This window comes from Pseudarthrobacter raffinosi, from assembly GCF_023913835.1.
Lineage (GTDB): Bacteria > Actinomycetota > Actinomycetes > Actinomycetales > Micrococcaceae > Arthrobacter > Arthrobacter raffinosi.
Map to the genome: position 1 here is coordinate 57,672 of NZ_JAMXBG010000006.1, position 55,729 is coordinate 113,400.

The following is a 55,729-nucleotide window of genomic DNA, read 5'->3' on the forward strand; positions in this document are numbered from 1 at the left end:
CGGGGAGCCGTGGACAAGCTCATCATGGAAAAGGTCAACGGCCACGGCATCCTGGACACGCCGGTGGCAGCGGCGCTGGCCGCCGCCGGGGCATACTCCACGCCCAAAGGTCTGAGAATCCGTGCCTGAAGGTGATTCCGTCTGGCGGGCCGCCGCCGAACTGCACAAGGCCTTGGCGGGGCAGACGCTCGTTGCGTCGGACTTCCGCGTGCCGAGGTTCGCAACGCTCAACCTGGCCGGCTGGACCGTGGCGGAGGTGGTCCCGCGCGGCAAGCACCTGCTGATGCGCGTGCTGGGACCGGACGGGAATGGACCGGAGGAGCGGAAGCTCACCATCCATTCGCACCTGAAGATGGAAGGCACCTGGCAGGTCTATCCGCCGGGAGGGCGCTGGCGGAAGCCTGGATTCACCGCCCGGTGCGTCCTGCGCACGGCGGCAGCGGACGCCGTCGGATTCTCCCTGGGCATCGTGGAAGTGGTCCGTACCGCGGACGAGGACACCATCGTGGGCCACCTGGGCCCGGACCTGCTGGGTCCGGACTGGGACCCGGCCGAAGCAGAGCAGCGGATCCGCGCGGCACCCGATGTACCCATCGGCGTCGCCCTGCTGGACCAGCGCAACCTGGCGGGCATCGGCAACATCTACCGCTGCGAGGCCTGCTTCCTGTCCGGGGTGCACCCGGCGACTCCGGTCTCAGCTGTCCACAACGTCCGGATCATGATGACCGATGCCAAGCAGCTGTTGGAAGCCAACCTGGGCCCGGCACGCCGGGTGACCGTCCTCAACCCGCGAGGCATGCCCGTGGGACGGATGGCGGGCCGCCCGGGCTACTGGGTGTACCGGCGCGAACACCAGCCCTGCCTGAAATGCCGGACCCCCATCCGCCGCGGTGTGCTGGGCAAACCCAACGGCGAGGAAGAACGGGACATCTACTTCTGCCCGCAGTGCCAGCCGATGCTGCCCTGAGCGTCGTGTCCTGAGCGGTCCTAGGCAATCCCAAGCAGTCCCAGGCCGTTCGAGGCGGTCCTAGGGAGTCCTGGCCACGCGTTCGACGGCGACCGGCTCGCCAGCGTCCAACTCGGCGGCATCGAACTCGCCGGCATCCTGTTCGAGGACTGCAGGTTCGGCTGGCAGAGCTGCGGGCACCATAAACCGCGGAAGCAACAGCTGGACCAGCGGCCCGATGGCGAGGGCGTAGACCACCGTGCCCACGCCCACGGAACCGCCCAGCAGCCAGCCGACCCCCAGCACCACCACTTCGATCAGGGTGCGCGAGACCCGCACGGACCAGCCGGTGCGCCGTGCCAGCCCGGTCATCAGGCCATCCCTGGCCCCCGGACCGAACCGTGCGCCGATGTAGCAGGCGGACGCGATGCCGTTCAGCAGCACGGCGCCTGCGAGCATGCCGATCTGGCCGCCCAGATGCGAGAACGCGGGGATCAAGGCCAGGCCGATGTCCGCGAAAACGCCCACCAGCACGGCGTTGCAGAGCGTGCCGAACCCTGGCCACTGCCGGAGAGGGATCCAGAGCAGCAGCACCAGGAAACTCACAATGATGACCACCACGCCGATGCTCAGCCCCGTCCTGCCGGCCACCCCCTGATGGAACACATCCCATGGATCCAGTCCAAGTCCGGCACGGATGAACATGGCCAGGGAGATGCCGTACATGGCGAGGCCGGTAAAGAGCTGGAGGAGTCTGCGGGTCAACATAACGACAACCCTGCCAGACAACTGGCATTGAATTACATAGCCAGTCTGAGATACTGGCCCCATGTCCCCTTCGCTGAACCCGTCCGCGCTGGCCCGTCTCCTGGGCGAGTGGAACCTCGGCGTCGCGCCCGCCTACCGCGAGCTGGCCGACGTCGTCCGCCTCCTGGTCCTGGACGGCCGGATTGCCCTGGACACGGCCCTGCCCAGCGAGCGGGCACTGTCTGAGGCGCTGGGCGTCAGCCGCACCACCGTGACAGCCGCCTACGGCCACCTCCGGGAGCAGGGTTTCCTCAGCAGCGGGCAGGGCAGCAGGGGCCGGACCCGGATTCCGCGCCTGACGGCGTTGGGTACCACGGTGCTCACGGACCCGGGCCTTACAACCGCGGGGCGGACGCCCGGAACAACGTCTCCCGGGCTCGCGGCACCGGAGGGTCTGATCGACCTCGCCTACGCATCGCTGCCCGCCAGCGGCGAGGTGGTACATCGCGCGTTCGCGGCAGCCCTCACCGAGCTTCCCGCCCTGCTGCCGGGATTCGGCTACGACGCCATGGGCCTGCTCCCCCTGCGCGAGGCGGTGGCGGCACGTTATACGGCGGCCGGCGTGCCGACCACTGCCGAACAGATCCTGGTGACCTCGGGCGCGCAGCACGCCCTGAACATCATCATCCGCGCCTTGGCGGGCCGGCAGGACAGGGTGCTGGTGGAACACCCCAGCTACCCAAATGCCCTGGATGCGATCCGCACGGCCGGCTGCCGGGCCATTCCGGTGGCGTTCACCACAGCCCAGGGCGCCAGCACCAAAAAGGCCGACGGCGGTGCGCCCGCCTTGGCGTGGGACATGCACGCCCTGCAGGCCGCCATGACACAGCAGCGTCCCAGGATGGCGTACGTTGTGCCGGACTTCCACAACCCAACCGGGCAGCTGATGCCCGATGTCCAGCGCCGCCAACTGGTCCGGGCGGCCGCGGCGGCGGGGACAGTCCTGGTGGTGGACGAGACCCTCCGCGAGCTGAACCTCGACGGCGTCGAAACCAGCCCGGTGGCAGCCTTCAGTCCCGCCGTGGTCACCATCGGCTCGCTCAGCAAATCCCACTGGGCCGGACTTCGGACAGGCTGGATCCGCGCCTCCGAAGCCATGATCCAGCGCTTTGCGGCGGCACGGACGTCCCTGGATCTGGGCGGACCGCTTATGGAACAGTTGGCGGCCGCCCACCTGGTCCGCGCCCTCGACGAGCCGCTGCCCGCCCGGCTTAGCGCCCTCCGGGACAACCGCACCGCACTTCTGGAGCTCCTTGCCGGACACTTGCCGGACTGGGAAACGGTACGCCCGGCCGGCGGACTGTCCGTCTGGTGCAGGCTGCCAGCACCGGTCAGCACGGCGCTGACGATGATCGCTCCGGACTTTGGTATCCGGCTGGCCGCCGGGCCGCGGTTTGGCATCGGCGGCGCGTTCGAACGCTACCTCCGGGTACCTTTCACCCTGCCGCCGGACCAGCTGGAGACCGCCGTCCTGGCCCTGCGCTCAGCCCAGGATCGGCTCGATGCCGCCCCGCAGCTCCGCCGGTCCCTGAAGAACGCGCCGGTCCTGGCTATCGCGTGACGCGCGTGGGCTTTCGGGATCAGCTGCCGCTGGCACCGCGGCCTGCGGCCCGGCCCATCCGCTGCTTGGCCGTATTGGTCCCGGCCCCGACCGGGACGTGCGCCGTCGCCTTGGCCAGCCCAAACTCCGGCATCCCGTTGTAGACAACCTCGATCCCGCCGGCCGGCACCTGGTACGTCTCATGCCAGACGCCGACGTCGCCGGTCCCGGAAAGTTCCTTCATGAATCGTCGCCACGGTTCCAGGTGCGGGGACTCCCGGTCCGCGGCGAACTTCCGCAGGTGCTCGGGGCTCTCCCAGTAGCTGAGCAGGATGGTGGTGCGCCCGAACCACTGCTCACAGCCGAGCATTCCTGCCGCGGGGTCGGCGGCCAGGTGCTGGAGCATCCGCGGCATGGCGGCAGCCACCTTGCCGACGGTCCCGACCTTCCACCATCGGTTCGCCCGCATGCCAATCAGGAAGACCGTCACCGATTCGCGGCCCGGGTCAGCGGTGTACCGGCCCGGAAATACCCTCTGCGCCATGGGAACTCCTTCGGTTCGCGGTTTCATAACCTTGTTTCATAACACCGTTACGAAACAAGGTTATGAAACAATGGACTCCATGGCAAGACCCGTAGTGCATAACGATTCCCTCAGGCAGGGCCTTCTGGCCGTCACGGCTGACCTGATGGACCACGACGGTCCCGCACGCGTCAATCTGCGGGATGTGGCAGCGGCCGCCGGCACGTCCACCACGGCCGTCTACTCGCTGTTCGGCGGAAAATCCCAGCTCCTGACGGCCGTCGTGGACGACGGGTTCCGGTCCTTCCGCGACTCACAGGTGGCCGCGGCCCCGGGCGGGCTTCGGGGACTCGGCGCGGCCTACCGGACCTGGGCGCTGGAGCATCGGGCACTCTACCGGCTGATGTTCGGCGGCGCACTGGCCGCCTACGTCGATTGCCAGCCCAGCCCCGATGCTGCCGCCGATGCCATGGAGCCCCTAATGGAAGCAGTGGCCTCCGCCCAGTCTGCCGGCACCGTGCTGCAGGCACCGGCGGAAATGGTCGCCGTCGCAATCTGGGGGCAGGTCCACGGCCTTGTAAGCCTGGAACTGGCCCAGGTGGGCCCGCCGGACGCAGACTGGGCCGCGGCCTACAGCGCCTCCCTCGACGCGGTCGCCCGCGGCTGGGCCGCCTGACGCGACCGGACTTTCCCGACGCGCCGATCCGCCCGCGACGCGCAAATTATCTGACGCAGGTGGATTTCCCGGTGCGCCAGATAATGTGCGAGTCGATAACCGTGCGCCGGCCTCAGGCCAACCTACGCGTAGACCTTTTCGAGGAAGCCGCTCCAGGCCTCGGTGGTCGCTGAAGAGTCACCACTGCCGCTGAAGTCGTGCACAGTCATACCCACCGGAGCACCGAAGGCGTTGCGGCCGAAGAACCGGTACATCGCATCCGACGTCCGCAGGCCCAGGAAGTTCTCGTTGGAGAAGTCCACTTCCCCGGACAGCCGCCCCACGCCGTCGAGCTCCAGCTCAACGGCGGAACCCCGCGCCGCAGAATCCACGCCCATAGCTTTCTTCAGGCGGTCGAAACCGTCCGGGGTCTGCGACGCTGTCGGAGACTGGATGTCCGTAAATACCGCCGGCTTGCCGTCGAAGTACTGCAGGTACTGGCCCAGCGTGTGCAGGTAGAACGCCGTGTGCTTGCTGGCGCCGTCGTACTGCTCGTCCCATTGGTCGGCGAAGATCCCGCTGTGGACATAGTGCAGCCGGGCGCGGCCGCCGTCGAGCGGTTCCAGCACGTGCTCCAGCTGGTTGAACCAGCCATCCGGGCCGTCCATCCGGGAGACGAGATGCGTGGGATGCTCCTGCACGGTCTTGACGTCCGGCCACTGGTCCGTGGGGAACATCCACGCCGGCGTTCCACTTGTCACGGCTTCCCAGACACGCTCGGGCGTGCCGGGCAGTTCGGTGTCGTACACGATCTCAAATTCACGGTTGTCAGTCATTGTCCTGCTCCTTCGCTGAGAGGGGTTTGATGGGGGTTTTGAGAACGGGGTGAAGAGCGACGACGAGCCGGTGCTTTCGTCCGCCCCCCGCCGAAGTGCCACTTGGGGGCGAGCCGCCTGCCGGGGCGCCGCCCGGGCCGGCGACCGCGCCGCCGTCGTGATACTTCTCCACCAGGCGGGTCACGGCGACACCGAGTTCCTCGGCAAACGCTGCCCGGTCCGCGGCCGTCCGGAAGGTGATCTCGCCGTCGATGGCGAACGTTGCCAGTTTCTGCCTGGCCGCGGCCGCGCCGGCGATCAACTTACCCACCTCCTGGACCATCCGCCCGGCGAGCGCCAGCAGCCAGAAGGCCGAAAACCTGTCCGAGAACCGGTGCGGATCCGGTGCCACCGACGCGAGGGCCACCGGGGAAATCAGGTAGGAGGCTGCCGTCGCCTGGAGGACGCGCTCGGTGACGTTCCCCTTGCGCCGCTCCTCCACGAGTTCCACGAGTCCGTGCCGCTCGAGGGCCTTGAGGTGGTAGTTGACCTTCTGCCGCGGCAGGCCCACCTTGGCGGCAAGCTGCGTGGCCGACCCCGGCTCCGCGAGTTCCTGGAGGATGCGCGTCCGGATCGGGTCCAACGACGCTTCCGCCGCGGCCGGGTCCTCGATCACTTCGATGTCCAACATGCGTCCATCTTGCCAACCGACAACTTTTATTGTCAAGAACTTTTTTACCGTCGGTTGTCAGGGTCGCCGGGAACACTCCGATTCGATGGTTCCCTGCCCGATCGATGGGTCCAACCATCGAGTGCGCAGGGAACCGTCTAAACGGGCGCGGGCTGGGGCGGGCTCGGGGCGGGGCCAAGGGACCCGGCAAAGTAGAATGGACCGGTGATGCAATCCCCCCTCCCCGTGCGCGAAGGCGTCAACGCCACCCGCCTGCGCCTGCCGGACGAGGGGCCGTGGACCACCGCGATGGACTACATGATGCACCGGTGGGGCCACATCGATCCGCAGGGCATCGAGGACAGGTTCGACGCCGGCGAGATCGTGGGCGAGGGCGGCGTCGCCCTGGACCGGGCCACCAGGCTCGAGGACCACACCTTCATCTGGTACTACCGCTCATTGCCGCCGGAGACCCGCATCCCGGTGGAAATCAGCATCCTGCACCAGGACGACCACCTCCTCGTGGTGGACAAGCCGCACTTCCTGCCCACCACCCCCGGCGGTACCTACATCCAGGAATCGGCCCTGGTCCGGCTCCGGAACCAGCTCAACCTGCCGGACCTGATCCCCATGCACCGCCTGGACCGGATGACCGCCGGCGTGCTGCTGCTGTCCACCAACCCCGAAACCCGCGGAAATTACCAGGTGCTCTTCGAGAAGCGGCAGGTGCAGAAGGAATACGAGTGCGTCTCCGCCGCGGAGCCCGCCGCCGGACACCCCGCCGTCGACTTCCCCGTGGTGGTCCGGAACCGGATGACCAAGTCGCGCAGCTACCTGCTGGCCGAAGTGATCGACGGCGAGCCGAACGCGGAGACCCGGATCGAACGGCTTGAAACGTTCGACGGCGGCACTTCAGCAGGTGCCGCTGGCACACGCGCGCCTGGCACCCCTGCGGCTGGCACCAACCTCGCCGAAACCCACTCCGCCCGCCTGGCGCGGTACCGACTGGAGCCGCACTCCGGAAAAACGCACCAGCTCAGGGTCCACATGGCCTCGCTGGGGCTGGGAATCGTGAATGACGCGTTTTACCCCGATCTGCTCGACAAGGCCCCGGACGACTACTCCAAGCCGCTGCAGCTTCTGGCCCGCGGCATCCGCTTTGTCGACCCCATCAGCAAAAAGCCCGTGGAGTACCGCAGCGGGCTCCACCTCAGCAAGGCTACTCAAACACCGCGCTGATCGAACACCGTCTTGAAGGCCTGCTCCATCTCGGGGCTGAACAGCACAAACTCCGCCAACTCGAGCGCGCTGGCCGGAAGTGAGGCACCAAACCCTGTGACGGCGTCGTACGCGGCCTCCGCCACCTGGCGCCCGTGCCAGCCGTACACTCCCCCGCCCACCGCCGGGACTGCGATGGAAGCCGCACCCAGCGAGTCCGCCAGCCGCAGGCTTTCGCTGAAGCACGAAACCAGTAGCGCCGGGTTGGTCTGCCCCACGTGCCGGTTGGGCCCAACAGTGTGGATTACCCAGCGTGCCGGCAGACGGAATCCAGGAGTGGCGACGGCCGCTCCGGGCGCCAGCCCGTGCGGCAGGTCCGTTTCGCGCAGTTCGCGGCAGGCGGCCAGCAGTTCCGGCCCGGCGGCCCGGTGGATGGCCCCGTCCACACCGCCACCGCCCAGCAAACTGGAGTTGGCCGCGTTCACGATCGCGTCAACCGTGCGTGTGGTGATATCGCCTTGGAGGATGATGATCCGCATGCCGCCAGTTTCCCACCTACGGGGTGCGGCTCATAGGCCCCGCATCACCGCAGCCGAGGCACGCAACCAGGCCTCGCGGGTGGCCGGCATCAGCGCCTGGTAGTTGAGCGGCCCGCCGGAGACGAGGGACTTGTCATGGGGAACGTCGAGGACTTCCCTTGTCAGCGTCTCGAAGTGGGTCCGGGTCCTGTCATGAAGCTGCAGATCGGTGTGCAGTGACGGCGCGGCCAGCAGGGTTACGGCGTTGCTGACTTTGTCCTGGTAGCCGCGTTCACGCAGCCCGTCCACGAGCCAGACCGCACTGGCCACCGTGTCTTCGCGGACCGTGGAAACGATGACCAACTCGTCCGCCGCCGCCACAGCGGCTTCCCAGTTCGAGGACCGCATGTTGTTGCCGGTGTCCACCATGATGATCCGGTAGAAGCGGCGCAGCGCCGAGTGCAGCCGGTCGAATTCACGGCTGCCGATGGTGGCGGCCCCGGCCGCGTCCTCGTCCGAGGCCAGCACATCAAACTGCGAGGATCCCTGGTAGCGCACATAGCGGTCCAGGTCCCCGATCCGGCCAAGGACAGGGTCTTCGAAGCGGTCCACTTCCCGCATCAGGTCAACGGCAGTGCCGGCGTGCCCGGCCAGAGGCGCCCGCCACCCCATGGTTCCGCGCGTTTCATTGTTGTCCCAGGCAAGCGTGTACCCGCCGCGCTGGATGCCCAGCGTCGCGGCCAGAAGCAGGGTTGCCGTGGTCTTGTGGGCGCCGCCCTTGGGGTTAACCACGACGACGGTCCGGGGGCCGTCCAGGCGCCGCTGAACCTCTTCGACGGCGTCCAGGTGGGCGAGTTCCCGCCTGCCGGGACCGAGGCTCAGGGAATTGCGGCTGAGCCGCCGGACAGCGCCCTGCCAGCCCAATTCGGCGAGCGGCGGGGCGGGCTGGGTGGGCCTGTCGGCGAGGAAATCCTGGAGGGTGGGAACGTCGTCGGGAATGGCTGCGGCCGGGAGGGCCGCGCGGGCTTGAAAATGGGCGGGAGCACGCAATGGCGCCGGGGGGACCTCGTCGGGCATGGCCGCGGGAGGGACTGCGATAGCCATGGCGGACCTTCCTTTCTGTAGTGGCTTCCCTATCTGTAACGGCTGCCCCATCTGTAATGGCTTCACTGTCTGCGGCTTCACTGCCCGGAGGTGCCGTGGCACGACGGACTCCGGCTCCGCCGCCATTCGCCACAGGCGCCTGCCGAGGCGGCCAAGCAGGTCGAGGAGGACCGACAGCAACCGGTACAGCAGAATGGCCAGGCCGATCACCGGCAGCGACAGCATCAGGATGGACAGGATGGAGAGCGCAGCGGCCGCCGGGTCGCCGGCGGCGATGGCCTCGCTGGCGAGCCCCGCGTGCTGCCGGATGGCGTTAGCGGTCTGCTCGATGATCATGGGGAGGTTCAGCAACATCCAGCCCAGCGCCAGGCACAGGAGCGGCACCACCGTGACTACCCAGATGGTGACGATGCGGCGCGCGAACGTCCGGAGCTCGGCAACCCGCGGATCCACCGCGCGTCCGGGAATGAGGCTGAGCAGAACCGGGCGGATTCGGTTGAACAAGTCGGGGACACCGGCGATGTCGGCCAGGACGAAGTAGCCGTCGAAGCGCAGCGTCGGCACCAGCTGCTGGATCATCTCGAAATGCATCAGTGCCGCCGCCAGCAGGAAAAAGCCCTGCCCTGTCAGCAGGTAGGCGCCGCCCAGGCCGATCAGGCACAGGCAGTTGAAGTACAGCCCGCCAAGGTCGGTGCGGATCCTGCCCGCCCGGCCCAATCGGTAGGAGTCGGTGACGTTGGTGAAGAATGCCGGGAAGACCAGATAGACGCCGACGCCGATCACTCCCGGCCTGGCGCCGCCGTACCGGCACGCGGTGGCATGCCCCAGTTCGTGGATCACGGCTCCCGCCGTCAGCATCGCGAAGATGCCAAGGAGCAGCGCCGGCGTGAGAAGTACCTGCGCCAGGGAAGCCAGGAAGTCGCCCCTGGCCAGCACCAGGATGTCGACGGCGGCCAGCCCGACCAGGACGGTGGCCACCACCGGACTCCAATACAGCGGGGCCAGGATCAGGGCTAGCGTGTTGACTGCCTTTTCCGGCAGCAGCGTTCCCCTCAGCCGCAGGGCCAGCAACGGGTTTGCCCGCGGCGGCGGCCCGGCCTCGGCTAAGTTCGCATCGGCGTCGTGAACGAGGCCCATCGGCGCCAGCCTGGTGTCGATGAGGTGGAGGAGTCCGCTCACACCGAGTTCGCGGCCGTAGGCGTCGCTGACATCGCGCGCCAGCTCATCAGCGGATTTCTCCGGCGAGACGGTGGCCATGACCAGCTGGAGAAGCTCCGACAGCTGGACAATCTGCCCGTCTCCGCGCTGCAGCAGGTAGCTGCGGTCCTTGAGACCAGACCCCTCAACCGGTCCCAGGAAAACAAGCCCGGGTGACGGCGACCAATGCCGGACAAAGTCAGCTTCGGGTGCTGTGGTCACGGTCCCCACCTAGGTTGAGCCACTAAGAACGGCGGGCATGCTCCGACGCTGAAGCATGCCCTCCGGGTTTCCTGTTGATCCTGCGGACCTACTGCTGCAGGACGATCACTTCCTGCCAGGCGGCCGAGTTCGCGATTGAACCGATCGAGGCCGCATTGATGGCGATCGAAAGGTTCACGGCGATCACGGGAGCAACGTTGATGTTGAAGAACAGCGTTTCCCTCATTGGAAGCAGTTCTGCAACCTCGGCGTCGAGATCCACCGGTAATAGCGCGGTTGATGCCGTCATAGCACCTCACCTCTCTCCCCCGGGCAATCCCAGGGTCCAGATATCGGATGATAGACGGACTTAACCCTGGACTACGGCGATGTTCTGAAGCGCAGTGCTGTGTGCTACCGCAAAGAACGACGCAGCGTTCAGAGCCACAGACGAGTTGCTTGCGTAAACACCCGCCCAATTCGTGTCCAGAAACAGGGTCTCCCGCGAAGGCAACAGCTCCACTTTCTGGCTTTCCAGTTCGTGAACGGTAAGTTCCTTCATCATGTCAATCACCCCCTTTCGACGTCCCGCGATCAGTCAACGCGTAGCCCCGTTGTGGCTTCGTTACTGGGCTGTTATTTTTCCGTTGTCGCATAAGACTAATGTGGTGACAGTTATGACTTGGGCGCCGAATAATCTTTGCCTAAGATGGTCATACTGGACAGTAATGTTCCTGGACGACGTAAATTGCAGACAAGGAAAGCAGGCGCCGATTCATGGCGGACATTGAAGGCACCATGGTCATCCGCGCGTGGGCGGAGCCTGCCCAGAACCATCGTGTACGGGCACGCCTGATCTCCAGCCATCCGGGCCAGGACCAGGAAATTGTGGAGACGGCCGGCGATGCAGAAGAAGTCATTTTGGCTGTGCAGCGTTGGCTCGATGTGCTGAAGGCATCAGAAACCACTGCCAGCGCATAACCGTAGATTCCTTATCGGCTGAGTCGATTCCGGCAAGCCCTTATTGAATGACAACCGGCGCCATACTGATTGACCAGTATGTGGACTTATTGCCGGTATATAAACCTCAAAAACCCCTGTTACTAAATTGCCTTGACATGATGCGCCCCAGTGCCACGATGGTTATCTGGGGTATCGCGTGTTGTCCGGTCGCTTGAAGGGGATAGGCATGACGGTGGCTCTCGCACAGGATTGGCATCTAAGCCTGCTGGGGGCCTGGCGGTTGCGCCGCGGCACCAATACCGTGACGGTGGCCAGCCGGGAACAGCGGCTCATCGCGTGTGTGGGACTCCTGGGCTGCAGGCACCGGAGTTTCCTGGCTGGCCTGCTGTGGCCAAAAAGCAGCGAAACGCAGGCTGCCGGGAACCTGCGCACCACCGTCTGGTGCATCTCCCACGCGTTCCCGCACCTTCTCCTGACGGGCGCGGACACGCTGGAGCTTCACGAAGCGGTCAGGGTCGATGTCACGGCGCTGCAGCGCCACGTCGCCACCCTGCAGTCCCAGCCTGAAGCCCGGATTCCTGACGGCTATCTCGACGACCTGAGCCGGGCTGACCTGCTGCCCGGCTGGTACGACGACTGGGTGATATTTGAACAGGAGCGGCTGCGGCAGTTGCGCCTCAGCGCGCTGGAGCTCATGGCCCGGCAACATCTGGCGGCCGGTGAACCCGGCAAAGCTGTTATCGCGGCGTTGTCCGCGGCAAGCATCGAACCACTGAGGGAATCCGCGCATCTGCTGCTGGTCCAGGCCCATCTGGCCGCCGGGAACCGAGCCGCCGCAGTCCGCGCCTACACGATGTTTGCCAGCCGCCTGGAGGGCGAACTCGGCGTCCTTCCCTCAAGCCAGCTGAGCGAGCTTGTCTCTGCGTTCCATCCGCACTGAGCGAGCATCTGCACTGAGCGAGGAATCATCATGGATACCCTCATCGAAATCCCCGGAGACCGCACGGCGGCCAAGTTCGCCTACGCGGCCGCCGGCCTGGGCGTAGTAGGCGTGGCATCACTGGGCGCCATGTACGCCATCGAAGTGCCAAAGAACGGACCCTACGTCTTCGGCACCATCAACGATGCCACCGGCGGCGTCTTCCAGTTGGTGATCATCCCGGTGATCGTCCAGGTTCACCGGCGCCTGCGCCGCACACCCGGCTCCGAGGCCGCCAAATGGCTGGTGATCGCGGCCAGTGGCGCAGGATCAGCAAGCTCGTTCCTCCTGGTCGCGAAGAAGCTCGATTTCACGGTGTCCACTGGCATCTCGGTGGGGGCAATGATGGTCCAGGCCGGCTGGTTCCTGCTGGCCCACCGGGCACTGCTCAAGAGGGGCAGCTATCCCCGGGATCTCGCGAAGCTGGGACAGTTCATTGGCGGCGCCTTGTTGGTGGCGTTGCCCCTGGCGGCGCTGACCGCGGTGGAACAGGCGCCGGCCTGGATCCGCTGGGGCATCGGCGGGGCGGGAATAGCCTTTGGCGCCACAGCGTGGGTCGCCTGGCCGTACTGGTATTTCCTCGCGGCCCGGCACCTCAGCCACGTCCCCAGGGAAGTTCCTGGCGGAGCCCCACGTCCACGCCGTCGGAACATCGGCACCGGGTACTGAGGCACTCGCTGAACCCAACGCCCGGCAAGTCCGTGCCGCTGGCCGGCTCAGGCCGTGCTGCCGCGCAAATGTGCGGTACTTTGTGGCCATGGACTTTGGCAACGCCGACAGCTGGGGGGCGGCGATTTACTTCTGGATCATCCCCGTGGTCCTCGGCGATGCCATCTTCCCGCCCATCCCCTCAGAGATGGTGGTGATTACCGGCGGCGCCCTCTCGGCCGACGGCCGGGCCAACGTCTTCCTGGTGGGGGCACTGTCCGCGGTGGCCTCCTGGGTCGGCGACATGGTGGTGTTCCAGCTCTTTAAACGCCGGCTCAGCCATGTCCTGGACCGCTGGCGCTGGGGCCGCAAGGTCCATACGGGCATCCACGCGGCCATCGCCAAGGCCGGCCGCTCCTCCACCTACGGAACCATCATCGGCGCCCGTTTCATCCCGGGCGGGCGGCTGGCGACGTCGGCGGCTTCGGGCATCGCCGACGTTTCGGCCCCGGGGTTCAGCCTGTGCGCCGGCCTCGGCGCGGTCCTCTGGGCCAGTTGGCTGGTGGGCCTGGGCTACTTCACGGGATCGGCAACCAACCTGCCGTTCTGGGCGAGTTCGCTAATCGGCGTGTTGCTGGGCCTGGTGATCGGGGCCGCCGTCGGCGTCATTGTCACCCGCCGGCGCGGCACCCGCTCACCCGTGGACGAGCCCGCCCCCGGCGAGTGAGCTGGGACGGCTGAGCTAAACGGGCGCCCAGCGGCCGCGGTTACGGCGGAGCACCGTCAGTGAGCCGGTGAGTGCAACGCGTTCGACGGCGTCGCGCATCATCGCTGCCGATTCGCGCGCCTGCTGGTTCTCACCGCTGTATTTGGTCGCCTCCACGAGGAAGCGGAGGTTCAGTTGGGGGACGCCGGCGGCAAGTTCGATCTGGTTGGATTCCACATGGTGACGGGTCTCCAACGCCTCGACCGCTGCGGCCATCACGGCTTCCGGCGGGTTGCCAGGCTTCAGTCCGGTGATTTTCAGGCGGGTCTGGAACGAAGGCATGCCTCAACCCTAATACGGCGTGTTCCTGGTCCCTTCCCTGTGGTGGGACAGCTGGACGGCGCCAGCGTCAGGCAAATAACCTCAAGCAGCTGCCGAGGTCCGTCAGGAACCGCACCACCATGGTTTTCCGCGCGGGACAGGACTAGACTGTGGCCTCGGTCTCATAGTCACACCTGACAATCATCAAGAAAGAAGACCGAACATGAGACGGACCACAATGCGAGTGATTGCGGCGGTATCGGCAGGCATGTTGGCATCAATGTTAGGGATCGGCGTCGCCTCCGCCGGCAGCCGGAGTGACCTGGCCGAAGTGCGACAGGCCACAACCCAATATCACGACGTTAGTGCGGCCATTGCCGCGGGCTACCAGCCCGTGGGTGAGTGCGTTCCAGGCATGGGCTTTCACTACGTCAACTTCAGTCAGTTCGGTCAGATGAATCCATTGGTCCCGGACGCACTGACGTATGCAGCGAACAAAACGGGCCAGCTCAGACTGGTCGCAGCGGAGTGGTTTAAGGTCGACGCCGACCAGGACCTGGCGACCGACACAGACCGGCCGAGCATGTTCGGCAAGGCATTCGACGGACCAATGCTCGGGCACGCTCCCGGCATGCCAATCCACTACGACCTCCATGCATACCTGTGGCAAGGTAATCCGGACGGCGTCCTGGCAACCTACAACCCGAATGTTCACTGCCCCGAACCGTAAGAGCGATCCGTTCGGCGAGGTCAGCGGGCCGCTGGCTGTGCAACATGGGTCCTACCCGGTGTTGCGCAGGCCGGCCGCCACCCCGTTGACGGTGATCAGCATGGCCCGCTGGAGCCGTTCGTCGATCTCGGCGCCGCTGATGCTCCCGCCTTCGGCGTTCTGGGCAGCCCGCACGCGGCGGAGCAACTCCACCTGCAGGTAGCTGATGGGGTCCAGGTACTGGTCCCGGATCTCCAGCGACCGCTTGAGCGTCGGCTGCGCGTCCAGGAGCACGTTCTCGCCGGTCAGGTTCTGGATCTCGGTGACCGTGAGTTCGTACTCTTCACGGATGGCGCGGAAAATGTGGTGCAGGTCCTCGGGAACCAGGGTGGCCACGTAGTACCCGGCGATGTCCATGTCCGTCTTGGCCAGCGTCATCTCCACGTTGGAGACAACGGACCGGAAGAAGTGCCAGTTCTCCATCATCTCCACGAGCTGCGGGGAGTTTCCGGCCTCGCGGGCAGCCTTCAGGCCCGAGCCCACACCGAACCAGCCCGGGACGATCTGCCGGGACTGGGTCCAGCCGAACACCCAGGGGATGGCACGCAGGCCGCCAAGCCCCGCCCCGGAATCCGGGCGTTTGGACGGGCGTGAGCCGATGTTCAGCGAGCCCAGCTGCTCCACCGGAGTGGACGCCAGGAAGTACGCTGGCAGGTCAGGATGGTCGATCAGGTTCCGGTACCGGTCGAAGGCGCCGTCGGAGATGATTTCCATAACGTGCCCGTACCGTTCGCGCTGGTCGTCCGACGTGCGCGGATCCCGGTGCAGGGCCGAGCCCTGGAGCACTGCCGCGAGGGACAGCTCCAGGTTTTCCCGGGCCAGCTCCGGCAGCGAGTATTTGTCCGAGATGACCTCGCCCTGTTCGGTGAACTTGATCTCGCCTTCCAGCACGCCGTTGGGCTGGGCCATGATGGCGTCGTAGGTGGGTCCGCCGCCGCGGCCCACGGAACCGCCGCGGCCGTGGAACAACCGGACACGGACGCCGTGCTTGGCCGCAACGTCGCGCAGGTTGCGCTGGGTCTTGTGGATCTCCCACTGGCTGGTCATCACGCCGGATTCCTTGTTTGAGTCCGAGTAGCCCAGCATGATTTCCTGGACGTCGCCGCGCAGCCGGACCAGGTCGCGGTAGGACGGAACGGACAGCAGCTGGTCCACGATCTCCGCCGAGGCACGCAGCTCCTCCACGGTCTCCAGAAGCGGCGCGAACCCGATCTTGGCGTAGGGGGCGTCGCCGAACAGGTTGATCAGGCCTGCCTCGCGGGCCAGCACGGCCGCGGCCAGGACGTCGTCCGCGCCGCGGGTCATGGAAATGATGTAGGTCTCGATGACGTCCGGACCGTACGTGCGCAGGGCGCGGCGGATCTCACGGAAGACGTCGTACGTGCCGTCAGCGACGCCGTCGAGCTTAATCGGGTGGCCGGACAGCGGCCGGCGTGAGGCGAGCTCCGAGCCGAGCACCTCGAAGCGTTCCTCACGGCTCAGTTCGGCATAGCGGATGCCGGGGCCGCCCAGCCGGTCCATCAGCTGGCCAACGGCGTCGTGGTGGTGGTCCGCGTGCTCGCGGATGTCCAGGGTGGCCAGGTGCAGGCCGAAGGACGCGACGGCGCGGCGGACACGGGCCAGCGCGCCGTCGGCAGCGAGCGACGCCGAGTGGTTGCGGAGGGACAGCTCCAGCAGCTCGAGGTCGTTGAGGAGTTCCTCGGTGGAGCTGTAGTCACGGCCGTGCTCGTGCGTGGAGTCCGCGGCCACCCGCTTGCCCGTGTTGATGAGCTTGGCTTTGATGCAGGTGAGCTTGAGGCGGTAGGGCTCCTGGGCGTTGAGCTCCAGGACGCGCCGGTCCAGGCCCGGCAGCTTCTTCAGGTCCGCGTCGATGGAGTCCAGCAGGGTCTGGTCCGCGCCGGACAAGGCGGTGGAGTTGGACAGGATGGAGATCAGCTCATCCATCATCGCGATGCTGATGCGGACGGCGTGCTGGTTCTGGATCTGCAGGATTTCCCGGGTGACCGCAGCCGTGACGTTGGGGTTGCCGTCCCGGTCGCCGCCGATCCAGGACCCAAACCGGATGGGTGCGTCCTGGGACGAAAGGCTGACGCCGTGCTCACCGAGCAGTTCCGAGAAGTCCGAAAGCATCTCGGGCATGGCATCGGTCAGGATGCCGCCGAGGTAGTAGATCGCGTTGCGGGCCTCGTCCACCGGGGTGGGGCGTACCTGGCGCAGTTCGTCGGTCTGCCACATCTGGTCGATGACTTCGGAAAGCTGGCGGTCCTGCCGGCGGCGCGCGGAGGTGCCTTCCTTCGTGGGCTCGGCCAGGACATCAGAGAGCTTGCGGATCTTGTCCAGCACGGAACGGCGCGAAGCCTCGGTGGGGTGGGCGGTGAAGATGGGGCGGACGTCCAGCCCGTTGACCACTTCCTGCAGGACTTCGGGCCCCGCTTGGGCGGCGATTTCGGTGACGGCCTTGGCCAGCCACCCGTCCTTTTCCTTCCGTGTCCGCAGGCCGCGGACCCGGTGGACCTGCTCGGCCGCGTTGGCCAGGTGGAAGTAGAACGCGAATGCACGGACCAGGTCGGTGGCCTGCTCGATCGGCAGGGAGCCGAGCAGTTCTCGGACCTGTTCAACGACGTCGTGCGCGCTCCATGGGCCGGTGGCATCGGCACCGCCGCGGGCGGCTTCCTTGGACTCCTTGGTGAGGAGGCGGACCTGCTCCACCAGATTGAGGAGTTCGGGGCCGTGCTGGCGGACCAGGGATTCACCCAGCAGTGTGGAGACGCGCCGGACGTCGGCCCTCAGTTCAGAGGCGAGGTCGGTTGAGGAGTTCATTGCAGTGTTAGCCATGGAAACTGTCTTTCGAGGGTTCGGACTTGGCTCGTACACTGCGCTGGATACTGTGAGCCACGTTACTAGCTATCGATGCTACCTGCACGGGATGGCGAAGGCGGAATCCGTCTCAGATATTGCGCCGGTCGCCGCCCCTGCCGCGCCGGACTTCAGCGGACGATCTTGAAATTGAAATCCGGGGTCCCCAGCACCGATCACAGTCGCAGCCACACCGGGAGCATCATCTCCGCTCCCCGGGCGGTGGTGATGTCTCCGAGGTCAATAATATCGCGGTGGCCCAGCTCCTGGCGGAGCGCCGTCACGGTGTTCTTGGCACCGGCGTCGTCGCCGGAGACAAACACCGAGTGGTCCCCGCCGCCCAGCCGTCCGGGGTCAACCTTCAGCCCTGCGTTCATCGTGTTCAGGGTTTTGACCACCCGCGCCTCCGGAAACGCGTGCTGGATCCGTTCGGCGTTGCTGTCCGTGTTGACCGGGTTAAGCACCGGCGGCATGCCCTGGGAGAAGTCGAGCGGGTTGGAAACGTCCACCACCACTTTCCCCGACAGGTTGGCCGAACGCGCGGCACTGAGGGCACTGAGGGCGCCCGCTCCGTTCGTTGCATTGACTATCAGTTCCGCCGCGGCTGCGGCCTCCGCGAACGTTTCCAGGGCTATGTGCTGGTGCGCTGCGTGCCATTCGCTGAAGGGCGGCGTGCCCATGGCGTCCGGCGCGCTGCGGGCGAGAGTCTCCCCCGGGTCGCGAGTACCCACCACCACGTCGTGTCCCAGCGCGGACAGCGCGCCCGCGAGGGTCCGGCCTGCGAAACCCGTGCCCAGGACCGCGATTTTCATGGTTCCTCCAAGGTCAGCCGTGGGAGTCCGGAAACGAAGCTCCGCGCTTTCGACGTTACTCTCCGCCGCCTGCAAGACAAGGGCCGCGGCAGCAACGCGGCGCGAGGTCCGTGGTGCTCCGCGGCGGTCCGTGGTGGAATGGACAGCGTCCGCGCCGGGTTGTAAACCCTGACGTCGTAGCCGGGGAATCAGAACCCCTTTTGGAGGAACCATGGACACCACCGCAACCGCGCAGCTGGAACGCTGGCAGCGTTTCCGCACGAACCGGAACAAGGCCCTCGCCACCCGCCACGGCTGGCTGACGCTCACCTCCTTCCAGTGGCTGGAATCCCGGCCCGCCGCCATCGACGTCGCCCCCGGCCTCTGGTCAACGGACGGCACGACGGCGACACTCACCGCTGTGGCGCACGACGGCCTGACGCTGGTGGAAACGGGCGAGCCCATTGACGGGACCATCACCGCCTCCCTCGCCAACGAGGAATCCCTGATGTGGGTGCAGTTCGGCGGCGCGGACGGGCAGCAGGTAGTGGTGGAACTCGCCATGCGCGCAGACCGGTACGCCATCCGGACCCGCGATTCCGGCTCGCCGGTGCTGACGGAGTTCGACGGCGTTCCCACGTTCGACTACAACCCGGACCTCGTGATTGAGGCCGCCTACGAGGCGTATCCGGAACCGGTGGCCGTCCCGGTCGGAACGGCCAATCCGCTGGTGGACGGCGTCCATTATTCAGTGGGCGAGGTGGTTTTCCGGCTGCCGGGCGTCGAGCACCAGTACCGTCTGCACGCCGAGGAGGAAAAACTGGGCGCACTGACCATCACGTTCCATGACGGGACCAACGGTGAATCAACGGATGAGTGGCGGAAAGTCTCCACGCCCCGGCCACGCATTGACGCGGCCGGGAAGGCCACGGTGGTCCTGGACTTCAACCGCGCCATCAACTACCCCAGCGCCTTCACCCCGTTTGGCACCTGCCCCATGCCCGTGAAGAACAACAGCCTCGACGCGAAGATCGAAGCCGGCGAAAAGCAGCCTCTCCTCGCTGATTGAGCGCGAAAGGACACTTAAGCCCAGCGGAACGGGGCCTCAAATGTCCTTTCGCGCTAAATGGTGGGTCAGACGATCGCTGAGACGCCGGTGACCGCCCGGCCCACAATGAGCGTGTTGATTTCGAACGAGCCCTCGTAGGTGTAGATGGCCTCGGCGTCGGCGAAGATTTTGGCCATCCGGTAGTCGGTCACGATGCCGTTGCCGCCCAGGAGGGACCGGCCCAGCGCCACTGTCTCGCGCATCCGGGCGCTGGTGTAGGACTTGGCGAGGGCCACCTGCGGCATGTCCGCCACGCCGTCGTCCTGCAGCTGGGCAATACGCGCCATCATGGCCATGCTGGCTACGGCGTTGCCCAGCATGGTGACCAGCTGCTGCTGGATGAGCTGGAATTTCGCCAGCGGCCGGCCGAACTGGTGGCGTTCGACGGCGTACTGCCGGGCGACGTCGAACGCCGCCAGCTGCTGCCCCACCGCCTGCCATCCCACCATGATCCGCGAGCCACGCAGGAGCTGGTTGGTGTCCTCGAAACTGCTGATGCCGGCGAATCGGTCGGCCTCGGCGACCTGGACATCCTTAAGCACAATGTCCGCGTTCTGCACGGTCCGGAGCGCAATCTTGTTCTCGATCCGGCTCCGGCTCACGCCCGGCAAGGAAGCATCAACGATGAACCCTCGGACCGCGCCCTGCCCGTTGGCAGCCACGGCCTCGTCCTTGGCCCACACGAGCATGTAGTCGCAGAACGTCCCGTTCCCGATCCAGCGCTTGGCGCCGTTGAGCACCCACGCGTCGCCGTCGTCGTCGGGCTCTCCCGTTGCACTGGAGATGCGCCGGGCACTCGTTTCCATCCCGCCGGCAACGTCCGAACCGTGGTCGGGTTCGGTGAGCGCGAAGGCGCCCGTGATACGCAGGCTTGAGGCGTCCGCAAGCAGCCGCTCTTTCTGGCCGGCCGAACCGAAACCGTAGAGCGATTCCACAAAAAGGTCGTGGTGGACCAGGAAAAATGTTGCGATCGAGGTATCGACGCGCGTCATCTCTGCGATGACCAGTCCGGCGAACAGGTTGCTGTAGCCGCGCTGCGCCGGTGTGCTCAGCTCCAGCGCGGCGAGCTTGGGCAGGATGTGCGCCGGGAACTCCGCCTTGTTCCACCAGTCCGACGCGTAGGGGGCGATCTCCGTGGCCAGAAACTCCCGCAGCTCGGCCAGCTTGGCCCGCTCCTTCGAGCTGAGGAGTGACTCGAACGCGAAAAAATCGGCGGTGGGCAGCTCGTCGATCGCCCGTTCAGTGGTGGAGGGCTCGGTGGTGGAGGGCTCGGACGTGCCCGGCAGGCTCATTTCGGCCCCATTCGGATGGCACCGTCGAGCCGGATGGTTTCGCCGTTGATCATCGCATTTTCCACGATGTGGGCCACCAGACTCGCGTATTCGGCGGGCCGGCCAAGGCGCGACGGATGCGGGACCTGCCGGCCCAGCGAATCCTGCGTGTCCTGCGGGAGCGTTGCCATCATGGGTGTTTCAAAGATGCCCGGGGCGATGGTCACCACCCGCAACAGGGAGCGGGCCAGCTCACGGGCCAGCGGCAGCGTCATGGCGGCGACTGCGCCCTTGGAAGCGGCGTAGGCGGGCTGGCCGATCTGCCCGTCGAAAGCTGCCACGGAGGCGGTGTTGATGATGACGCCGCGCTCGGGGCCGCCGAGCTCAGTACTGATCGGTTCGGTGGATACCATGGCCGCGGCGGCCAGGCGCAGCACGTTGAACGTCCCGATGAGGTTGACCTGGATGACGCGGTTGAACGTGTCCAGCGGAAGGACGCCGTCCCGGCCCAGGACCTTGCCCGGCGTGGCGACGCCGGCGCAGTTGACAACAATGCGCAGGGGTCCCAGCGCCACGGCAGTGTCGACGGCGGCCTGCACCTCAGCCTCATTGGTGACGTCCGCGGGGACAAAGGCCGCTTGTGCCCCCGAACCGCCGGCGGCGTTCAGCGCTGCCACGTTCAGCGCTGAGGCGTTGAGCTCGGCGGCGTAGGCTGCACCGGCAGAGGACGGCAGGTCGATCAGCACCACCGAGGCGCCGGCGTCGAACAGGCGCTTCGCTGTGGCAGCGCCCAGCCCGGAAGCCCCACCCGTAATCAGCGCGACAGTACCCAAGACGTCCATACATCCTCCTTGATGCGGCCCCAACACCATAAGACCGGCGCGGAACATTAGTTAGTGCATGTTAACTGAAAATCCTGTGGGCCGCACCCACTAGGCTGAACGGATGACCATGCCGGATGCCGAACCTGCCCACTGGCAGGACCGGGCCAACGTGGCGGCCCGCTCCGTCACCGGACTCTTCGGCCGGCGGCTGCTGTTCCTGCCGGGAACCCACCTGGCCGCCGTGCAATGGCCGTCAAAACACCTGAAGAACCTCCTCCACCCCTGGCACTACTGGTGGCAGGCGCACTACGTGGACTGCCTGGTGGATGCCGGGCGCCGCGAACTGGGCAACGGAGCCACCCCCGCGGCAAGGTTCAACGGCGCGCACCACCCCAGTGCCGGCAGGCTCGCGTCCAGGCTGGTCACGGGCATCCGGCTGCGCAACGCCTTCACCTTCGTCAACAACTACTACGACGACATGGCCTGGCTGGCGCTGGCGACGCACCGTCTGCAAAGCCTGGCCGAGGAGACGCGGCAGCCCGGTCGCCGCCGGAACGCCAGGGTCCGCAAGACGCTGACCCTGCAGTTCGATTCCGCCTCCACCGACGACCTCGGCGGCGGGACCTTCTGGAGCAAAAAGCGCGACTTCAAGAACACTCCGGCCACCGCCCCCGTAGCGCTCTACTACGCCCGGACAGGCCAGGAGGCCAAGGCGCAGCGGTTGGTGGACTGGCTCAATGCCGTGCTGTTTGATCAGGCCCGGGGCCTCTATGTTGACGGGGCGCGGCTCAGCCCGGCTGGCGAAGTGCTAGTGGAGAACAACCTCTACACCTACAACCAAGGCCCCGTACTGGGAGCCTTGCTGGAGCTCGGCGGCGACGCCAACCTCGCCAGGGCCGCGGCACTGGTGGCCGCGGTCGCAAAGCGGCTCACCGTACCGGGGCAGCGCATCCTCCGCTGCGATGGAACGGGCGACGGCGGACTCTTCACCGGGATTCTCTGCCGATACCTGGCACTCGCGGCCGTCGATGCCCGGCTCCCGGAGTCCGCCCGGAACACCGCGCAGGAGCTCGTGACAGCTACTGCCGAAGCCTTCTGGGCGGGCCGCCGGCCGGCCGGCCGCGGAGCGGCATCAGCCACGGCTGGGAACGTCCTGTTCTCCATCCACGCGGCACAACCGGCGGACACAACCTATCCGCCAGGTGCCGCCGTCGAACTTTCCACCCAGCTGCAGGCCTGGATGGCGCTGGAGGCCGCAGCGGCCATCCACAAAAGCCGTGAATGAATTAGGGCACGCAACAGTTCCGTAATGCATGTGATCCTGATCACTTAAGGGCTATGCCGCTTGGTGTCTTAGGTTTGGCTAACCTACAGTTTCTCGGGTGAGCCACCCCTTTATCCCCAGCTCACCAGGACCGTCGGTCCACACACTTTTCCCCAGAAAGTAGCACTCAATGAAGATCCGCAACAGCGCTCTGGCCGGCATCGCACTCGCCGCCACCGCAGCCTTGGGACTGACCGCCTGCGGCGGCACCACCCCGGCAGCCACCGGTTCCGCCTCTGCAGACGCCAAGGTGTCCGGCGAGATCACGGTCTACAACGCACAGCACGAATCCATGACCAAGGCCTGGGTGGAAGAGTTCACCAAGGAGACCGGCGTCAAGGTGACCCTGCGCCAGGGCAAGGACACCGAGATGTCCAACCAGATCATCCAGGAGGGCGACAAGTCCCCGGCTGACATCTTCATCACCGAGAACTCCCCCGCCATGACCCAGGTGGAAAACGCAGGCCTGTTCGCCGATCTCACCGACGAGGTCAAGAAGCAGGTTCCGGCCGAGTACCGCCCGTCCACCAACAAGTGGACCGGCGTCGCAGCCCGCTCCACCGTGTTCGTGTACAACAAGGAAAAGCTCACCGAAGATAAGCTGCCCAAGTCCCTCTCTGACCTGGCCGGTCCGGAGTGGAAGGGCCGCTGGGGCGCATCGCCGTCCGGCGCCGACTTCCAGGCGATCGTATCCGCCTACCTTGAACTCAAGGGCGAGGCCGAAACCGAGAAGTGGCTCACGGCCATGAAGGAAAACTTCAAGGGCTACCAGGGCAACGGTGCGGTCATGAAGGCTGTCAACGCCGGTGAAATCGAAGGTGGCGTTATTTACCACTACTACTACTTCGGTGACCAGGCCAAGACCGGCGAGAACTCCAAGAACGTGGCCAGCCACTACTTCAAGAACCAGGATCCGGGCGCATTTGTCTCCGTATCCGGCGGTGGCGTGCTGAAGTCCTCCAAGAACAAGGCTGCTGCCGACGCGTTCCTCGCCTTCATCACGGGCAAGAAGGGCCAGGAGCAGCTGCAGACGGGCAAGGACTTCGAGTACACCGTGGGCGCCGGCGTGGCATCCAACGACAAGTTGGTTCCGCTGGCCGAACTGCAGGCACCGACGGTTGACTCCTCCAAGCTGAACTCCAAGAAGGTCACGGAGCTGATGACCAAGGCCGGTCTGCTCTAGCTTTTGGTTTCAACCCCAGAACTAACCGCCAAAGCGGCGATGGCGGGCAAGGGCAACAGCCCTCGCCCGCCATTGGCGGTTGCGCTCCTGGCCACACTGCTGGCCCTGTTCGCCCTCATCCCGCTGGGCTATGTCATCTACATGACGGCGATCACTGGCTGGGATGCCAGCATTGAGCTGATCTTCCGCCCCCGGGTGGGCGAACTGCTGGTCAACACCCTCCTGCTGATGCTCATCGTGGTGCCCGCAACTCTGGTGGCGGGCGTGGGCGGCGCGTGGCTGGTGGAACGCACCAAGCTGCAGGGCCACAAGTGGTGGGCCGTGCTCCTGGCGGCGCCGCTGGCCATTCCCGCGTTTGTGAACAGCTACGCCTGGGTGTCCGCCATCCCTTCCCTGGAAGGCGTCTGGTCAGGCGCGCTGATCGCCACTCTGTCCTACTTCCCGCTGGTCTACATTCCGGCCGCGGCCACGCTCAGCCGGCTGGATCCGGCCATCGAGCAGTCGGCGGCATCCCTGGGCCTGGGCCCGTGGCAGGTCTTCTTCCGCGTGGTGCTGCCCCAGCTGCGCATCGCCGTCACCGGCGGTGGCCTGCTGGTGGGCCTGCACCTGCTGGCCGAGTACGGCGCCTTCGCGATGATCCGCTTTGAGACGTTTACGACGGCGATCATGCAGCAGTACGCTTCCACGTTCAACGGCACGGCGGGAAATATGCTGGCCAGCGTCCTGGTGTTCTTCTGCCTGATCCTCCTGGTGCTGGAGGTCCGCAGCCGCGGCACGGCCCGCTACGCGCGGATCGGCTCCGGCGCCCAGTCCAAGCCCCTGCGGCTCCCCCTGCACCGCTACCAGGTTCCCGCCCAGCTGGGACTGATGGCGCTCACTGGCCTGGCGTTCGGCCTGCCGCTGTGGTTTGTGATCCGCTGGATCGTGGCCGGCGGCGCCGAGATCTGGGATGTGGACGAGTTTGTCCCCGCACTGCTGCAGACCCTGGGGCTGGGCCTTGCCGGCGCAGTGGCCGCGACTGTTGTCGCCTTCCCCATGGCGTACCTGGCCGTCCGGCATCCAGGGTGGTTCAGCAAGTCCCTGGAGCTCTCCAACTACGTCACCAGTTCCATGCCCGGCATCGTAGTGGGTCTGGCCTTCGTCACCGTGGCCATCAACGTTGCCCCGGACATCTACCAGACCACCGGGCTGCTGGTGGCCGCATACGTGCTGCTGTTCATTCCGCGCGCGTTGGTGAACATCCGCGCCGGGCTGGCACAGGCCCCCAAGGAACTGGACGAAGCGGCCCGCGCCCTGGGCAGGTCTCCGTTCAATGCCTTCCTGAAGATCACGTTGCGCCTCACGGCTCCCGCGGCCGCCGGCGGCGCAGCGCTGGTGTTCCTCGCCGTCGTGACCGAACTGACCGCCACGCTGCTGCTCTCCCCCAACGGGACCAGAACCCTGGCCAGCGCGTTCTGGAGCAAGAGCAGCGAAATCGACTACGCCGGCGCAGCCCCGTATGCCCTGCTGATGATCCTGCTCTCGGCACCCATGACCTACCTTCTCTTCCAGCAGTCCAAGAAAGTGGCCGGACAGTGACCGAACAATCCCCCGCCAGGCTTCCGGAACCGCGGATCGCGCCGTCGGTGGCACCCACCACCAACAGCCATCTGCAAATCACCGACGTCACCAAGAACTTCGGTTCCCAGGCCGTCCTCAAAGGCGTCAACCTATCCGTGGCCAAGGGCGGGACCACTGCCATCGTGGGACCCTCCGGCTCGGGAAAGACCACCCTCCTGCGGCTGATCGCCGGCTTTGAACACCCCGCCACCGGCAGCATCTCGCTCAACGGCAGCAAGGTGGCGGGCGACGGCGTGTGGTTGCCTGCGCATAAGCGCCAGGTGGGGTACGTGGCTCAGGACGGGGCGCTTTTCCCGCACCTGACGGTGGGCCAGAACATCGCGTTCGGCCTGGACACGGCCAAGCTCGCGGGTGGCCGCCGCGGGGCCGCGGGCCGCATCAGCGAGCTGCTGGACATGGTCTCCCTGGACGCCTCCATGGCCAAGCGGCGGCCGCACCAGCTCTCCGGCGGGCAACAGCAGCGTGTGGCCCTGGCCCGTGCACTAGCCCGCGAACCCGAACTGATGCTGCTGGACGAGCCCTTTTCAGCCCTGGACGCCGGCCTGCGCGTGGCAACCCGGCGGGCCGTGGCCAAGGTCCTCAACAAAGCCGGCGTCACCACCGTCCTGGTCACCCACGACCAGGCCGAGGCCCTGTCCTTCGCGGACCAGGTGGCCGTGATGCGCGGCGGCAAGCTGGCCCAGATCGGCAACCCGTTTGTGGTTTATACCCGCCCCGCCGACCGCGCCACCGCGGAATTCCTGGGCGACGCCGTCATCCTGGACGCCTGGATGGAAGGCTCGCTGGCCACCTGCTCGCTGGGCGGAATCCCTGTCCGCCGCCCGCCGGCCCAGGGCCGCGTGCAGCTGATGCTGCGTCCTGAGCAGATCCGCATTGCCGAGGATGGCCCCATCCGCGGCGTGGTGGTGGACACCGACTACTTCGGCCCGGAAACCACCGTGCGCCTCAAACTCTCTGTGCCACCCGAACTGGCCGACCGCGCCGACCACCGCTACCCCGGCGGCGGCGAAGTCATCACCATCCGGCACTGGAACGCCTCCATTGCCCGGCCGGGAATGGAACTCTGCCTGCGCGTGGTGGGCGAAGCCGTCGCCTTCCCGCTCGACCCCGCTTGTGATTGAGCCCGTCGCGCACCGGTGATTGAGCCCGTCGAAATCCGCCGCTACTAACCTCCGGCCGGCTTCTTCTTCTGCGGATACGGCGCCTCGCCCCGGGCCAGCATCTCCACAAAGCCGGCGATTTTCCGTTCCCGCGTGGACGCCTGCTTCACGGAATTCGTCCGGTAAATCAGGGCATACCGGTTCACCGAGGTAAGGACGTCGAACATGGCCTGGGCAGCGGGGACGGCAGCGATGGCGGCGGCCAGATCCGGCGGAACTTCCGCCGTCGCCTGCCCCACATAGGCCGCTTCCCAGCGCCCGTCCGCCTTGGCGGCGTCGACCGCGGCGCGGCCGGCCGCAGTCATCCGGCCGTCAGCCTCGAGCTTCCCGATGCGGTCCACATTCCGCGCCGACCAGACGCTCTTCGGGCCGCGGCGGGTCATCCGCTGGAAGGAACTGTCGTCGTCGCGCCTTTTGCCCTGACCGTCGATCCAGCCAAAGCACAGTGCCTCCTGCAACGCTGCTGCGTAGTCCAGTTCAGTGGCGTTGCCGCCCTTCTTATGCAGCACCAGCCAGACGCCGGGGCTGGTGGCGTGGTGCTGTTCCAGCCACAGCCGCCACTCCGCCGCGTCCGCTACCAGCAGTTCCTCGAGTTCAATGGCCATGGCCCTATTCTGCCCGCCTTCTGCTGGAAGTGGCATGATGGCGGTAGCCGACCTGTCCTGGTTTCGAGGAGGAACCCATGCTGCGTGTCAGACCCGTCCATTTCACCTCCCGGCCGGACAGTTGGGAACAGCTCCTGGCTGCCCTGGGCCTGGCCAAGACCGTCGATGACGGCCCATGGCGGGAGTTCGACGCCGGTTCCGGCCGGCTGGCCCTGCACGTGGCCGACGCCGGCGGCACGGACGACGGCACCACTGCCTTGGGCGTGGAGGTGGGCGATCTGGCGGAATTCGGGCGGCGCACCGCCCTGGCCGCGGAGGAATCCGGGAACACGGTCGCCGAGCTCATCGCCGCCGATCACGGCGAGTCGTGCCGCATCACCGGCCGGGACGGCTTCAGCTTCCTGGCGGACAAAGGCGCCCGGGAGACGAACGCGGCTGACGCTGATCCGGCGCTGACCGTCGTCGGGGTCTGGTTTACGGAGGATCCCGGCGCCGCCGCCGTGACGCTGCAGGACATCGGCGCCAGGTTCCGCCCCGTCCCGGACGCCGACGAAACCGCCGACTTTACCGCCAAGAACGGCGGGGTGCTGATGGTGCGGCCGGCATCCGGGCCGCCGCGGTCCGGCCTGGGATTTGAGTACGACGGCGATCTGGGCGCCTTGCGGGACCGGCTCACCGCCGCCGGGCTGGACGTCAGCGAAACCGAGGAAGCCTTCGGCCGGACCCTGCACGTGGCCAACCCCGACGCCGCGGGCAGCGCAGGTACCGCCGACACAGCCGCAGCCACAACCGCCCCGCATGTCCCGCCCACGCTCTGGATCTCGCAGCGCCTCGCCGCGCCGTGATCCGCTCCAATCCGGACCGGGGTGCCCGGGGCTGTCTCTGCGGATAAGCCCGCCGAGGGGTGAGATTCCGGCGCTTTGGGCGCCGCTTTACGCTGATAGCTCACCCCTCAGCGGTCCGAGGCCGCCCAATGGGGTAAAACTTAACCATGAACGTTCGCACTCCTGACCCCAATCCCGGCTGGCTCTCCGAAGAAGACCTCTTTGAGGCCCGCGGGAGGCTCCCCATGATCTATGTGGAGGCCGTGCCGGTGAGGCTGGATCCGCTGGGTTTTGTGAACGAGGTCGGTACGCTGCTCCAGGCCGACGAGGACGGGAACATGATCCGGTCGCTGGTTTCGGGCCGCGTGATCTACCGCGAGACAATCCGCGCCGCACTCCTGCGCCATATGGAAAAGGACCTGGGGCCGCTCGCCTTTCCGCAGCTCCCCATCAGCCCGGTCCCCTTCACGGTGGCCGAATACTTCCCGGCCCCGTCCCAGACCGGCTTCACCGACGACCGCCAACACGCCGTATCGTTGGCGTATGTCATCCCCGTGACCGGCGAATGCGAACCCCGCCAGGATGCCCTGGAACTGACCTGGATGACCCCGGCGGAAGTGCTAAGCCCCGACGTCCAGCTCGAATTCAGCGGCGGCCGCGGCGCCCTGGTCCGCCAGGCGCTGGCCTTTGCGGGCGTGGGTCACTGACGCCCGCGGGTTCCCCGGCGTCCCCGACTTCCGGCGCCCCGCTTTGTAGACTGTAGGGCGGACCGCAAGAGAACTTAAGGACTCCCATGACCGAAAACCCAGCCGCCAGGCACTACAGCGAACAGCAGGCTGGATCTCTGACCACCGGCGATCAGCTCCTCCTCCCCGACGGTGAACGCACCGCCGAAATCCAGCACGTGGAGTTTGAACCGGACGATTTCGGGACCCCTGCGGTGGTCCTGGCAAACCTCACCGGCGGCGGCACCCTCCGCATCGCGGCCGGCTCCACCGTAAAGATCCTGGACACAACAGTCAGGGTCATCACGGTTCCGGACACCACCGTTCGGGGCACCCCCGTTCAGGACACGACGCCCGACGCCGTCACGCAGCTTACGGTCGCGGCGCAACACCCTGCCGAACAGCCCCAGCACACCGGCGAAGCGGGGGCAGCCCCGGCGGCTCCCGCCGTCGTCGTACCTCCCCCGCCGGCCATCCCGCCCGCGATGAGCGGCCCGTCCGCGGAAGAACTGGCGCGGATTCCGGCGCCGCAGGGCACACCCGAAGCGGTGGTGGAGGCTGCCGCGGAAGCCCACCCGGACGCCGTTGGCGTGCTGCTGCTGGCGGACAAGCTGGCCAAGGGCATCAACTTCAAGTCCGGCAGCTGCCTCAAGGACCTCAGCGACCTGGCCCACGAGCTGTTCATCACGCTCAAGGATCCGGACGGGGCGCTCACCGTGGCGGACCTGCTCAACGTCCTCCCGTTCGACGGCAACCCGGGCCGGTGGGCGTCCGTGGAGGCGTCGCTGGCGTTGTCCAGCTTCATCTGCCGCCAGGACCGGCAGGAGGAGCGCGCCGAAGTCTATGAAAAGCTGCTGCGTTTGCCGGAAACCCAGGAAACGGACCCGTTCAAGGCGCGGATGAACGCCAAGGTGCGCCAGCGTTCGCTGAACGAACCCAACCTGTACGACAAAGAGATCTTCCGCTCGATCGACAACTCCAACCACGAGGCCGAGCGGGAGTGGCGGCTGCTGCGCCTCGAATCCCTGCTGTTCCTGCGCGCACACGGCGGGTCTGAGACGATCGGCGTGGGCGAACTCCAGCGCCGGATCAGCAACGAACTCGAGGCCGTCCGGGCCTAAGCCGTCGGGGTGGGGGAATTGCCCCCTACCCGGGGCTGCGCCCGCGTTGTAGATTCGGGCTATGACGAACAATCTGAGCGTGGTGATAAATGCTGATGCGCCGCAGGTCTGGACCATGCTGCGTGAACCGGCCAAAGTTGCCCAGTGGCACGGCTGGGAGGCTGACGAACTGGCCGATGAGATTGACGGGATCTACTTCAGCAGCAACGTGGTTGAAGCCCCGGACCACACCAGCCTAACCACCAATGGCGGCGACGTCTTCGACCTGAAACCGGTGTCCGCCGGGACGCTGGTCAGTGTCACGCGGGCAGCCCTGGACCACAACTCTGAGTGGGCGGCCTGGGACGAGGACATCACGCAAGGCTGGCTGACGTTCCTGCAGCAACTCCGCTTCGCGCTGGAACACCACCCGCACGGCAAGCGGCATACGATGTTCTTCGAATTTCCCGGCGAGCCGGCTTCCGCCATCGAAAAGCTGGGCTTGTCGGACGTGCCTGCGGCGGGTGAGACGTATGGGCTGACGCTGTCCACAGGGGAGGAAATCACCGGCAAGGTCTGGTTCCGCAGCAACCATCAGGTAGGGCTTACCGTCCACAGCTACGCGGAGCACGGCGACGGCTTGCTGATCGTGGCGGACCAGCCCGTCATTGAAGGCGTAAGGCCCCACGGCGGCGCCATGGTGATCGCCTCGACCTTCGATCTGGGTGCCCACAAAATGGAGTCCATCCATTCGCTCTGGGACAGTTGGCGGGCTGAGAACTACCCCACATCGGAAGCGGCAGGCTGAGGGATCGGCGGCGCTTGCTGGCACACTGGAACCGTGCCAGCCAACCCCGCCCCCGCGCCATCCGTCTCCGTATCGGCAGTCCCAGCTGATCCCGTAGCAGCGGCGGCCGGCTCGGCCGCTGCAGCCGACCAGTCGCAGTTCTCCTTCACCGTTGGCACCCGCCTGGCTGACAGCTGTGCGCCGTCGGCTGGGCAGGCAGCTGCCAACGGCGGAAAATTCCTGGGCCGCACGGGGACCGTCACCACGCCCCATGGCGAAATCCGCACCCCGGCGTTCATCGCCGTCGGGACCAAGGCGACGGTTAAGTCCGTCCTGCCGGAATCCATGGCGGACCTCGGTGCACAGGCGCTCCTTGCCAACGCCTACCACCTGTACCTCCAGCCGGGCGCGGACATCCTGGACGAGGCCGGCGGGCTGGGCGCGTTCATGAACTGGTCCGGGCCCACGTTCACGGACTCCGGCGGGTTCCAGGTGATGAGCCTGGGGTCCGGGTTCAAGAAGGTCATCGACATGAAGTCGGTGGACACCTCCGGACCGGACGACGCCGTGGCTCCGGGCAAGGAACGCCTGGCGCATATTGACGACGACGGCGTCTGGTTCAAATCGCATCTCAACGGCGACCGCCACCGTTTCTCCCCCGAAATTTCCATGCAGGTCCAGCACCAGATCGGCGCGGACATCATGTTCGCGTTCGATGAGCTGACCACGCTGCAGAACTCCCGCGGCTACCAGGAGGAATCGCTGGAGCGCACGCGATTGTGGGCCCTGCGATGCCTGGAGGAGCATTTCCGGCTGACCACGTCCCGTGTGGGGAAGCCGTACCAGGCACTTTTCGGCGTGATCCAGGGTGCGCAGTACGAGGACCTGCGCCGGAAGGCCTGCCGGGACCTTGGCGCCATGGACTTCGACGGCTACGGCATCGGCGGGGCGCTGGAGAAGGAAAACCTGGGCACGATTGTGCGCTGGTGCAACGAGGAACTGCCGGAGGACAAGCCGCGGCACCTGCTGGGCATCTCCGAGCCGGACGACATCTTCACGGCCATCGAGAACGGCGCGGACACCTTCGACTGTGTGTCCCCCACCCGAGTGGCCCGCAACTCCGCGTTCTATACGCCAGCCGGCCGCTTCAACCTCTCCGGTGCCAAGTACAAACGCGACTTCGGCCCGCTCCAGGAGGGCTGCGACTGCTACGCCTGCGCCAACTACTCGCGGGCCTACATCCACCACCTGTTCAAGGCCAAGGAAATGCTCTCCGCCACCCTGATCTCCATCCACAACGAACGCTTTGTGGTGAAGATGGTGGACGACGCCCGGCTGGCCATCGAAGCCGGGACTTTCTTCGAGTTCAAGGCCGAGACCCTGGCGCAGTACTACCGCTAGCGCGTGTCACGGCTCGCTGCCCGCCCGCCTTCCCTGCGTCCCGCCGTCGTCCTCCACGCCGTTTCGATGGTTCCCTGCGCACTCGATGGCTGCGAACATCGTCTGCGCAGGGAACCGTCGAAATGGCGGCCCGGGGATGGCCGCTCAGACCCCGTAGCTCGGTTCGCGCTTCTTGATCCAGCCGATCACGAGGGACGTCACCGGCACAAACAGGAACTCCACGAGTGTCTTGTAAACAAAGCCCACCACCACGTAGTTCAGGAACGTGCCGAAGTCCGTGATGCCGATGACGGAGGCGGCGATGCTGCAGAAAATCAGGGTGTCCACGAACTCGCCCGCGCCTGAGGAACCCATCAGCCGCGCCCAGAGTGACTTCTCCCCGGAGCGGGCCTTCATCTTCACCAGGATCCACGAGTTAATGGTCTGGCCGGCCAGGAATGCCAACAGCGAGGCGAGCACAATCTGCGGCACCGGACCAAGGGCCCCCTCAAGGGCGGCCTGCTTGGACGTGCCGAACTCGTCATCGAAGCCGGGCAGGGCGATGATCACCCAGTAGCAAACAGAGGCGAAGACGGACAGTGCGAAGGTGGTGAAAATGGCCTTGCGCGCCACCTTGAAACCGTAGACCTCGCTGATGACGTCGCCCAGGATGTAGGCGAGCGGGAACAGGAAAAACCCGCCGTCCGTGATGATCGGACCGATCGCGACGCCCTTGGACGCCCCGATGTTGGACAGGATCAGCACCACGGCCATAAACGCCAGCATGATACCGAAGTACGGCGAACCGATTGATGCGAATCTCGGCGCCGTCCGGGCGGAGTCGGCGATGGGCTGGGCGTCACGGCCTGAGGGGGAAGACTTGGGGGATTCCATTCGTAGTGGTTCGCTCGGCGTACGGCTCGCGCAACGAAAGTTGCGCGGGACGCCGGCTGTATTAGCACTGTCACGACATTCTCCCACTGAACAATAGGGCCCGACGCCGGATGGCAGGATAGTGCCATGACTTTAGCTTCAGCTGCCCTCCAGTCCCCCGTTTCCGCTCCCGCCGTCGTCCTGACCATCGCGGGATCCGAAGCCACGGGTGGCGCCGGAGCCCAGGCCGACCTGAAGACGTTCCAGGAGCTGGGCGTGTTTGGCATCGCCAACCTGACCTGCATCGTGTCCTTCGATCCGAGCGACAACTGGAACCACCGCTTTGTGCCGGTGGACCAGCAGGTCATTGCGGACCAGTTGGAAGCCACGGCGGCGGCCTACGGCCCGGCGTCGGGCGCCGCCTTCGAGAGGGCGTCGGGAGAGCCGTCAGCTCCAGGCCGTCCGGTCCTGGACACCGTGAAGATCGGCATGCTGGGCAGCCCGGCCACCATCAGCACGGTCGCCGCGGCGCTGGAAACGGGCCGGTTCCGCAATGTAGTGCTGGATCCGGTGCTGATCTGCAAGGGCCAGGAGCCGGGCCACGCACTGGACACGGACCAGGCCCTGAAGGCGCAGATCCTGCCGCTGGCCACATTTGTCACACCCAACCACTTCGAAGCCGAATCGCTGTCCGGCCTGGCGATCATCGACGTCGAGTCCCTGAAAGCCGCAGCAGTCCGCATCCACGAGCTCAGCGGCGCCGCGGTCCTGGCCAAGGGCGGGGTGCGGCTGGCAGGCCCGGACGCCGTCGACGTTTACTACGACGGCGAGACCCTGGAGGTCCTCAGCGCTCCGAAGGTGGGCGAGGTGGCCGTGTCCGGTGCCGGCTGCTCCCTCGCCGCGGCGGTGACGGCCGAGCTGGCCAAGGGCGCCACGCCGCTGGAGGCTGCCCGGTCCGCCAAGGACTTTGTCACCGCGGGCATCCGCAACCGTGTGGCCTCCGGTGCGCCGTTCGACGCCCTCTGGCAGGGCGGCGCGCGCTAGTTTATTGAGTCTTCCAGCGGCGTCTTTTCCAGCCGGGCCTCTTCCAGCAGGGCGTCGGCCACCAGCGTGGCCGTCCGCACAATAAAGGCCCGACGGCGGTCCAGGCGGTCCGGAGCGGAGCCCGCCAAAAGTGCGTCGATCTGGGGCAGCACCGTCCAGCCGTCGCAGAGGGTCACGATGGTGAGGACCAGGTCGGCCGCATCCGTGCGGTCGATTCCGGGTAGAACTGCCAGCATCTGGTCCACTTTTGTGGCGCAGTGGTCCGCGCGTGTGGCCCGGTCCACGGTATTCCTCCCGCGCTCCAGGCCTTCCCAGAACAGGAGCCGGGCCAGGGCGCCGTCGTTCGTGTGACGGTCAAAAAGCCTTCCGGCGTACTCTCCGATGGACGCCGCGCCATAACCTTCGATGGGGACCTCGGACATCACCCGCACCAGTTCAGCGGCAAGGACGGCGTCGAACAGCTCGTCCTTCTTGCCGAAGTACTGGTAGATGCGTTCCTTGTTCACGCCCGCCGCGGCAGCAATGCGGTCCACGCGCGCCCCCGCAAGGCCCTTGTCACTGAACTACTCGGTGGCGGCGGTCAGCAGCAGTGCTTTGGTGCGGTCAGTATTCCAGGCCATGTCGCGAACAGCACCCTCAGCCCCACAGCAACTGCTCCCGCGTCAGCCGCCCCTGCTCAGGCTCCGGTCACTGCTCACGGACCGGTGCCGCCTGCACCCTCCATCCACGTCCGCGCGCCGCCATCACGTGGCTGGCCATCTTTCCGCTGGTGGCCGTGGGCATGATGCTTGTGGCACCCCTGACCGAGGGCTGGCACACGGTGCTCCGTGCCCTGGTTCTAACGCTCGTGGTGGTTCCGGTTGCTGTCTACCTCGTGGTGCCGCGGCTCTTTGCCGGGTACGGCGCCCTGCTGCGAAGCCGCAATTCCCGCAAGACCAGTTAGTTAGGCTCAGCCCGGGGAGGCCACGGTCACGAGCGCGGGTCGGCCACCGTTCCCATAAACAGCGGCAGGCCGGTTTCCACATGGACGATCTGGTAGTGGAATGGCCGGTCGAAGCTGATGGACCGCTCAGGCTGCGGCGGAGCGCTGGTGACAGCTCCGTTGATCTGGGTCACCGCGGCTGCGATGGTGCCCTTTTCGGCGACCGTGATGTTGGCAGCCTGCGCGGCCTGGGTGATCGCCATCTTGGGCTGGATGTTGTTGAAATCCTCCGTGGTGTCGAGCGTCGTCTGGAGCCCCAGTGACTCAAACACCTTCCGCAGGTCAAAGCTGCACTTGTGGTCCCAACGTGGCAACTGGATCTGCACCGTCTCCAGCGCTGCAGTGTCGAAGGCGTCCGCGATTTCCGCTAGCGTTTCCGCACCGAAGGCAGCCGAGGCGGGGCGGGACTCGGCCCCGGCGTCCGCGTCGGATCCGGCCCCCGGCAGGATCAACCGCATAACGAAACCGTCGGCGTAGGGAAGGTCCACGCCCTGCCAGCCTGCACCTTCCGCGTACTTCATCTCCGCCTCGTTGTGCATGGCAGGCGCATCGATTTCCTCGCCGGCAGCTGTTGTGAAGGGGAGGTCCGAGGTGGCATTCGGGTCAAACGGCGCGCTCCAGGCGGAGGCAAAATACAGGGAATTGAGGAGGCTGAAGGTGTTCCGGCGGTCGTACTCTGCCGGGGCTTCCTTGATCCGGCCGCCCGTGTTCCTGTTGACCCACGCATCGATGGCGGGCTTCGTGGCACCCTCATCGCTGAAGGCCACGGGATACACGCCCGTTCCGTAGTGCCGGGCCAGCGTTTCCAGGAAGGACTCGCCGGTGGGCACACCCTTGTCCACGAACAGCCCGTTGGCGGCATGCATGACCGGTTTCCGCGGCGGGTTGTCCTCATCCACTGCGCCGGGGTCGCCGTCGAACTTCGCAAGTGAGCTGAGGACCGCGTTCATGGCCTCGTCGCGATTCTCTGCGGGGAGTCCCAGGACGCTGTCCATCTCCGCCGCGGTCTCGCCCGACGCGCCGGAGCGAAGCATCGCGAGGGCAATCAGCAGGCTCCCGGGCGAGGACACGACGTTCCCGTTGGCGCCGTCGCCGCCGTCCGCCAGCAGCGCCTCGCCAAGGCCCAGGGCGGAAGCCCGGAAGGAGCGCAGTTCAGCGGCATAAGCGGCGCGGTCCACCGAAATCCGCTCCACGCCGTCGGCCGTCAGGAGCTCCGGAGGCGCAGGGGCCGGGGCCGCACATGCTGCCAGTCCCAGCACCGCACCCAACGCCACCGCCCGCTGAAAACGAAACACCACTGTCGCCTCCCCCGGCACACAAGGGCGGGAATCCGCCTGCTCCCAGTGAACCAGCGACGGCGGCGCGAGACGATGCCTGAACGGTCACGCTTTGCACTCATTTTGGTCTCATCCAAACGCTCTCTCACTTAACGCAAGAAATCCCGGGACGCTCTCTCACTTTCCTCAAGAAAGTGAGAGAGCGCCCCGGGATTTGCCGCATTATCTGAGAGAGCGTCCAGGGTGCGGGGGGCGGCGCGGGTGGTGGGCGTACGACGGCGGGTGGCCACCCGCCGTCGTACGCCCACCGGAGCTGCCCACAGCGCTAGGCGTTGATGAGGTCCTTGTCCTTGTCGTCGTCCTTTGCCGGGCGGTTCCAGGCATCGCCCTGTTCGCGGTCCAGGTGCGTGGTTTTCTTGTTCTTCAGGGCGAAGATGTAGACCAGCAGTGAGATGGCAATGGCCACGGTAACGTAGGTGAAGAACAGGTCCACGCGCTGGGCCTTCTGGAACGCCGCACCAAGCAGCGGGACGGTGCCGCCGAAGAGTGAGTTCGCGATCGCGTAGCCCAGGCCAACGCCGAGGGCGCGGATGGAGGCCGGGAACAGCTCGGCCTTCACGAGGGCGTTGATCGAGGTGTAGCCGCCGACGATCAGCAGGCCGCCCAGCATCAGCAGGAATGCCGTGAACGGGTCCTTGGTGTTGGACAGCGTGGAGAGCAGCGGCCAGGTGAACAACACACCCGTGATGCCGAACCAAAGCAGCAGCGGCCGGCGCCCGACCTTGTCCGAGATGATCCCGTAGACCGGCTGGAGCAGCATGAAGATGAACAGCGCCCAGAAGTTGATCACGGAGGTGTCGGTCTTGGCGATCCCGGAGGTATCGTTCATGAACTTCAGAATGAAGTTGGTGTATGTGTAGAACGCCACGGTGCCGCCGAGGGTGACGCCGATGCAGATCAGCAGCGGCTTCCAGTGCTGGGTGAACAGCAACTTCATGGTGCCCGGTTGGGCAACGCCGGCCACGGCCGGAACCTTGGCGGCCTCGACCTGCTCGGCGGACACGGTTTCTTCCATCGAGCGCCGCAGCCACAGGACCACGAGCGCGGCGACGCCGCCGATCGCGAAGGGGATGCGCCAGCCCCACTCAGTCAGGGCGCCCTTGTCCATGGTGTTCTGCAGGATGACGAGCACCAGCAGGGCCAGCATCTGGCCGCCGATCAGCGTGACGTATTGGAAGCTTGAGAAGAAGCCGCGGCGTTTGGATGTGGCGGCCTCGGACATGTAGGTGGCGCTGGTGCCGTATTCGCCGCCCACGGAGAAGCCCTGGACCAGCCGCACAAGGATCAGCAGAATCAGCGCCCAGACGCCTATCTGCTGGGTCGTCGGCAAGATGGCGATGGCGAAGGAACCGGCGGACATGATCGTTACGCTGAGCGTCAGGGCCGCCTTGCGGCCCTTGCGGTCGGCATAGCGGCCGAAGAACCAGGCACCCACCGGACGCATCAGGAACGACGTCGAGAAGACGGCCATGGCCTCGAGCCCGGCCTGCAGGTCGTCTTGGGAATTGAAGAAGTGCGACTGGAAGTACGCCGCGAAGACTGTGTAAACGTAGAGGTCGTACCACTCCACGAGGTTGCCCGCTGAACCCTTGAGGATGTTGCTCACGGCCCGGCGGGTCTGTGCTGCCTCGCTCTGGACTGCGTGCTGGGCGCTCATCGTTGAACCTCCCCGGACTGCGGCGCTGTTCTTACTTTCGTGCTGTCCATGGCTACGTTGCCCATGGTTCCTCCTCGACGTTGACGGGCCCCCCTCAAACGCCGAGGGCCTCATCCAAGTTATGCGTGATGCAAGGCACATCCAACGTGGGAGGGCATTTCCTAACACTTCCTTAGGTTTCGGCGGGCGACGGGGTAATCTCCAAAGCGGGCAGTTTGCGTTGCCCGCTCAGCGAATAAGGGAACCAGGCCATGGAGTTGCTCATCGTCGAGGACGACGACGCCATGGCGTCCGCCCTCGCCGCCGCCGTCGCGACCGCGGGGCACAACCCCACCCGGGTTGCCCGCGGAGCAGACGCCCTGCTGGTCCACCGGAAGTTCGAAGTGATCCTGCTGGACCTCGGCCTTCCCGATATGGACGGGCTGGAGGTGCTGCGGAAACTGCGCCAGGTCACGCCGGTGCCCATCCTGATTCTCACCGCGCGCGACGACGAACGCAGTGTGGTGCTCGGCCTGCGGTCCGGAGCGGACGACTACCTCGTCAAGCCAGTAAAGCTCGTGGAACTTCTCGCCCGCATCGAAGCCGTCACGCGGCGTGCCGGCCGCTATCGCGGTACGCGGCAGCAGAGTGTGGTGCTGGGTGATCTTGAGATCGACCTCGAGCGGCGCGTGGCGGCCCTCCGTTCCGAGGTGCTCCCGCTGACGGCCACCGAGTTTGACCTGCTGGCCCTGTTGGCCAGCCACGCCGGTTCGGTGGTCACCCGTGAACAGATCCTGGACGCGCTGTGGGGCGACGCCTTCGTGGCCTCGTCCCGGTCCCTTGACGTGCACCTGACGGGGCTGCGGGCCAAGCTCCAGTTACCGGGCTTCATCATCAACGTCCGCGGCGTCGGCTACCGGGTCGAGGCGGACCCGGCGTGAAACTGCGCGTCCTGGGCATCCTGAGTGTCCTGGCGTTGCTCATTGTCATCATCACCTCCAACGCCATCCTGACGTCCGCCGGCCGCGAACTGACCCAGGAACTCCAGATCAACCGTGCCGCTTCCCTCAACCGCCTGGCACAGGTGGCGTTCGACGCAGCTTCCGCCGGCGAAACCGCTCAATTGCAAACGGAGATGGACCGGTATTCCGAGCTCTACGGCGAAGGAGTCCTGATCCGTCTCCAGCAGGGAACCCTGCGCTCCGGTGGCCTGAGCGAGGACCGGCCGGACGTCCGGGACGCGGTGGCCAGGGCGAACCTGAACCTTAGCGACACCACGCTCAGCCCGCTGCAGCCGTTCGGGCCTTCCTCCGAGGTGATCTCCCGCTCCTTCGGCAGCGCGAGCCAGGTCCTGGGCGAGGCGGTCCTCGAGGTCAAACTGGACGCGGCCCGGCAGAAACTTCGGGAGCGGTGGCTCATCGTCGCAGTGGCAGCGGCGGTCCTGGCTGCGGTGCTACTGCTTGGTGCGGCCCGCGTGACCGAGTGGGTGCTGCGCCCCGTGCATCGGCTGAACGCCGCCGTCACGGAACTTGAGGCAACGGGCCGGACCGGACAGCTTCCGGAGGCCGGGCCGCCGGAACTGCGGGAACTGAGCCGTTCATTCACCACCATGGCGCAGACCGTCAGCCACAGCCTCGATTCGCAGCGGCAACTGATAGCTGACACGTCGCACGAGCTACGCAATCCCGTGGGGGCGCTGCGGCTCAGGATCGATTTGCTGCAGCTGGAACTGAAGACCGCCCGGGAGCACGACGCCGCCGCAGGGGTGCTGGCCGAGCTCGAACGTGTGGAGGAGATCCTGGACGGCGTTTTGCGGCTGGCGTCCGCCGAGCACCGGGCCTCCGAGGACTCCGCACGGGGCCCGCTGGGAACCCCGTCGCCCGCGGCACAAGCGCCGCTTGATCCGTACCCGGTCCTGCAGGAAGAAACCGAACGGGCGGGCCCCGCCGCCCAGCGCGGCGGAGCATCGATCCTGCTGGCAGATCCGCCGGCCCCCGCCGTGCACATCGCGTGCAGCGCCGCAGAGCTGGCCCAGATGGTCGGCGAACTTCTGAACAACGCCATCAAGTACGCTCCCGGCGCCCACATCTCGGTTGCTGCCCGCGAGCGCCAAGGCACGGTGGCCATCGAAGTGTCCGACGACGGCCCCGGGCTTTCCGCCGACGAACGGACAGCGGCCACCAGCCGCTTCTGGCGGTCCCCGGCGCACCGGAGCATCCGCGGCACCGGGCTGGGCATGACCATCGTGGACAAGCTGGCAGCCGCCAACGGTGGCCTGCTGGTGCTTGCCGAGGCCTCGCCGCATGGCCTGATCGCGCGCCTCGAGTTTCCGTGGGCCGCGGAGCTGCCGGGAAGTTTTGCCGGGCCGGAACAGACCGGGCCGGAGCAGGCGGCTCCGCGTGGGTGACCTGTTCGGGGGGCGCCTGGCCGGAGCGCTGGCCTTGCCCACGAGTCCCCCGAGTCCCCCGCTTCCCCCTGATCCCCCGCGGCGAACCGTCCTCAAGGCCGGACTCGCGGCCGGTTTATCCGGGCTGCTCCTGCCGGGCCTGGGTGCGTGCACGCCGACGGACCGCCCGGCCACCGTCACCGTGGCCGGCGGCGAGCCTGGCGGCTTCTACCTGGAGTTCGCCGAGCTGCTGGCGGCATCCCTCCAACGTCACGGGGTGGCCGGCTTGGCCACGGCGCTGACTACCGGCGGCAGCCTGGACAACCTCGAACATCTGCTGACCGGCAAAGCCACGTTCGCCGTCGCGCTCGCGGATTCGGCTGCCCGAAGCACAGCGGTGGGTGAGTCGCCCGCCGTCGGACTTTCCGCCGTCGGAAAGGTGTATGAAAATTACGTCCACTGCGTCATCCGGCACAACAGCGGGATCCGGGACATTAGCGGGCTTGCCGGCCGGACCGTGGCTGTCGGCGAGCCCGGCTCGGGGACGTCGCTGACCACTCCGCGGCTGCTCGAGGCTGCCGGGCTGAGCAGCACTGCGGGCACCGCCGGCGGCGTCACGGTGCTGAGCCTCGGCCTCAACGAGGGCCTCGCGGCACTGCGGGACGGAACGGTCGACGCGTTGTTCTGGTCAGGCGGCGTGCCTACCGCGGCCATTGCCGCCGCGAACGACGACGTCGGGCTGGGTTTCCTCGATCTGTCGCCGCTGCTGCCGGCACTGCGGGCGAAATACGGCGTCTTCTACGACCGGGTGCTGATCCCGGCGGGCGCCTACGCGGGCATTCCGGCCGTGTGGACCGTGGGCGTGGCGAACCTGCTGCTGTGCCGGAGCGATCTTGATGACCGTACCGTCAAGCGGACCGTCGAATTGCTGGTGGGCCACGCCGAGGAACTGATTCCGCGTTCCAGCCTGGGGGTCCAGTTCCTGAGTCCGGAATCCTTGATCAACACCGCGGGTTTGCCCCTGCACCCCGGCGCCGTTGCGGCGTACCGGGAGCTCCACGGGTAGGTGGGGCGAATCGGGTGGCACGTTGGCTGGCTGCCGCGTCACGCACAGCACGCTTTCAGCGGGCTTCGTCCACCAAAAGGGCCTGCAAACCGAGGATTTCAGGGGATTTCCAGCCGAAAGCTGCCCGGGACTGAACCATAAGCATGCTCTGCGTGACGCCCGCGGTCAGCTCCCCGAGTGCGCAGCAAGGAACGAGTAGACCTCGGTCTCGTCCACGCCGGGGAACGCGCCGGGCGGCATCGCGGCCAGCAGGTGCGTGTTGGCGCGAGCCGCCGGCCAGGCGTTTCCGGCCCACTCGGAGGCCAGCGCTGCCGGGGGCCGCTTGCAGCAGTTCGGGTCGGGGCATGTGGACTTTTCGCGCGCCGTGGTTTCCCGGCCGCGGAACCACTTCACGTGCTGGTACGGCACCCCGATGCTCAGGGAGAACTCGCCGCTGGCCGATCGCTCCGTCCGGGCCGTGCACCAATATGTGCCGGACGGAGTATCCGTGTACTGGCTGTACGCGCTGAACTTGTCCGGCACATCAAACACCGCCCGCGACGTCCACGCCTTGCATGACGGCTGGCCCTCGATGGCGCCGGTGTGGTCCATCGGGAACGTCACGCCGTCGTTCTCGTAGGCCTTGTAGATGATGCCGCTCTTGTGGGTCTTCTGGAAGTGGGTAGTGATGCCCAGGTGCTTCGTGGCCAGGTTGGTGAAGCGGTGCGCGGCGGTCTCGTAGGAGACGGCAAAGGCGTCACGGATGTCCTCAACCGCGATTTCCTTGGCAGCCTTGGCCTTCTGCAGGAAGTCCACGGTGGCCTGCTCGGGCAGCAGGAGCGCGGCCGCGAAGTAGTTCGTGGCCACCCGCTGGCCGAGGAAGTCGCCGTAGTTTTTCGGCGTCTCGTGCCCCAGGACGTAGTGCCCCAGCGCCTGCAATAGCACCGAGCGGGGGTCGTGGTCCTGCCGCTGGCTCTGCGTCAGGTAAATTCTGTGATTCTTCAAATCCGTCACTGAACGGGTGGAATGCGGCAGGTCGCTCACGTGATGGAGGGTGAATCCGAGCTTCTCGGCGATGTCGGCGATGACGTGCTGACTCAGCGGCCCGGCCGTGTAACCCACCAGCCCCAGGACCTTCTGCGCCTCGGCCTCATACTCCGGGAAGTAGTTGCCGCGCTCACGCATCATGGCACGCAGTTCACCGTTCGCGCGGCGGGCTTCCTCCGGCGTCGCCACTTGCTCGTTCAGCTTGCGTTCGAGCTCATGCAGCAGCCCCACCTGCGCCTCCAACACATCGACCGGAAGCCGCGAGCTGATGCGGATTTTGGGCAGATTAAGGGACTCGTACAGGGGCCCGCGCTGGTAGCGTTCCAGCTCAATTTCCAGGGCCGCGCGGCGGCTCGGCGGCTCGGCGCCAAGCAACTGGTCGATGCTCACGTTCAGGGCCGCGGCCAGCCCCTGCAGCAGGGAAAGTTTGGGCTCCCGCTTGCCGTTTTCAATCAGGCTCAACTGGCTGGGGGCGGTCCCGACGGCGGCGCCCAAGTCATCGAGTGTGTACCCGGCCTGCTTGCGCAGATGCCGCACGCGGCGGCCCAGGCTGATGACGTCCAGTTCCGGGGAGGCGGCGGACGACGGTGGCAGTACAACTTCGCGGTTCCAGCTTCCAGGCGTCATTTCTTGAGCATACGCGAAGAAATGCATTTCTTTCCATGGTTTTCCCCTAGAGAAGTGTTGTGAAGTGCTGAAAAGTAGTAATCACGGAAAGAAACACCGCACCGGGAAGCTGGCCGGAGCTGCAAGGAAGCAGCTTCGGCCGGCAGATAACCACCCGGAGCTCAATCAAGGAGACAACGATGACTGCAGCATTTGAGCCCACCCAGCAGACGCCCGAAGAGCAGGCCGCCGCCCTGGAGCTCGAGTGGTCCGCCAACCCCCGCTGGGAAGGTGTGACCCGTGACTACAAGGCCTCGGACGTCGTCAAGCTCCGCGGCCGTGTCTCCGAAGAACACACGCTGGCCCGCCGCGGATCCGAGAAACTGTGGAAGCAGCTCACCGAAGAGCACAAGACCGGCGGGTACACCAACGCCCTGGGCGCACTCACCGGCAACCAGGCCGTGCAGCAGGTCAAGGCCGGCCTCCGCGCCATCTACCTCTCCGGCTGGCAGGTTGCCGCCGACGCCAACAACTCCGGCCACACCTACCCGGACCAGTCGCTGTACCCGGCCAACTCGGTTCCGACCGTGGTGCGCCGCATCAACAACGCACTCCTGCGTGCGGACCAGATTGAGTTCTCCGAAGGCATCCAGACCGTTGAGGACTGGATGGTGCCGATCGTTGCCGACGCCGAGGCCGGCTTCGGCGGCCCGCTGAACGCCTACGAGCTCATGAAATCCATGATCCAGGCAGGCGCGGCAGGTGTGCACTGGGAAGACCAGCTCGCCTCGGAAAAGAAGTGCGGTCACCTCGGTGGCAAGGTGCTGATCCCCACCCAGCAGCACGTCCGGACCCTGAACGCGGCCCGCCTGGCCGCCGATGTCGCCGGCACCCCCTCGGTGGTCATCGCCCGCACCGACGCCGAGGCAGCCACGCTGATCACCTCCGACGTCGATCCCCGCGACAAGGAATTCGTCACCGGCGAACGCACGCCGGAAGGTTTCTACAAGGTCCGCAACGGCATCGAACCCTGCATCGCCCGCGCCAAGGCCTATGCCCCGTACTCTGACCTCATCTGGATGGAGACGGGCACCCCGGACCTGGAGCTGGCCCGCAAGTTCGCCGAGGCCGTCAAGGCTGACTTCCCGGACCAGATGCTCTCCTACAACTGCTCGCCGTCGTTCAACTGGCGCAAGCACCTGGACGACGCCACCATCGCCAAGTTCCAGCGTGAACTCGGCGCCATGGGCTTCACGTTCCAGTTCATCACCCTGGCCGGCTTCCACGCCCTGAACTACTCGATGTTCGATCTCGCCCACGGTTACGCCCGTGAAGGCATGAGCGCCTACGTCGAGCTCCAGGAAAAGGAATTCGCCTCCGAATCCCGCGGCTACACCGCGACCAAGCACCAGCGCGAAGTCGGCACCGGCTACTTCGACGACATTGCAACCGCGCTCAACCCGAACGCATCAACCCTGGCACTGGTGGGATCCACCGAAGAAGGCCAGTTCCACTAATTTTCCCCAAGTAAGTAGCACTAAGTGTCGTTTTGGAGGCTCAAAACGACACTTAGTGCTACCCAGTTTGGGCACAGCTCCAGGAGATTGAAATGAACACCTTCACTGACAGCTTCACCATCAACGGGATCACTTTGGCCGCGCAGCCCATTTGCCGGCAGGACGAGGTTCTTACTCCGGATGCACTGGAGTTTGTCGCCAAGCTGCACCGGGTCACGGCCGAGCGCCGGCAGGAACTGCTGCAGGCACGCAGGACCCGCCGGGCGGACATCGCCGGCGGCCAGGATCCGAGGTTCCTCCGCGAAACCGAGGACATCCGCAACGACCCGTCGTGGCGCGTCGCTCCCCCGGCCCCGGGCCTGGAGGACCGCCGCGTGGAAATCACCGGACCGGTGGATAAGAAAATGACCATCAACGCGCTGAACTCCGGCGCGAAGGTCTGGCTTGCTGACATGGAAGACTCCTCCACCCCCACCTGGCGGAACGTCATCAAGGGCCAGCTGAACCTCACCGATGCGCTGGAGCGCCGGATCGATTTCACCTCCCCCGAGGGCAAGGAATACAAGCTCCGCCCGGCCGACGAACTGCCCACCATCGTGGTGCGCCCCCGCGGCTGGCACCTGCCCGAGAAGCACATGATCATCGACGGCGCTCCCGTGGCCGGCGGCATCGTGGACTTCGGCCTGTTCTTCTTCCACAACGCCCACCGCCTGCTGGCCCAGGGCAAGGGCCCGTACTTTTACCTGCCCAAGATCGAGAACCACCTCGAGGCACGGCTGTGGAATGACATCTTCATCCTCGCCCAGGACCTGCTGGGCATTCCGCAGGGCACCATCCGCGCCACCGTGCTGATCGAGACCATCACCGCGGCGTTCGAAATGGAGGAGATCCTCTACGAACTGCGTGATCACGCGTCGGGCCTGAACGCCGGCCGCTGGGACTACATCTTCTCCCTGATCAAGAACTTCCGTACCCGCGGCCCCCGGTTCGTCCTGCCGGACCGCGCCCAGGTGACCATGACCCAGCCGTTCATGCGTGCCTACACCGAACAGCTGGTCCGTGCCTGCCACAAGCGCGGCGCCATGGCCATCGGCGGTATGGCCGCTGCCGTTCCCAACCGCAAGGACGAGGCCGCCAACACCAACGCGTTCGAGAAGGTCCGTGCCGACAAGACCCGCGAGGCCAATGACGGCTTCGACGGCTCCTGGGTGGCCCACCCGGACCTGGTTCCGGTCTGCCGCGAAGTGTTCGATGCCATCCTTGGCGAGCGTCCCAACCAGCTGGACCGCACCCGTGAGGACGTCATCCCCGATGACCGCGCCCTCATCAACGTGGCCGCCACCGAAGGCACCATCACCGAGCAGGGCATCCGGAACAACATCGAGGTAGGCATCCGCTACATCGAGTCCTGGCTCCGCGGGAACGGCGCCGTCGCCATCCACAACCTCATGGAGGACGCCGCCACCGCGGAAATCTCCCGCTCCCAGATCTGGCAGTGGATGTTCGCCAGCGCCATCACCGACCGCGGCGAAATCATCACACACCAGTGGATCGAGGAACTGCTCGACGAAGAGTTCGCACGCCTGGAACGCTTCGACGGCGACCGCTTCGAAGACTCCCGCGACATCTTCGAGGAAGTCACCCTCGGCCAGGACTTCCCGTCCTTCCTGACCCTCCCCGCCTACGCCCGCTACCTCACCGAGGCCCGCGAAAAGGCAACCAAAGAGGAGCTCGCCGCGGCCTAGGGCTGCAGCAAGCTCACTGAATAGATTTCCGTCCGCCGGGCAGGCACGCCCTTCGCAACAGGCACCCCGAGATCCGGGGAGCCGGCCCGGCGACGGAACACCCGTGTGACCCGCGGACGCTCTCTCACTTAATGCAAGAAAACCCGGGACGCTCTCTCACTATCCTCAAGATAGTGAGAGAGCGTCGGTCGTTAAGCTGCGTTAAGTGAGAGAGCGTCGGTAAATCATGCAGGGGACAAGGGAACGTACGACGGCGGGACGCGTCAGCGTCCTTTCGGCACCAGCCGCACGGCCAGGGTTGTGCAGACGAAGAACATCAGCACCGAGCCCAGGATCACCAGCAGCGCCGGGGTCCACGAACCCGAGGCGTCGTGCACGAAGCCCACCAGCGGCGGGGCCACCGCCCCGAAGCAGTAACCGAGCCCCTGGACCGTGGCGGACATCCGGCCCGCGGACACCTGGTCCCGGGCCAGCTTGATGATGGCGATGAAGATCAGCGTGATCCCGCCGCCCTGCGCGATGCCGCCGAACGTGGACCACAGCCACCACAGTTCCGGCGCCAGCAGCAGCCCGGCCGGCACGACCGTCCACAACAACCCCACGGTGACTGCCGTCGTCGTCGTACTGAAATACTTGGCCGCGAAGGGCACTCCCAGGCCGCCAACAATGGCGAAGATCTGGAACAGCGATGAGCCTGCCCCGGCCGCCGAAGCAGACATGCCAAGCTCGTCGTTGAGATAGCTCGGCAGCCACGCTGTCACCGCGTAATAGGAAAACGCCTGGCCGGCGAAGCCTGCGGTGAGCCCGGCGGTAATCCAGCCGGAACCCTTGACGGCCGGGTGCTCCTGCCCGCCGGCCACCACGGTGCGAGAGGGCACAAACGCGGTGCGGGCGCCCACGGCGAGGGTCCAGAAAACAATGGCAATCACGGCCAGGATGCCCACGGACACCAGGGCCACCCGCCAACCGGCCAGCTCGGCCAAGGGAGCCGTGACCATGGATGTCAGGAATGATCCGATGTTCAGAGCCGCGGTGTACACACCCATGGCGGTCCCTTGGCGCAACGGGGAGAAGTCGCGGCGGATAATCAACGGCACGGCGATATTGCCCACCGTGATGGCGAGGCCAATCATCACCGTGCCCACAACCACCGGTCCCGGGCCGCCCGCCGAGCGCACAATCACGCCTGCCAGGACGCCAAGGATGGTGACGGAGACGGCGAACTCCGCGCCGAGCTTCCTCGTGGTCAGTGACGCCAGCGACGCGGCGAGCGCGAAGCACAGCACCGGGATGCTCGTCAGCAGGCCCAACATCACGGGGGTAAACCCGAGGTCGGCCTGCATCAGGTCAACCACCGGGGCAACGGCCACGAAAGGTCCACGCAGGTTCAGCGCCAGCAGTCCGATACAGGCCAGGAGAATCCAGCCCTTGGGGACTTTGGCCAGGAACTGTCCGCTCATGAGGATTCCGCGGTGGCTAAAAAGGATTTCATCACTTCCATTGCTATCACGGCGCATTGCCCCCACGCCCCAGTCAACGTCATGGCGCCCTGGCATACGATGAAGCTCACACCAGCGGGCCCCAACGTGCGGGGATATTAAGCCGCACCCTCGGACGAAGGAACAGACATGCAGCAACGGCTTGCCATCCTCGACGACTACCAGGACGTGGCGCACGCCTTCGCCGACTGGTCCTCCCTGGAATCGACAGGCGTCACAACGTCCGTCTTCCGCGAGCCCTTCCAGTCCGAGGACGCCCTGGCAGCGGCGCTCGCCGACTACCAGATCGTCATTGCGATGCGTGAGCGGACCCCGTTCCCCCGTACCGTGCTGGAACGGCTCCCGGCGCTGAAGCTGCTGGTGACCACCGGCATGGCCAACGCCGCCATCGATGTGGCCGCAGCAGCGGAACTCGGCATCACCGTGTGCGGCACGCCCGGGTCACCCACAGCCGCGCCCGAACTGACCTGGGCTTTGCTGCTCGCGATCGCCCGCAACCTCCCGGCCGAGGAGAACTCGCTGCGCGCCGGCACGTGGCAGACCTCGGTGGGGATGGAGCTGTCCGGCAAGACCTTGGGCATCGTGGGCCTGGGCAAGACCGGGCGGCGGATCGCGGCCTACGGGCAGGCGTTCGGCATGGAGGTGCTCGCCTGGAGCCAGAATCTCACCGATGAGGCCGCGGCTGAGGCCGGGGTCCAGAAGGTCAGCAAGGAGGACCTTTTCAGGAATTCCGACGTCGTCACCCTCCATCTGCGGTTGTCTCCCCGTTCCGAGGACATCGTGGGTGAGCAGGAACTGCGGCTCCTGGGTCCGGAAGGCATCCTGGTGAACACCTCGCGGGGTCCGCTGGTGAACCAGGATTCCCTGGTGCGGGCTTTGAACGAGGGCTGGATCCGGGGCGCGGCCCTGGACGTTTTTGACCAGGAACCACTTCCCGCGGGCCACCCGCTGCTCAGCGCCCCCAACACTGTCCTGTCCCCGCACCTCGGCTACGTGACAGCGGAGAGCTACCGGCAGTTCTACGGTGGCGCGTTCGAGGACGTCAAGGCCTGGCTGGAGGGAACGCCGGTCCGCGTGATTACGGCCTCTAAAGGCTAACCGGCCGCCTGGAGAGTTGCCTCAATGGCTGCAGGCGACAACACGTACTGCGTGACCATCTGGCTCGCACCAAGAATCGCCGCCTGGTCCCCGGCCATGGAAAGGGCGATCCGCAGGTGGCTGGTTGCCAGCGGCAAGGACCGCCGGTAGACCACTTCGCGGACGCCGGCCATCAAATGCTCTCCTGCCTGGCCAAGGCTCCCGCCGATGACAATGACGGACGGGTTGAGCAGGTTGACCACGGTGGCCAGCGCGTCGCCGACATCCCGGCCGGCCTGGCGCAGGGCGTGGATGGCCTGCAGATTTCCGGCATGGAGCAACCGCAGGACCGGTCCAGCGCTGTGGGGACTAGAATCCGGCCAATTCAGCGCGTCCGGCCGGGCTCCCGTCGTTAATCCATTCCCGGAGCAGCCTTCCTGACAGTAGCTCGTCAATGACCATGAAAGCGGCGCCCCGAAGTCCTGCCTGATCTCCTGTAGGTGACGCCAGGATCCTCAGGTTTCGGGTCGCCAGGGGCAGGGAGCTGCCCAACACTGTCCGCCGGACTTCGGCCAGATAAAGGTCACCAGCGTCAGCGACCCCGCCCCCGATCAGTACCAGCGACGGATTGAAAACATTGACCAGCAGTGACACGGCCTCGCCTACTTCCCTGGCTGAATGGAGCAGCAGATCGGTCGCGTCGGCATCGCCCCTACGGCCAGCTTCGGCGATGTCGCGCGCAGAAACAGAACCGCGCTCCGCAAGGACCGCGGCCAGCAGCCGGCTCTTTCCAGATCGCGCCGCGTCCTCCCCCTGCCGGGCGAGCGCGGCTCCCCCCGCCATGGCTTCCAGGCAACCGCGCTTGCCACAGCGGCACACGACGGTGTCCGGTCCCATCCTGATGTGGCCGATGTCCCCGGCACTCCCCAAAGCCCCCCGGTGAAGCCGGCCCTGAGAAATCAGTCCTGCACCGATCCCTGTTCCCACCTTGACGTAAACGATGTCCGAGTGCCCACGAGCGAGTCCGTCCCGAAATTCACCGAGTGCCATCAGGTTCACTTCGTTGTCCACCCAGACCGGAGCAGAGAACCGGTCCTGGAAAAATGCCCGAACGTCAAAGCCATCCCAACCCGGCATGATGGGCGGCACTACCGGCTTGCCGGTGGCGAACTCGACGGGTCCGGGCAACCCCACCCCTATACCCCAGAGGCTGGCCGCCGGCCGACCCCCCTCGAGCATCTGTCCAAACAACTGGCCTACCCGGTCCAAAATCAACTCCGGCCCCGCATTGATGTCGCACGGTTCTTCTAACGCTGACGCGACCCGGCCATCCAGATCCGTCAGCGCGACCCCCAGGCTTGACGCTCCCAGCTCGGCTACCAGTACCTGCCCTGCGGAGGCCCTGAAAGCCAGCTGACGCGGAGCACGGCCTCCTTGGGACGGACCGGTCGCCCCTTCCACCAATAGCCCCGAGCCGAGAAGGTAATCGACCCTCTGGGAGACGACGTTTCTCCCGAGCCCGGTTGCGCGCACAAGCTCCGGGCGAGTTAGTGCTTTCCCGGAGCGGACGGCATTCAGGATAGGAGCCAGTGAATCCACCTGCTCGCCTGGAAGCGCTGGATTTCCGATATTCCCCGTCACGTTTTCGACTCCTTAACTTCGTTGATCTGCAACCATTATCCCCCACGGGGTTGACTTTTGCACGTATCGTGCATAACTTTATGTTGTTGCGAGTCACACAAGACAAGGTGGCGTCGCTAGACATCGGCCGAGGGTCCAGAGCGGTACCCAGCCTCATATTCATTGGAGAATAGTCATGAAATACAAGCTCCCGCTTGTTGTTCTTGCCACGGCGCTTGCTTTGACAGCGACCGGCTGCAGCTCGTCCACAACCGCCACCTCAACTCAGGACGCCGGTGTGTCAGAGAAGGCGGACGCAGCGTTGGCAAAAATCAAGGGCCAGGTGCTCAGCAAGGGTCCGAACGGCGAAGAGCCTTCACCAGCCTCCGTAGCCGAGCTCAGTGAAGAGGATATCTCAAAGGTCAAGGCCCTCGGCGCCACGGCCGCCATCGTCATGCACTACGGCGGCAACGACTGGGCTAACGCCCAGACCGCTGGTCTGAAGAGCGAATTCGCCAGGCTTGGCATAAAGGTCATCGCGACCACCGATGCCAACTTCAAGCCGGACAAGCAGGTGTCCGATCTCGAGACCGTCATGATCCAGAACCCAGACGTCATTGTCTCCATCCCCACGGATCCGGTGGCGACAGCGTCCGCATATAAGAAGGCAGCGAGTACCGGGGCCAAGCTGGTATTCATGGATAACGTTCCCCAGGGGCTCACCGCGGGCAAGGACTACGTCTCCGTCGTCTCCGCAGACAACTTCGGCAACGGGGTCGTATCCGCCCATCAGATGGCCAAGGGGCTCGGCGGTAAGGGTGATATCGGTGTCATCTTCCATGAGGCCGACTTCTTCGTCACAAAGCAGCGCTACCAGGGCTTCAAGGAAACGATCACCAAGGAATACCCCGGGATCAAGCTCATCGAGGAAAAGGGCATCGCCGGCCCCGATTTTGCCGGCGACGCACAGTCTGCGGCCAACGCGATGCTAAGCAAGCACCCTAACCTCGCGGGCATCTGGGCTGTGTGGGACGTCCCGGCAGAAGGCGTAATGGCTGCGGCCCGGGCTGCAGGCCGTACCGATCTGAAGATTGCAACCCAGGACCTCGGCAAGAACGTCGCCATTGCTATGGCCAAGAACGAGCTTGTAGTCGGACTCGGCGCCCAGGTTCCTTTTGACCAGGGCGTCACTGAGGCCCGTCTCGGCGCACTCGCCCTGTTGGGAAAGAGCACACCGGCCTACGTGGCGCTCAGCGCGCTTCCCGTAGACCATTCCAACGTTCTTGAGGCATGGAAGCAGGTCTACCACGAAGACGCTCCGAAGGACCTTCAGGACTCATACAAGAAATAGCCGGCAGTGTGGCAATGCTGAAATCCTGCCCCACCCAGTGAAAGTGATCTCACCATGAACACAGAAGACCCGGCCGTCGAGATGCGCTCGATCTCAAAGGGATTCAACGGAGTCAATGTCCTCAATGACGTGGCCTTCGAAGTGCGCACTGGAGAGGTGCATGCGCTGGCCGGCGGAAACGGAGCCGGTAAGTCCACGCTGATGAAAATTCTCCAGGGCGTCTACCATGCGGACGCCGGCAGCATCCTCGTTGCCGGAAAACCTGTCGACATCAATTCGATCCAGGACGCCAAGGCAGCCGGAATCGGCATGGTGTTCCAGGAATTCAGCCTTGTCCCAAGCCTCACTGTCGCCCAGAACATCTTTCTCGCCGCAGAGCCGCAGGGCCGCAGCGGGTTGATCGACGACCGCGAGGCCGTCCGCAAGGCTCGCGAGATTTTCGCGGACATGGAGGTCGACGTCGACCCGCGGGCCCATGTTTCCCGCCTCGGCACCGCCTACTGGCAGTTGACGGAAATCGCCAAGGCCCTGGCGCAGGACGCCCGCGTCCTCATCATGGATGAACCGACGGCGAGTTTGGCCCGGCATGAGACAGAGGCGCTCTTTGATCTGGTGGCGAGGCTCAAGAAACGCGGGATATCCATCATCTACATTTCTCACCGGATGGATGAGGTCTACCGCATCGCGGACCGCATCACGATCCTGCGCGACGGACGCCGCCTGCTCACCGAGCCGCTGACCAACGTCACGCCGGAGCAAATCGTAGAAGGCATCGTCGGCAAGAAGATTGAGGGCCAGCTGAGCTATCGGCAGCGGGACGACTACTCGGCTACGGCCATTCCTGTTCTTGAGGCCAAGGGCATCAGTTCCGGCAACCGCGTCCGTAATGTGTCCTTCACGCTGCATGCCGGAGAAATTCTTGGGCTTGCCGGCCTGATGGGCAGCGGAAGAACGGAGCTCGCCAGGGTGTTGTTCGGCATCGACCCACTGGAGAGCGGGGAGATCTGGATCGGAGGCAAGAAAGCCGCCATAACTAGCCCCCGGCGCGCCATTGAGGCGGGTCTGGCGCTCATTCCCGAAGACCGCAGGGCCCAGGGGCTCGTCCTTGACCACTCCGTTCGTGACAACCTGCTCTTGCCGCTGCTCGACCGGATCCGGCGCGGACCGTTGCTCGATACGGCAGCCGGCAAGTCCTTGTCAAGCTCCCTGATTAAGAAGTTCGCCGTGAAGGTTGCCCACCCAGGCAAGCCGGTGCGTCTGCTCTCTGGGGGAAACCAGCAGAAAGTCGTGTTGGCCAAGTGGCTCGGCACCGAGCCGGATGTTCTCATTCTCGACGAGCCCACTGCCGGGGTCGACATTGGCACCAAAAGCGAAATTCTGGACATGATCCGCGAACTCGCCAAGGCAGGAAAGGCTGTCATCGTCATTTCGTCGGAATATCCCGAACTCCTCGCGGTCAGCGACAGAGTGCTGATTCTGAGGGACGGATCCATAACCGGTGACCTCAAACGAAGTGAAATCGCTGACGAAGAATCACTACAACTCGCAGTCCAGGGAGTCTGATCATGAACAATTCAACCGTCTCAACGAAAGCCTCCGGGGGAGGGGCGTCAGACAAGTTCAAGCGCACCTTGCGTGAGCTCGACTGGCGCCGCTACGTCATCTACATAGGCTTCGTCGTCGTCTTTATCTTCTTTGCCGTACTGTTGCGGGACCAGGGGTTCCTTTCCCCGAACAACCTTCTGAACATCTTCCGGCAGACAGCGACCATCACCGTCATCGCGGTCGGCATGACCTACGTCATTGCCTGTGCGGAGATCGACCTCAGTGTGGGTTCCGTCGCCGGCCTGTCCAGCGTTTGTACTGCCATGGCACTCTCCCAGTGGGGAATTGTTCCGGGCATCCTCGCCGGCCTCGCGGTTGGACTCGTTGTCGGATCCATCAACGGTGCACTCGTCAGCCTTCTCGGAATACCCTCATTCCTCGTTACTCTTGGCATGCTCGGAATTGCCGTCGGGGTAGCGCAATGGATCACAGCCTCGGCACCGCAGCCGATCCTTAACGACACCTTCAACTTGTTGTTCGGCTCCGGCAACTTTGGACCGGTTCCCGGACTGATTGTGTGGAGTGCCATCTTCGTGGCCATCGGCGCCGTCGTACTCTCCCGGACTAAGTTCGGGCGGCAGGTCCTCGCGACGGGTGGCAACCGCACGGCTGCTGATTTCACCGGCATCAATACCAAGCGCATCAAATTTCAGGTGCTGCTGATCTCGGGCGTCGTTGCCAGCTTCGCCGGAATGCTCTACGCCGGACGGCTCGAGTCAGGCCGGTTCCAGTGGGGCAGTGGCGACGAGCTGTCGGCCATTGCTGCAGTGATTCTGGGCGGCACAAGCCTCTTCGGAGGCGCAGGATCGGTGGTCGGCACACTGTTCGGTGCACTGCTGATCGGTTTGATCAACAACGGCCTGATCCTGGCCGGCCTGGACAGCAGCCAGCAGCAGGTGGTGCGCGGAGCGATCATCATTCTCGCTGTTGCGCTCGCCCGCAAGAAGTGACCGGGCGCATGACCCGCACACTGCGCGCAGGCATCATCGGCACGGGATTCATGGGGGCGGTTCACGCGCATGCTGTGAGGGCCAATGGCGGTATCGTCAGCGAAATCTCGGGGCGCACGCCTGAGAGTGCCGCAGATGCGGCTATCAGGCTTCATGCGCTAGAAGCGGCACCCTCGCCGGAGGCATTGATCGACAGTGACCAGGTCGACGTCGTACACATCTGCACGCCGAACGCGACGCACGCGGCCCTTGCAAAGCGGGCCATAGCTGCGGGCAAGCACGTGGTGTGCGAGAAACCACTGGCAACAACGCTTGAGGATGCACAGAAGCTCCGCGACCTGGCAGATGGCGCGGGCACAGTGGCGGCCGTACCGTTTGTCTACCGTTTCTATCCGGCGGTTCGGGAAGCCCGTGCGCGGATCGCACGCGGCGAAGCAGGCAATCTGTGGCTATTGCACGGTTCCTATCTGCAGGACTGGCTTGCCAGCTCGGATGCAACCAACTGGCGGGTTGACCCGGCAGCAGGCGGGACGTCCCGGGCATTCGGTGACATCGGAGTCCACTGGTGCGACCTCATGGAGTTCGCCACGGGACACAGGATCAGCCGACTGGTCGCGAGGACGTCCAGGGCGTTCGCGCAGCGCGCCAGCAAAGGTGTCATGCGGGACGTAGGTACTGAAGACGGCGCCGCGCTGTTGTTTGAAACCGACCGCGGCGCAACCGGGTCCCTCGTGGTCAGCCAAGTTACGCCTGGCCGAAAGAACCGGCTCTGGTTCTCATTCGACGGCACGGAGGAGTCCTTCAGCTTCAATCAGGAGCAGCCCGACACCCTTTGGGTAGGCGGATCCCGGGGCAGCATCCGCGTCCCGAGCGGACCGGACACGCTTTCTTACCCGGAGTCGCAGAGGTACGCCCGCCTTCCCGCCGGCCACCCGCATGGCTACCAGGACAGCTTCAACGCTTTCATCGCGGACGTCTACGCGGCGGCCCGGGGCGAAAGCATCGATGGCCTGCCCACGTTCCGCGACGGCCTGCGCGCGGCACAGATAACCCAGGCTGTCTTGGACTCCACAGCCACGAACGCATGGGTCGACGTTCCGGACATCGACGCCGGACTCCCCCTTAGCGCACGCACACCGGACCAACCAGCACTTGAAAGGCAAAGCTAATGCGACTTGGATACCATTCGATCACTTGGGGCGGCGTCGGCGGTCACCCCGTCGGGGTGACGAGCGTCAAAGACCTCTACTACCTCACTAACGGCTCCATGG

At 65.8% G+C, this 55,729-nt stretch carries 53 protein-coding genes and 2 pseudogenes (2 of these 55 only partly in view); 33 read left to right on the forward strand and 22 right to left on the reverse strand.

Going from position 1 to position 55,729, the window contains the following annotated elements:
- On the forward strand, positions 1-129 hold the 3' end of the coding sequence (locus NG697_RS07645) for a DNA glycosylase AlkZ-like family protein (RefSeq protein ID WP_252599833.1). The gene continues 4,950 nt to the left of window position 1, outside the view; the window shows 129 of its 5,079 coding nt (coding positions 4,951-5,079); its start codon lies off the left edge, out of view; its stop codon occupies positions 127-129.
- Entirely contained in the window at positions 122-967 is an 846-nt protein-coding gene (locus NG697_RS07650; protein ID WP_252599789.1) for an Fpg/Nei family DNA glycosylase, read from the forward strand. Before NG697_RS07645 ends, NG697_RS07650 begins: the two co-directional genes overlap by 8 nt.
- Before the next feature lie 60 nt (positions 968-1,027).
- Here the strand turns inward: NG697_RS07650 and yczE are convergent, their stop codons facing one another.
- The gene (gene yczE, locus NG697_RS07655; RefSeq protein ID WP_252599790.1) at positions 1,028-1,714 is read right to left on the reverse strand and encodes a membrane protein YczE; all 687 of its coding nucleotides are present in this window, start codon (positions 1,712-1,714) and stop codon (positions 1,028-1,030) included.
- A gap of 61 nt (positions 1,715-1,775) precedes the next feature.
- On the opposite strand from yczE, the gene yczR reads away from it, so the two are divergent.
- On the forward strand, positions 1,776-3,314 hold the full coding sequence (yczR, locus tag NG697_RS07660; protein ID WP_252613944.1) for a MocR-like transcription factor YczR: 1,539 nt from the start codon (positions 1,776-1,778) through the stop codon (positions 3,312-3,314).
- Between the two features lie 19 nt (positions 3,315-3,333).
- Here the strand turns inward: yczR and NG697_RS07665 are convergent, their stop codons facing one another.
- The gene (locus NG697_RS07665) at positions 3,334-3,837 is read right to left on the reverse strand and encodes a DUF4188 domain-containing protein (protein ID WP_252599792.1); all 504 of its coding nucleotides are present in this window, start codon (positions 3,835-3,837) and stop codon (positions 3,334-3,336) included.
- 79 nt (positions 3,838-3,916) lie between these two features.
- Here NG697_RS07665 and NG697_RS07670 point away from each other — a divergent pair, with 79 nt between their 5' ends.
- The gene (locus tag NG697_RS07670; protein ID WP_252599793.1) at positions 3,917-4,492 is read left to right on the forward strand and encodes a TetR-like C-terminal domain-containing protein; all 576 of its coding nucleotides are present in this window, start codon (positions 3,917-3,919) and stop codon (positions 4,490-4,492) included.
- Positions 4,493-4,614: 122 nt separating this feature from the next.
- Here the strand turns inward: NG697_RS07670 and NG697_RS07675 are convergent, their stop codons facing one another.
- Positions 4,615-5,307, reverse strand: a complete 693-nt coding sequence (locus tag NG697_RS07675) for an SRPBCC family protein (RefSeq protein ID WP_252610223.1) — start codon at positions 5,305-5,307, stop codon at positions 4,615-4,617.
- On the reverse strand, positions 5,300-5,977 hold the full coding sequence (locus NG697_RS07680) for a winged helix-turn-helix domain-containing protein (protein WP_252599795.1): 678 nt from the start codon (positions 5,975-5,977) through the stop codon (positions 5,300-5,302). Before NG697_RS07680 ends, NG697_RS07675 begins: the two co-directional genes overlap by 8 nt.
- Positions 5,978-6,184: 207 nt before the next feature.
- Here NG697_RS07680 and NG697_RS07685 point away from each other — a divergent pair, with 207 nt between their 5' ends.
- A complete protein-coding gene (locus NG697_RS07685) occupies positions 6,185-7,195 on the forward strand; it encodes an RluA family pseudouridine synthase (protein WP_252599834.1) in 1,011 nt (336 codons plus the stop codon).
- On the opposite strand, the gene NG697_RS07690 is transcribed toward NG697_RS07685, so the two are convergent.
- The 4 genes from NG697_RS07690 to NG697_RS07705 all read right to left on the reverse strand — a co-directional run bounded on the left by NG697_RS07690 (position 7,180) and on the right by NG697_RS07705 (position 10,759).
- Positions 7,180-7,713: an O-acetyl-ADP-ribose deacetylase gene (locus NG697_RS07690; protein WP_252610221.1), complete on the reverse strand. Its 534-nt coding sequence runs from the start codon at positions 7,711-7,713 to the stop codon at positions 7,180-7,182. The two genes, NG697_RS07685 and NG697_RS07690, sit on opposite strands and share 16 nt — an antisense overlap.
- Positions 7,714-7,743: 30 nt before the next feature.
- Entirely contained in the window at positions 7,744-10,215 is a 2,472-nt protein-coding gene (locus NG697_RS07695; protein WP_252610219.1) for a MinD/ParA family ATP-binding protein, read from the reverse strand.
- Positions 10,216-10,303: 88 nt separating this feature from the next.
- Positions 10,304-10,504, reverse strand: coding sequence for a hypothetical protein (locus tag NG697_RS07700; RefSeq protein ID WP_157768951.1), 201 nt, complete (start codon positions 10,502-10,504; stop codon positions 10,304-10,306).
- 60 nt (positions 10,505-10,564) lie between these two features.
- A complete protein-coding gene (locus NG697_RS07705) occupies positions 10,565-10,759 on the reverse strand; it encodes a hypothetical protein (RefSeq protein ID WP_205630648.1) in 195 nt (64 codons plus the stop codon).
- A 212-nt stretch (positions 10,760-10,971) separates the two neighbouring features.
- On the opposite strand from NG697_RS07705, the gene NG697_RS07710 reads away from it, so the two are divergent.
- From NG697_RS07710 to NG697_RS07725, 4 genes are all read left to right on the forward strand, one after another.
- Positions 10,972-11,175 carry a hypothetical protein gene (locus NG697_RS07710; protein WP_252599798.1) on the forward strand — a complete coding sequence of 68 codons (204 nt, stop codon included), beginning with the start codon at positions 10,972-10,974 and terminating at the stop codon, positions 11,173-11,175.
- 208 nt (positions 11,176-11,383) lie between these two features.
- Positions 11,384-12,097 carry an AfsR/SARP family transcriptional regulator gene (locus NG697_RS07715; RefSeq protein ID WP_252599799.1) on the forward strand — a complete coding sequence of 238 codons (714 nt, stop codon included), beginning with the start codon at positions 11,384-11,386 and terminating at the stop codon, positions 12,095-12,097.
- A 30-nt stretch (positions 12,098-12,127) separates the two neighbouring features.
- Positions 12,128-12,805 (forward strand): hypothetical protein, encoded by a 678-nt coding sequence (locus NG697_RS07720; protein WP_252610217.1) that lies wholly within the window; start codon positions 12,128-12,130, stop codon positions 12,803-12,805.
- Between the two features lie 88 nt (positions 12,806-12,893).
- Positions 12,894-13,511 carry a DedA family protein gene (locus tag NG697_RS07725; RefSeq protein ID WP_252610214.1) on the forward strand — a complete coding sequence of 206 codons (618 nt, stop codon included), beginning with the start codon at positions 12,894-12,896 and terminating at the stop codon, positions 13,509-13,511.
- A gap of 15 nt (positions 13,512-13,526) precedes the next feature.
- Here the strand turns inward: NG697_RS07725 and NG697_RS07730 are convergent, their stop codons facing one another.
- The gene (locus NG697_RS07730) at positions 13,527-13,832 is read right to left on the reverse strand and encodes a hypothetical protein (protein WP_252610212.1); all 306 of its coding nucleotides are present in this window, start codon (positions 13,830-13,832) and stop codon (positions 13,527-13,529) included.
- A gap of 202 nt (positions 13,833-14,034) precedes the next feature.
- Here NG697_RS07730 and NG697_RS07735 point away from each other — a divergent pair, with 202 nt between their 5' ends.
- Positions 14,035-14,541: a hypothetical protein gene (locus tag NG697_RS07735; RefSeq protein ID WP_252610210.1), complete on the forward strand. Its 507-nt coding sequence runs from the start codon at positions 14,035-14,037 to the stop codon at positions 14,539-14,541.
- Between the two features lie 51 nt (positions 14,542-14,592).
- Here the strand turns inward: NG697_RS07735 and ppc are convergent, their stop codons facing one another.
- Together ppc and NG697_RS07745 are read right to left on the reverse strand one after the other, a co-directional pair.
- Complete coding sequence (gene ppc / locus NG697_RS07740; protein ID WP_252613945.1) at positions 14,593-17,415, reverse strand: phosphoenolpyruvate carboxylase; 2,823 nt, start codon at positions 17,413-17,415, stop codon at positions 14,593-14,595.
- Positions 17,416-17,612: 197 nt separating this feature from the next.
- Positions 17,613-18,248 carry an NADPH-dependent F420 reductase gene (locus NG697_RS07745; RefSeq protein WP_252613946.1) on the reverse strand — a complete coding sequence of 212 codons (636 nt, stop codon included), beginning with the start codon at positions 18,246-18,248 and terminating at the stop codon, positions 17,613-17,615.
- Positions 18,249-18,459: 211 nt separating this feature from the next.
- Between NG697_RS07745 and NG697_RS07750 the strand changes: the two genes are divergently transcribed.
- Positions 18,460-19,296: a DUF1684 domain-containing protein gene (locus tag NG697_RS07750; protein ID WP_252613947.1), complete on the forward strand. Its 837-nt coding sequence runs from the start codon at positions 18,460-18,462 to the stop codon at positions 19,294-19,296.
- A 65-nt stretch (positions 19,297-19,361) separates the two neighbouring features.
- On the opposite strand, the gene NG697_RS07755 is transcribed toward NG697_RS07750, so the two are convergent.
- Together NG697_RS07755 and NG697_RS07760 are read right to left on the reverse strand one after the other, a co-directional pair.
- Positions 19,362-20,627, reverse strand: coding sequence for an acyl-CoA dehydrogenase family protein (locus tag NG697_RS07755; RefSeq protein WP_252613948.1), 1,266 nt, complete (start codon positions 20,625-20,627; stop codon positions 19,362-19,364).
- Positions 20,624-21,448, reverse strand: coding sequence for an SDR family NAD(P)-dependent oxidoreductase (locus tag NG697_RS07760; protein WP_252599807.1), 825 nt, complete (start codon positions 21,446-21,448; stop codon positions 20,624-20,626). The genes NG697_RS07755 and NG697_RS07760 overlap by 4 nt, the downstream gene beginning before the upstream one ends.
- 103 nt (positions 21,449-21,551) lie before the next feature.
- On the opposite strand from NG697_RS07760, the gene NG697_RS07765 reads away from it, so the two are divergent.
- From NG697_RS07765 to NG697_RS07780, 4 genes are all read left to right on the forward strand, one after another.
- Complete coding sequence (locus tag NG697_RS07765) at positions 21,552-22,715, forward strand: glycoside hydrolase family 76 protein (RefSeq protein ID WP_252613949.1); 1,164 nt, start codon at positions 21,552-21,554, stop codon at positions 22,713-22,715.
- 169 nt (positions 22,716-22,884) lie between these two features.
- The gene (locus tag NG697_RS07770; RefSeq protein ID WP_252613950.1) at positions 22,885-23,937 is read left to right on the forward strand and encodes an iron ABC transporter substrate-binding protein; all 1,053 of its coding nucleotides are present in this window, start codon (positions 22,885-22,887) and stop codon (positions 23,935-23,937) included.
- A 39-nt stretch (positions 23,938-23,976) separates the two neighbouring features.
- Positions 23,977-25,515, forward strand: a complete 1,539-nt coding sequence (locus NG697_RS07775) for an ABC transporter permease (RefSeq protein ID WP_252614011.1) — start codon at positions 23,977-23,979, stop codon at positions 25,513-25,515.
- Positions 25,512-26,678 (forward strand): ABC transporter ATP-binding protein, encoded by a 1,167-nt coding sequence (locus NG697_RS07780; protein ID WP_252599810.1) that lies wholly within the window; start codon positions 25,512-25,514, stop codon positions 26,676-26,678. The genes NG697_RS07775 and NG697_RS07780 overlap by 4 nt, the downstream gene beginning before the upstream one ends.
- A 44-nt stretch (positions 26,679-26,722) precedes the next feature.
- On the opposite strand, the gene NG697_RS07785 is transcribed toward NG697_RS07780, so the two are convergent.
- Positions 26,723-27,322: a YdeI/OmpD-associated family protein gene (locus NG697_RS07785; protein ID WP_252613951.1), complete on the reverse strand. Its 600-nt coding sequence runs from the start codon at positions 27,320-27,322 to the stop codon at positions 26,723-26,725.
- 77 nt (positions 27,323-27,399) lie between these two features.
- Here NG697_RS07785 and NG697_RS07790 point away from each other — a divergent pair, with 77 nt between their 5' ends.
- The 5 genes from NG697_RS07790 to tgt all read left to right on the forward strand — a co-directional run bounded on the left by NG697_RS07790 (position 27,400) and on the right by tgt (position 32,159).
- Positions 27,400-28,167 carry a VOC family protein gene (locus NG697_RS07790; protein ID WP_252599812.1) on the forward strand — a complete coding sequence of 256 codons (768 nt, stop codon included), beginning with the start codon at positions 27,400-27,402 and terminating at the stop codon, positions 28,165-28,167.
- Positions 28,168-28,313: 146 nt separating this feature from the next.
- Positions 28,314-28,853: an NUDIX hydrolase family protein gene (locus NG697_RS07795; RefSeq protein WP_056349560.1), complete on the forward strand. Its 540-nt coding sequence runs from the start codon at positions 28,314-28,316 to the stop codon at positions 28,851-28,853.
- An 86-nt stretch (positions 28,854-28,939) separates the two neighbouring features.
- Entirely contained in the window at positions 28,940-29,992 is a 1,053-nt protein-coding gene (locus NG697_RS07800) for a DUF6707 family protein (protein WP_252599813.1), read from the forward strand.
- A gap of 61 nt (positions 29,993-30,053) precedes the next feature.
- The gene (locus NG697_RS07805) at positions 30,054-30,779 is read left to right on the forward strand and encodes an SRPBCC family protein (RefSeq protein WP_252613952.1); all 726 of its coding nucleotides are present in this window, start codon (positions 30,054-30,056) and stop codon (positions 30,777-30,779) included.
- Positions 30,780-30,812: 33 nt separating this feature from the next.
- Positions 30,813-32,159, forward strand: coding sequence for a tRNA guanosine(34) transglycosylase Tgt (gene tgt / locus NG697_RS07810; protein ID WP_374209905.1), 1,347 nt, complete (start codon positions 30,813-30,815; stop codon positions 32,157-32,159).
- 144 nt (positions 32,160-32,303) lie between these two features.
- On the opposite strand, the gene NG697_RS07815 is transcribed toward tgt, so the two are convergent.
- Positions 32,304-33,032 (reverse strand): queuosine precursor transporter, encoded by a 729-nt coding sequence (locus NG697_RS07815; RefSeq protein ID WP_252599815.1) that lies wholly within the window; start codon positions 33,030-33,032, stop codon positions 32,304-32,306.
- Positions 33,033-33,158: 126 nt separating this feature from the next.
- On the opposite strand from NG697_RS07815, the gene NG697_RS07820 reads away from it, so the two are divergent.
- Positions 33,159-34,055 carry a hydroxymethylpyrimidine/phosphomethylpyrimidine kinase gene (locus NG697_RS07820; protein ID WP_252599816.1) on the forward strand — a complete coding sequence of 299 codons (897 nt, stop codon included), beginning with the start codon at positions 33,159-33,161 and terminating at the stop codon, positions 34,053-34,055.
- On the opposite strand, the gene NG697_RS07825 is transcribed toward NG697_RS07820, so the two are convergent.
- Both NG697_RS07825 and NG697_RS21035 read right to left on the reverse strand, forming a co-directional pair.
- Positions 34,052-34,477, reverse strand: coding sequence for a hypothetical protein (locus NG697_RS07825; protein ID WP_256472820.1), 426 nt, complete (start codon positions 34,475-34,477; stop codon positions 34,052-34,054). The two genes, NG697_RS07820 and NG697_RS07825, sit on opposite strands and share 4 nt — an antisense overlap.
- Before the next feature lie 36 nt (positions 34,478-34,513).
- Positions 34,514-34,606, reverse strand: a pseudogene (locus NG697_RS21035) (TetR family transcriptional regulator); the annotation flags it as partial.
- 230 nt (positions 34,607-34,836) lie between these two features.
- On the opposite strand from NG697_RS21035, the gene NG697_RS07830 reads away from it, so the two are divergent.
- A complete protein-coding gene (locus NG697_RS07830; protein ID WP_252599818.1) occupies positions 34,837-34,998 on the forward strand; it encodes a hypothetical protein in 162 nt (53 codons plus the stop codon).
- A gap of 26 nt (positions 34,999-35,024) precedes the next feature.
- Here NG697_RS07830 and NG697_RS07835 read toward each other — a convergent pair whose 3' ends face one another.
- Together NG697_RS07835 and NG697_RS07840 are read right to left on the reverse strand one after the other, a co-directional pair.
- Positions 35,025-36,335: a serpin family protein gene (locus NG697_RS07835; protein WP_252613954.1), complete on the reverse strand. Its 1,311-nt coding sequence runs from the start codon at positions 36,333-36,335 to the stop codon at positions 35,025-35,027.
- A 304-nt stretch (positions 36,336-36,639) separates the two neighbouring features.
- Entirely contained in the window at positions 36,640-38,031 is a 1,392-nt protein-coding gene (locus tag NG697_RS07840) for an MFS transporter (protein WP_252610186.1), read from the reverse strand.
- A gap of 251 nt (positions 38,032-38,282) precedes the next feature.
- On the opposite strand from NG697_RS07840, the gene NG697_RS07845 reads away from it, so the two are divergent.
- From NG697_RS07845 to NG697_RS07855, 3 genes are read left to right on the forward strand one after another with little or no spacing between them, the layout of a single operon-like run.
- The gene (locus NG697_RS07845; protein ID WP_252610184.1) at positions 38,283-38,951 is read left to right on the forward strand and encodes a response regulator transcription factor; all 669 of its coding nucleotides are present in this window, start codon (positions 38,283-38,285) and stop codon (positions 38,949-38,951) included.
- A complete protein-coding gene (locus tag NG697_RS07850; protein WP_252599822.1) occupies positions 38,948-40,417 on the forward strand; it encodes a sensor histidine kinase in 1,470 nt (489 codons plus the stop codon). Before NG697_RS07845 ends, NG697_RS07850 begins: the two co-directional genes overlap by 4 nt.
- Before the next feature lie 34 nt (positions 40,418-40,451).
- Positions 40,452-41,462, forward strand: a complete 1,011-nt coding sequence (locus tag NG697_RS07855; RefSeq protein ID WP_256472822.1) for a TAXI family TRAP transporter solute-binding subunit — start codon at positions 40,452-40,454, stop codon at positions 41,460-41,462.
- Between the two features lie 165 nt (positions 41,463-41,627).
- On the opposite strand, the gene NG697_RS07860 is transcribed toward NG697_RS07855, so the two are convergent.
- Entirely contained in the window at positions 41,628-43,142 is a 1,515-nt protein-coding gene (locus NG697_RS07860) for an XRE family transcriptional regulator (RefSeq protein WP_252613956.1), read from the reverse strand.
- A gap of 152 nt (positions 43,143-43,294) precedes the next feature.
- Here NG697_RS07860 and aceA point away from each other — a divergent pair, with 152 nt between their 5' ends.
- Positions 43,295-44,611, forward strand: a complete 1,317-nt coding sequence (gene aceA / locus NG697_RS07865; protein ID WP_252613957.1) for an isocitrate lyase — start codon at positions 43,295-43,297, stop codon at positions 44,609-44,611.
- 92 nt (positions 44,612-44,703) lie between these two features.
- Entirely contained in the window at positions 44,704-46,356 is a 1,653-nt protein-coding gene (gene aceB, locus NG697_RS07870) for a malate synthase A (RefSeq protein ID WP_252613959.1), read from the forward strand.
- A gap of 263 nt (positions 46,357-46,619) precedes the next feature.
- Here the strand turns inward: aceB and NG697_RS07875 are convergent, their stop codons facing one another.
- Positions 46,620-47,816 carry an MFS transporter gene (locus NG697_RS07875; RefSeq protein ID WP_252610175.1) on the reverse strand — a complete coding sequence of 399 codons (1,197 nt, stop codon included), beginning with the start codon at positions 47,814-47,816 and terminating at the stop codon, positions 46,620-46,622.
- Between the two features lie 168 nt (positions 47,817-47,984).
- Between NG697_RS07875 and NG697_RS07880 the strand changes: the two genes are divergently transcribed.
- Positions 47,985-48,953, forward strand: a complete 969-nt coding sequence (locus tag NG697_RS07880) for a D-2-hydroxyacid dehydrogenase family protein (protein ID WP_252613960.1) — start codon at positions 47,985-47,987, stop codon at positions 48,951-48,953.
- On the opposite strand, the pseudogene NG697_RS07890 reads toward NG697_RS07880, so the two are convergent.
- A pseudogene (locus NG697_RS07890) lies at positions 48,950-50,573 on the reverse strand (ROK family protein). The gene NG697_RS07880 and the pseudogene NG697_RS07890 overlap by 4 nt on opposite strands.
- 175 nt (positions 50,574-50,748) lie before the next feature.
- On the opposite strand from NG697_RS07890, the gene NG697_RS07895 reads away from it, so the two are divergent.
- The 5 genes in view from NG697_RS07895 to NG697_RS07915 are tightly spaced (at most 54 nt apart) and all read left to right on the forward strand, a layout consistent with a single transcriptional unit that may run on beyond the window.
- Positions 50,749-51,903, forward strand: coding sequence for a substrate-binding domain-containing protein (locus tag NG697_RS07895; RefSeq protein ID WP_252610168.1), 1,155 nt, complete (start codon positions 50,749-50,751; stop codon positions 51,901-51,903).
- 54 nt (positions 51,904-51,957) lie between these two features.
- Positions 51,958-53,466, forward strand: a complete 1,509-nt coding sequence (locus NG697_RS07900; RefSeq protein ID WP_252610166.1) for a sugar ABC transporter ATP-binding protein — start codon at positions 51,958-51,960, stop codon at positions 53,464-53,466.
- A 2-nt stretch (positions 53,467-53,468) separates the two neighbouring features.
- On the forward strand, positions 53,469-54,458 hold the full coding sequence (locus tag NG697_RS07905; RefSeq protein ID WP_252610164.1) for an ABC transporter permease: 990 nt from the start codon (positions 53,469-53,471) through the stop codon (positions 54,456-54,458).
- A gap of 8 nt (positions 54,459-54,466) precedes the next feature.
- A complete protein-coding gene (locus NG697_RS07910; protein ID WP_252610162.1) occupies positions 54,467-55,627 on the forward strand; it encodes a Gfo/Idh/MocA family protein in 1,161 nt (386 codons plus the stop codon).
- Positions 55,627-55,729, forward strand: the beginning of a protein-coding gene (locus tag NG697_RS07915; RefSeq protein WP_252610160.1) for a sugar phosphate isomerase/epimerase family protein. It continues 734 nt past the right edge of the window; only the first 103 of its 837 coding nucleotides appear in the window; the start codon lies at positions 55,627-55,629; the stop codon falls past the right edge of the window. The genes NG697_RS07910 and NG697_RS07915 overlap by 1 nt, the downstream gene beginning before the upstream one ends.

What these genes read in the sequence shown, in the direction of transcription:
- NG697_RS07805 (WP_252613952.1), top strand. Translation starts at nt 30,054, where the DNA reads ATGACGAACAATCTGAGCGTGGTGATAAATGCTGATGCGCCGCAGGTC.
- NG697_RS07800 (WP_252599813.1), top strand. Translation starts at nt 28,940, where the DNA reads ATGACCGAAAACCCAGCCGCCAGGCACTACAGCGAACAGCAGGCTGGA.
- NG697_RS07820 (WP_252599816.1), top strand. Translation starts at nt 33,159, where the DNA reads ATGACTTTAGCTTCAGCTGCCCTCCAGTCCCCCGTTTCCGCTCCCGCC.
- NG697_RS07880 (WP_252613960.1), top strand. Translation starts at nt 47,985, where the DNA reads ATGCAGCAACGGCTTGCCATCCTCGACGACTACCAGGACGTGGCGCAC.
- NG697_RS07775 (WP_252614011.1), top strand. Translation starts at nt 23,977, where the DNA reads ATGGCGGGCAAGGGCAACAGCCCTCGCCCGCCATTGGCGGTTGCGCTC.
- NG697_RS07730 (WP_252610212.1), bottom strand. Translation starts at nt 13,832, where the DNA reads ATGCCTTCGTTCCAGACCCGCCTGAAAATCACCGGACTGAAGCCTGGC.
- NG697_RS07685 (WP_252599834.1), top strand. Translation starts at nt 6,185, where the DNA reads ATGCAATCCCCCCTCCCCGTGCGCGAAGGCGTCAACGCCACCCGCCTG.
- NG697_RS07815 (WP_252599815.1), bottom strand. Translation starts at nt 33,032, where the DNA reads ATGGAATCCCCCAAGTCTTCCCCCTCAGGCCGTGACGCCCAGCCCATC.
- NG697_RS07900 (WP_252610166.1), top strand. Translation starts at nt 51,958, where the DNA reads ATGAACACAGAAGACCCGGCCGTCGAGATGCGCTCGATCTCAAAGGGA.
- NG697_RS07700 (WP_157768951.1), bottom strand. Translation starts at nt 10,504, where the DNA reads ATGACGGCATCAACCGCGCTATTACCGGTGGATCTCGACGCCGAGGTT.
- NG697_RS07715 (WP_252599799.1), top strand. Translation starts at nt 11,384, where the DNA reads ATGACGGTGGCTCTCGCACAGGATTGGCATCTAAGCCTGCTGGGGGCC.
- NG697_RS07725 (WP_252610214.1), top strand. Translation starts at nt 12,894, where the DNA reads ATGGACTTTGGCAACGCCGACAGCTGGGGGGCGGCGATTTACTTCTGG.
- yczR (WP_252613944.1), top strand. Translation starts at nt 1,776, where the DNA reads ATGTCCCCTTCGCTGAACCCGTCCGCGCTGGCCCGTCTCCTGGGCGAG.
- yczE (WP_252599790.1), bottom strand. Translation starts at nt 1,714, where the DNA reads ATGTTGACCCGCAGACTCCTCCAGCTCTTTACCGGCCTCGCCATGTAC.
- NG697_RS07735 (WP_252610210.1), top strand. Translation starts at nt 14,035, where the DNA reads ATGAGACGGACCACAATGCGAGTGATTGCGGCGGTATCGGCAGGCATG.
- NG697_RS07895 (WP_252610168.1), top strand. Translation starts at nt 50,749, where the DNA reads ATGAAATACAAGCTCCCGCTTGTTGTTCTTGCCACGGCGCTTGCTTTG.
- NG697_RS07720 (WP_252610217.1), top strand. Translation starts at nt 12,128, where the DNA reads ATGGATACCCTCATCGAAATCCCCGGAGACCGCACGGCGGCCAAGTTC.
- NG697_RS07710 (WP_252599798.1), top strand. Translation starts at nt 10,972, where the DNA reads ATGGCGGACATTGAAGGCACCATGGTCATCCGCGCGTGGGCGGAGCCT.
- NG697_RS07825 (WP_256472820.1), bottom strand. Translation starts at nt 34,477, where the DNA reads ATGTCCGAGGTCCCCATCGAAGGTTATGGCGCGGCGTCCATCGGAGAG.
- NG697_RS07755 (WP_252613948.1), bottom strand. Translation starts at nt 20,627, where the DNA reads ATGAGCCTGCCGGGCACGTCCGAGCCCTCCACCACCGAGCCCTCCACC.
- NG697_RS07705 (WP_205630648.1), bottom strand. Translation starts at nt 10,759, where the DNA reads ATGATGAAGGAACTTACCGTTCACGAACTGGAAAGCCAGAAAGTGGAG.
- NG697_RS07690 (WP_252610221.1), bottom strand. Translation starts at nt 7,713, where the DNA reads ATGCGGATCATCATCCTCCAAGGCGATATCACCACACGCACGGTTGAC.
- aceA (WP_252613957.1), top strand. Translation starts at nt 43,295, where the DNA reads ATGACTGCAGCATTTGAGCCCACCCAGCAGACGCCCGAAGAGCAGGCC.
- NG697_RS07875 (WP_252610175.1), bottom strand. Translation starts at nt 47,816, where the DNA reads ATGAGCGGACAGTTCCTGGCCAAAGTCCCCAAGGGCTGGATTCTCCTG.
- NG697_RS07785 (WP_252613951.1), bottom strand. Translation starts at nt 27,322, where the DNA reads ATGGCCATTGAACTCGAGGAACTGCTGGTAGCGGACGCGGCGGAGTGG.
- NG697_RS07745 (WP_252613946.1), bottom strand. Translation starts at nt 18,248, where the DNA reads ATGAAAATCGCGGTCCTGGGCACGGGTTTCGCAGGCCGGACCCTCGCG.
- NG697_RS07680 (WP_252599795.1), bottom strand. Translation starts at nt 5,977, where the DNA reads ATGTTGGACATCGAAGTGATCGAGGACCCGGCCGCGGCGGAAGCGTCG.
- NG697_RS07765 (WP_252613949.1), top strand. Translation starts at nt 21,552, where the DNA reads ATGACCATGCCGGATGCCGAACCTGCCCACTGGCAGGACCGGGCCAAC.
- NG697_RS07670 (WP_252599793.1), top strand. Translation starts at nt 3,917, where the DNA reads ATGGCAAGACCCGTAGTGCATAACGATTCCCTCAGGCAGGGCCTTCTG.
- NG697_RS07830 (WP_252599818.1), top strand. Translation starts at nt 34,837, where the DNA reads ATGATGCTTGTGGCACCCCTGACCGAGGGCTGGCACACGGTGCTCCGT.
- NG697_RS07845 (WP_252610184.1), top strand. Translation starts at nt 38,283, where the DNA reads ATGGAGTTGCTCATCGTCGAGGACGACGACGCCATGGCGTCCGCCCTC.
- NG697_RS07795 (WP_056349560.1), top strand. Translation starts at nt 28,314, where the DNA reads ATGAACGTTCGCACTCCTGACCCCAATCCCGGCTGGCTCTCCGAAGAA.
- NG697_RS07750 (WP_252613947.1), top strand. Translation starts at nt 18,460, where the DNA reads ATGGACACCACCGCAACCGCGCAGCTGGAACGCTGGCAGCGTTTCCGC.
- ppc (WP_252613945.1), bottom strand. Translation starts at nt 17,415, where the DNA reads ATGGCTAACACTGCAATGAACTCCTCAACCGACCTCGCCTCTGAACTG.
- NG697_RS07840 (WP_252610186.1), bottom strand. Translation starts at nt 38,031, where the DNA reads ATGAGCGCCCAGCACGCAGTCCAGAGCGAGGCAGCACAGACCCGCCGG.
- NG697_RS07675 (WP_252610223.1), bottom strand. Translation starts at nt 5,307, where the DNA reads ATGACTGACAACCGTGAATTTGAGATCGTGTACGACACCGAACTGCCC.
- NG697_RS07905 (WP_252610164.1), top strand. Translation starts at nt 53,469, where the DNA reads ATGAACAATTCAACCGTCTCAACGAAAGCCTCCGGGGGAGGGGCGTCA.
- aceB (WP_252613959.1), top strand. Translation starts at nt 44,704, where the DNA reads ATGAACACCTTCACTGACAGCTTCACCATCAACGGGATCACTTTGGCC.
- NG697_RS07665 (WP_252599792.1), bottom strand. Translation starts at nt 3,837, where the DNA reads ATGGCGCAGAGGGTATTTCCGGGCCGGTACACCGCTGACCCGGGCCGC.
- NG697_RS07860 (WP_252613956.1), bottom strand. Translation starts at nt 43,142, where the DNA reads ATGCATTTCTTCGCGTATGCTCAAGAAATGACGCCTGGAAGCTGGAAC.
- NG697_RS07760 (WP_252599807.1), bottom strand. Translation starts at nt 21,448, where the DNA reads ATGGACGTCTTGGGTACTGTCGCGCTGATTACGGGTGGGGCTTCCGGG.
- NG697_RS07790 (WP_252599812.1), top strand. Translation starts at nt 27,400, where the DNA reads ATGCTGCGTGTCAGACCCGTCCATTTCACCTCCCGGCCGGACAGTTGG.
- NG697_RS07770 (WP_252613950.1), top strand. Translation starts at nt 22,885, where the DNA reads ATGAAGATCCGCAACAGCGCTCTGGCCGGCATCGCACTCGCCGCCACC.
- NG697_RS07910 (WP_252610162.1), top strand. Translation starts at nt 54,467, where the DNA reads ATGACCCGCACACTGCGCGCAGGCATCATCGGCACGGGATTCATGGGG.